This is a genomic window from Hymenobacter metallilatus (genome assembly GCF_003944705.1).
In the GTDB taxonomy this organism is placed as follows: Bacteria; Bacteroidota; Bacteroidia; order Cytophagales; family Hymenobacteraceae; genus Hymenobacter; species Hymenobacter metallilatus.
This window is the reverse complement of sequence record NZ_RWIS01000002.1, coordinates 171881-229551: the sequence shown is the minus strand read 5'-3', so window position 1 is coordinate 229551 and position 57671 is coordinate 171881. Positions and strand designations below refer to the sequence as shown.

The window sequence follows — 57671 nt, the reverse complement described above, 5'->3', positions numbered from 1 at the left end:
ACCCCATCCTCATCGGGGAGCCGGGCGTTGGTAAAACGGCCATTGCCGAAGGCCTGGCCCTGCGCATCATTCAGAAGAAGGTGTCGCGGGTGCTGTTTGGCAAGCGCGTGGTAACGCTGGATCTGGCTTCGCTGGTAGCCGGTACCAAGTACCGGGGCCAGTTTGAGGAGCGCATGAAGGCCGTGATGAACGAGCTGGAAAAGTCGCCCGACGTTATCCTGTTCATTGACGAGCTGCACACCATTGTGGGCGCTGGTGGAGCTTCCGGCTCCCTGGATGCGTCCAACATGTTCAAGCCGGCTTTGGCCCGCGGCGAAATCCAATGCATTGGTGCCACCACGCTCGACGAGTACCGTCAATACATCGAGAAGGACGGCGCATTGGCCCGTCGTTTCCAGATGGTGATGGTGGACCCCACCACGCCCGAGGAGACGATTGAAATCCTGAACAACATCAAGGACAAATACCAGGACCACCACCACGTGTACTACACCGACAAGGCCATCGAGGCCTGCGTGAAGCTGTCGGACCGGTACATGTCCGATAGGTTCCTGCCGGACAAGGCCATCGACATTCTGGACGAGGCCGGGGCCCGCGTGCACATCAACAACATTGTGGTGCCCGAGGATATTCTCAAGCTGGAAGAGCAGATTGAGAACATCAAGACGGAGAAAAACCGCGTGGTGAAGTCGCAGAAGTACGAAGAAGCTGCCAAGCTGCGCGACACGGAGAAGAAGCTCATTGACCAACTCGACCAGGCCAAGAAGGACTGGGAAGAGGAAACCAAGAAGAAGCGCTACACCGTGAAGGAGGAAAATGTGGCCGAGGTTATTGCCATGATGACCGGCATTCCCGTTTCCCGCGTGGCCCAGAACGAAAGCTCCAAGCTCCTAAAAATGGGCGAAGAGCTGAAGGGCAAGGTAATCGGCCAGGATAAGGCCATTGCCCAGCTCGTGAAGGCCATTCAGCGCACTCGTGTGGGCCTGAAAGACCCCAAGAAACCCATTGGCTCCTTCGTGTTCCTTGGCCCAACCGGCGTAGGTAAAACCGAACTGGCGAAGGTGCTGGCTACGTATCTGTTCGACAAGGAAGATTCGCTGGTGCGGATTGACATGTCGGAGTACATGGAGAAATTCAGCATCTCGCGCTTGGTGGGCGCGCCTCCCGGCTACGTGGGTTATGAAGAAGGCGGCCAGCTGACGGAGAAAATCCGCCGCAAGCCGTACTCGGTTATCCTGCTTGATGAGATTGAGAAGGCCCACCCCGATGTGTACAACCTGCTCCTGCAAGTGCTGGACGACGGTATCCTGACCGACGGCCTGGGCCGCAAGGTGGACTTCCGCAACACCATCATCATCATGACCTCCAACATTGGGGCGCGTGACCTGCAGGATTTCGGTGCCGGTATCGGCTTCGGTACCAAGGCCCGACAGGAGAACATGGACGAGCTGACGAAGGGCACCATCACCAACGCCCTGCGCAAAACCTTCTCGCCCGAGTTCCTGAACCGTCTGGATGATGTAATCGTGTTCAACTCGCTGGAGAAGTCGGATATCCACAAGATCATCGACATCAGCCTGAGCAAGCTGCTGGGCCGCATCCAGACGCTGGGCTACCGCGTGGAGCTGACCGAAGCCGCCAAGGACTTCGTGGCCGAAAAAGGCTACGACCCTAAGTACGGCGCACGTCCGCTGAACCGGGCCATCCAGAAGTACATCGAAGACCCGATTGCCGAGGAAATCCTGAAGGCCGAAATTGCCCAGGGCGACGTCATCACGGCCGATTACACGGCCGGCGCTGAGGAGCTGGTTTTCTCGGTAAGCAAGAGCGGCGAGCAAACTAACCTCGCCAGCGACGAGCGGCCCGAAGAAGCCCCCGAGCCCTCCGACGACGAGCCAAAAGACTCGAAGAAGAAAGGCGAGTAATTCGCTTGGGCTATAACTGAAACCGGCCGGTTCCTGTGAGGGAGCCGGCCGGTTTTTGTATTTTGCCTTACCAAGATGAATCGTTGTATAAAGCGTGACTATGTGTGTTCGTACCTACTTATTCGTGGCGTTGCTGACTGTACCAATAGATCTGTTGGGCCAAACATTGAGCGAGACTACAATTTACGACTTCAGACAGATGAAGCCGGAGTTCAAAGCATTTGAGAGCATAGCAGGCATTCTTATTCCTGAGACACAACTGGTAATTGACAGAGGCATTGGAAAATATTATAACCTATACACACCGAATGACTCAATCAACCAATCTATGATAACTGCATTTGCAGTTCAAGGTGCTGACGGCATTATCTATTATCTAAATAATCGGGCTTTTACTCTAGCTGCTTACAGACAAGGTGTACAATTGTGGATAGCTAATTACAGATATTCATCCTTTACATATTCTGGCCAAGAAGTTCATGGCATTTGGTTTGACGACAATTTTATCTACTTGGCTTGTGGAACTTGTGAAGGAAAAATTGATAAACGGACTGGAAGGATTAGTTTGACAGGTTGCGACTGAAACACCACGCACTTTTACGTACTAAGCCGCCCCAGAATTCTGGTGCGGCTTTTCTTTACCCGCGCGTTACCTTTGGCATCCTGACCCAAGACGCTAACCCATCCCACCCCACGATGTCCGATCCGCACGCTGACGCCCAACTAAGCAAAACCGAAATTCTCGCCCGCAAAAATGAGGAGGCCCTGCTCGGCGGCGGCCAGGCCCGCATTGATGCTCAGCACAAGAAAGGCAAGCTCACCGCCCGGGAGCGGATTGATTTGCTGTTCGATGAGGGCTCGTTCGAGGAAATCGGCAAGTTTGTAATGCACCGCTCCAAGGACTTCGGGCTGGACAAGGAGTATTACCTCGGCGACGGCGTGGTGACGGGCTACGGCACCGTAAATGGCCGGCTGGTGTACGCCTTTTCCCAGGATTTCACGGTGTTTGGCGGCTCGCTGAGCGAAACTCACGCCGAGAAAATCGTGAAAATCATGGACCTGGCCATGAAGAATGGGGCCCCCGTCATTGGCCTCAACGACTCGGGCGGGGCCCGCATTCAGGAAGGCGTGGTGAGCCTGGGCGGCTACGCCGATATTTTCTATAAGAACACCCTGGCCTCGGGCGTGGTGCCGCAACTGTCGGCCATCATGGGGCCGTGCGCGGGCGGCGCGGTGTACTCGCCCGCCATTACCGACTTCATCCTGATGGTGGAGGACACGAGCTATATGTTCGTGACCGGGCCGAACGTGGTGAAAACCGTAACCCACGAAAACGTAACCAGCGAGGAGCTGGGCGGGGCCAGCACCCACTCGGCCAAAAGCGGCGTCACGCACTTTTCGTGCGCCAACGAGGTGGCCTGTATCAACCACCTCAAGCAGCTGCTGAGCTACATGCCCCAGAACTGCGAGGAAACCGCCCCGATGGTAGCTTACGAGGCTGGCCAGGACGAAAGCCGCCCCGCTCTCGACACCATCATTCCCGACAACCCCAACCAGCCCTACGATATCCGGGAGGTTATTGACGGCATCATCGACGCTGGTTCTTTCCTGGAAGTGCACCAGAATTTCGCCGAGAACATCGTGGTAGGCTTTGCCCGCCTGGGGGGCCGCAGCATCGGTATCGTGGGCAACCAGCCGGCGGTGCTGGCCGGCGTGCTCGATATCAACGCCAGCACCAAAGCGGCCCGGTTCGTGCGGTTCTGCGACTCGTTCAATATTCCGCTGCTGGTGCTGGAAGATGTACCCGGCTTCCTGCCCGGCACCGACCAGGAGTGGCGCGGCATCATCACCAACGGGGCCAAGCTGCTCTACGCCTTCTGCGAAGCCACCGTGCCGCGCATCACCGTCATCACCCGCAAAGCCTACGGCGGGGCCTACGATGTAATGAACAGCAAGCACATCGGGGCCGATATGAACTACGCCTGGCCCACCGCCGAAATTGCCGTAATGGGCGCGAAAGGTGCGGCTGAAATCATCTTTAAGCGCGAAATTGCCCAGGCCGAAGACCCCGAGGCCAAGCTGCAGGAGAAGGTAGACGAGTACCAGCAGAAATTTGCCACGCCCTACCGCGCCGCCCACCGCGGCTTCGTGGACGAGGTGATTCTACCTTCGCAGACGCGCCAGAAGCTGATCCGGGCGTTCAAGATGCTGGAAAACAAGGTGGATACGCTGCCCCGTAAAAAGCACGGCAACATTCCGCTGTAAAATCGTTTGTCATGCTGACGAAGGAAGCATCTGCTCACGTCCTATCGTCAGAATACTATTCATTCAAGTGGCGCGAACGTGACAGGATGCTTCGCTCCGCTCAGCATGACAAAAAAATGCGTCAAGAATCATTCGATTTCCTCCAGAAGTACCTCAATAACCCCTCTCCCACCGGCTTCGAGAAGGAAGGGCAGAAAATCTGGCTCGACTACCTCAAGCCCTACATCGACGAGTATTTCGTGGATACCTACGGCACGGTGGTGGGCGTGGTGAACCCCGAGGCCGAGTACAAAGTGGTGATTGAGGCCCACGCCGACGAAATCAGCTACTTCGTGAACTTCATCACGGAGTCGGGCTTTTTGTACCTGCGCAAGAATGGCGGCTCTGACCCGTTGGTGGCCCCGAGCAAGCGCGTGAATATTCACACTAAGAAGGGCATTGTGAAAGCCGTGTTCGGCTGGCCGGCCATTCACGTGCGCAAAGTGGAGCAGGACAAAGCTCCCACCATCGAAACCGTGTTTCTCGACTGCGGCGCTTCCAGCAAAGAAGAAGTGGAGCAGATGGGCATTCACGTGGGCTCGGTGGTGACGTTTGAGGACGAATTCACGGTGCTCAACGACAAGTTTTACGTGGGCCGGGCCCTGGACAACCGCATCGGGGGCTTCATGATTGCCGAGGTGGCCCGGATGCTGAAGGAGAACAAGAAAAAGCTGCCCTTCGGCCTTTACATCGTGAATGCAGTACAGGAGGAAATCGGGCTGCGGGGGGCCGAAATGATTGCCCACCACATCAAGCCCGATGTGGCCATCGTGACGGACGTGATTCACGATACCCAGTCGCCGATGTACGAGAAAAAGACCTCCGGCGACCTGTTCTGCGGTAAAGGCCCCGTGATTACCTACGGCCCAGCCGTGCAGAACAACCTTCGCGACCTGATCATCGAAACCGCCCAGAGCGCCGAAATTCCCTTCCAGCGGGCCGCCGCCACCCGCGCCACCGGCACCGATACTGATGCCTTTGCCTACTCGCATTCAGGCGTAGCCGCCGCCCTGATTTCGCTGCCCCTTAAGTACATGCACACCACCGTGGAAACCGTGCATAAGGACGATGTACAGAGCGTTATCCAGCTCATCTACGAGACTCTGCTGCGCATCGAGGATAAGCACGATTTCAGGTACTTCAGCTAGGAGGTTCTATCCATTGAACGTCATGCTGAGCTTGTCGAAGCATCTCTACCGGTTCACATTATCTGGTAAAGATGCTTCGACAAGCTCAGCATGACGTTCTTTCGCGTTGTGCTTCACCCGTTTCATTATGGATATTCCTTTTTCTCGCTTTCCGCTCTCCGTCACCGACCAGATGGGCCGGCGGGTGGCCGTGCCGCTGCCGGCGCAGCGCATTGTGTCACTGGTGCCCTCCCAAACGGAGCTGCTGTTTGCACTGGGCCTGGGGGCGCGGGTGGTGGGCGTAACCAAATTCTGCATTCATCCGGCTAACGCCCGCCAGCTGGCTACAGTTATTGGGGGCACCAAAAACTTCGATTTCGAGAAGATTGATGCGCTCCAGCCCGACCTTCTCATCGGCAACAAAGAGGAGAACTACCAGGCTGGCATTGAGCAGCTGGCAGCGCGGTACCCGGTTTGGATGAGCGACATCAGCACTTTAGCCGATTCATTGGATATGATTCGGCGGGTGGGATTGATTTGCGGGCGCAAAGTGGCTGCTGAGGTATTGGCCGCTGAAATTGCCGCATCGTTTGCGACGCTGCCGCCGGTTGCTGCGCCCATCACAGCAGCCTACTTCATCTGGCGCCAGCCTTACATGGTGGCGGCCGGTGGTACTTTCATTGATGATATGCTCACGCGGGCGGGCTTCCGCAACGTATTCAGTGCCCAGACCCGTTACCCGGAAATTACGCCGGAGCAGCTACGGCAAGCCGCACCGAGCCAGATTCTGCTGTCCTCGGAGCCATACCCGTTCAAAGAAAAGCACCTGGCCGAGTTCCGGGAAATCTGCCCTGCAGCCGAAATCCGCATTGTGGATGGAGAGTTGTTCAGCTGGTATGGCAGCCGGCTGCGGCACTCGGCTGCTTACTTCCGGGAGTTGCAACCACTATAAGCACCAGGCCGCTTGCCAACTACTGGCAAGCGGCCTGGTGCTTATAGTAGTATCTCCCCTCCATTCAAAAAACCGGGGCCGGGGTGGGGTCCGTAGTAAACCCTACTTTCTCCAGCTCCCGCCAGAACTGCGGATACGATTTACGTACCACTTTGGGGTCTTCGATGGTGAGGGGGCCCAGCAAGGCCAAAGGGGCAAAGGCCATGGCCATGCGGTGGTCATGGTACGTGGCCACGGTTTGCCCATTCACCCGAAAGTTTTCCGCCGAAACCCGAAAACACTCATCATCTACCTCAGTCAGCGCCCCCCCAAATTTGGCCAGCTCTATTTGTAGAGCAGCAATCCGGTCGGTTTCCTTAATGCGCAGACTTTCCAGGCCCGTCATCACCACCGCAACCCCAGTAGCGGCGGCTACCACCGCTATGGTTTGCGCCAGGTCGGGGCAGTCGGTAAAATCCTGGGTAAATTCCTTGCCGGGCGCCGTCTTGGTGAGCCTTACCTGCTCATCGGCCAAAAAATCGGTGTGTACGCCCAGGTGGGCCATAATGCCGGCAATGGCCTGGTCGCCCTGCCAGGAGTAGCGCCGCAGGGTGGGCAGCGTAAGGTGGGAGCCAACCGGGGCCAGGGCCACCACCGCGTACCAGTAGCTGGCCGCCGACCAGTCGCCTTCTACGGTGTAGTTGGTGGGCTCGTAGGCCTGGGGGCGTACTTCCAGCACCTCACCCAAATCCCGGCACACGGCCCCAAAATGCTGCATCAACGCCAGCGTCATGCGAATGTAGGGGCGAGACCCGACTTTACCGGTGAGGCGGATGCGCAAGCCGTGCGGTAGTGTAGGCCCAACCATTAACAGCGCCGAAATGTACTGGCTGCTGATGTCGCCCCGCACGGTTAGCTCCGTAAAATCGGCAGTAGCCTCGGTTGCCGGCCCGGGAGTACGCCCCAACAGCCTCAGTGGCGGATAGCCGGGCTCCTCCCGGTACTCAATGCGTGCCCCCAGTTCTTGCAGGGCCTCTACCAACACCCGAATGGGTCGTTCCTTCATGCGGGCTGTTCCGGTCAGCTCCGTCTGCCGACCCGTCATGGCCAGATACGCCGTCAGGAAACGCATTACGGTACCCGCATCTTCGGCATCGAAAAGGGCGGCATCGGGCTGCTGCAACAGGCGTTGCATAAGTTGGGTATCATTGGCATCGGAGAGGTTATGCAGCTCACCGCTGCCAGCCAGCGCCCGGATAATGAGGGCGCGGTTGCTTTCACTTTTAGAAGCCGGTACCTGTGCAGTGCCGCGCAGGGCATGCAGGGGCCCGGTTAAAGAAATAGATGAGTTGATGGCTCCAGCAAATTACAAGGCGCAACATAGTGCGCTGGTTAAACAAAGCGTACGGCCACTACAGCTACCGGTATCAGAGGCGGTGATAGTACCGCAGTGACTCCGCAATTTCCGGTAAAGTAATGGGTTGATCATATACCCCTTGGCCAATCCCGCTCAGCAGGGTGCAGTTAATAACAGAACCCGCGTTTTTCTTATCCTGCAGGGCAAATTCTGCAATAGCCTCCGTTTCGAGGCCGACGAACTGAACCTTCACGAACACTGAAAACAGAAAGGACTCAATCTGCTCCAGCTCCCGCTCCGACAGCAGCCCTTTCCGGTAGCTTAGCCAGGCTTCGCAGACCATGCCGGCCGCCACGGCCTCGCCGTGCAATATTTCACGGCCGGGTTGCTGCAGCAGGTAGCTTTCCAGCGCGTGGCCTACAGTATGACCAAAATTCAGCAGCTTCCGGAGCCCGGTTTCCAGGGGATCCTGCGCTACAATCTGTTGCTTTAGCGCCACCGACTCCTGAATAACAGGCGTCCAGTCATCAACGCCCAGCACCCCCACGTAGCGGTTACGGGCAAAGGCCTCCGCGTCGGCAATCAACCAGTGCTTTACCACCTCCGCGTATCCCGAGGTAAGCTGACGCGGATCAAGGGTGAGCAGAAAGCGGGGGTCGATGCAGACGGCCAGCGGCTGCTGAAATACACCCAACTGATTTTTGAAACCCAGGAAATCTACTCCTGTTTTACCGCCAACGCTGGCATCTACCTGCGCCAGCAGCGTAGTGGGTACCTGCACAAAGCTGATACCCCGCTTGTAGAGAGCCGCCGCAAACCCGCCCAAATCCGTTACTACTCCCCCTCCTAAATTAATCAGTAAGGTGTGCCGGTCGGCGTGATGGTTGGTCAGTTCGGTCCAGAGAGTTTCGCAGATCAGCAGCGTTTTATACTCCTCCCCTGCCGGAATTTCAATTACCCGATGCCCCTGCGGCAGATGCGGAGCAAGCAAGGGCATACACTGCCGCGCGGTGTTGGTATCGGCTACTACCACTACCTGGCTGATGGTAGGACGAACAGCAAGCTCAGCCAGTTTTGCTAAGGCCGAAGAGCCAACGAACAACGTTTCGTTCAAAATATTATGAGTTTTAGAAAAGTTTTCGACAAACGCTTGCAAGAAATCGGACAAAAATAGCTTGCTTTGATGCAACTATTATAGCCAGGTTCCGATCATGGAAGCGCAACTTACTTTCTATTCTATTATGAATTCTTTTGTTCGTGGTGTATCCGCCATGGCAGTTATACTGCTGTGCAATACCCTGGGCTCGTGCAGTAAAGACTCTATGCCCACTTTCGAAGAAGGCCTTATTGGCCGTTGGGAGTGGCAACAGACCGCCAATGATGGCAAGCACACCCTTACACCCAGCAACACCGGGCACCGGGTGGTAGTCGAGTTTGACCGTCGGGGCCGGGCGCGCTTCTACCAGGATGGTACCCTCATTAGCGCGGCTGCGTTTTCGGTGCGCCGTGATATGGGCGGCTTTGGGCAGGCCTCCCGCCACATGATCATTTACCGGGGGTATCAGAACAACCAGTATTACTCGGTTATTGGCAACCGCCTGCAGCTGCAGGATACCAATGGTAAGCTGTTAGCCCACACCTATACGCGGGTAATAACTGAGGTATCGGCTCAGCTGCCCGCGCAGAAACCCTACTAGCAGCCAGTAGCAGCTACGGCTGCCGGGGTAACGAGCAAGAACGGCTGGATTCCTGCCGCTCTCAGACGTGCGGTTTGGGCAACTATCAGCCCGAAGAAACTGTTTACCGGCTATCTTTGCCCCGTAAACGGCCACCCATCCTGCCGCTCAACCACCCTGCTATGTCCGTAACCCAAGCACCACCCGTTTCCTTCGAGGATACCGCCGTTGCTTTCGCGTCCAAGTCGGACGGCGACCTGCGCAAAATGTACGCCTTGTTTGCCGCCATGAACAATAATGCGCTGGTAAAAACCGGTGGTGGCCTCATGAAGACGGCCTTGAAATGGCACCTGCCCGGCACGAAGTTTCTGATCAAGAAATCTATCTTCGAGCAGTTCTGCGGGGGCGAAACCATTCAGGAATGTCTGCCGGTTATCCAGGAGCTAGGCCGGTATCATATCGGTACTATTCTGGACTACTCGGTGGAGGGTGAGGGTGACGATAAAAGCTTTGACGCCACAACCACTGAAATTCTGGCTACCATTGACTTATCGCACCGCTCCCAGCACATTCCGTTTTCGGTGTTTAAAGTAACCGGCGTTGGCGACGCCGCAATCCTGGAGAAAGTGCAGGCTGGCCAGCCGCTCACGTCCGCCGAACAGGTTAGCTTCGAAAAAACCAAAAAGCGCATAAATGCCATATGTGCCCGGGCCCACCAATACGGCGTGCGGGTTTTTATTGACGCCGAAGAAAGCTGGTTCCAGGATACCATTGACCAGTTGGCCTATGAGATGATGCAACGCTATAACCGGGAATCGGCTATTGTGTGGAATACCTACCAGCTCTACCGTCACGACCGGCTGGAGGCCATTCAGAAGGCCTACAAGCACGCTGTTGAAGGCGGCTACTATTTGGGGGGTAAGCTGGTGCGAGGCGCGTACATGGAAAAAGAAGCGCGGGTAGCAGCGCAGCAAGGCCGCGAAAATCCCATTAACCCAACCAAACCCGCCACCGACGATTTATACAATGAGGCGCTTCGCTACTGCGTACAGCATATTGAGCGCATCAGCATCTGTGCTGGCACCCACAACGAAGACAGCTCCAAACTGCTCACCGAACTGATGCAGGAATACGACATCCGTCCCGGTGACCCACGGATCTGGTTTGCGCAGCTGTATGGAATGAGCGACAACCTAAGCTATAACTTGGCTCATGCTGGCTACAACACGGCCAAGTACGTGCCCTACGGACCGGTGGCTTCGGTAATGCCTTATTTGCTGCGTCGAGCCGACGAGAATACGGCCATTGCCGGGCAAACCAGCCGGGAGTTTTTATTAATTCAGAAAGAAATGAACCGGCGTAAGGCCCGCTGAGTATAAAATTCAGAAGATATGTAATTGAACGGCACAGTTTTTGGCTAATTCTCGCCCGTTGGGTTGGCAAATCTTGCCTGCCCGACGGGCTTTTTTTGTTACATTCCGCTTTCATTTCCCATCCCTATTGCCCATGACCGGCCGAGTACGCAGCCATCTGATCCGTTTTTCCCGCACTCAGGTAGGCACTACCAGCTACCTGAATCTGGTACAGGAAGCCGAGCTTGGCTTCAATCTGGACATCTCGCATGAGAAGGCCCGCCTGAATGAGATACTAGCCGAAATTTCCGAAAACGAGTACCAGGCCGGGCGTCCTGTTCTTAGCTGCCTGGTAAAGGTGGAGGGCTCTAAAGGCCAGGGTGACAACTTTTACAAACTGTGCGAGCGGCTCGGCATGGGCGAGTGGCGGGAGCTGAAGCAGCAGGAAGACTTCCTGAAGAATATGCGCCGGGACTGCCGGGCCTTCTGGCAGAATGAAGAGAACTTCGAAAAATTTGCGTGAGGCAAAAAGGCTTCTAAGGGCTGTTTTTAGGCTTATTGGATGACAAAATAAGAATCGAGACATATTCTTAACGCAACCTCTGCAGGGGGCATGCGTTAAGCAACCTCGAAACCACCGTCGGTTTTCCTTTCCATATACCGCCGGTTACTCTCTCTTATTTCATCCCATAAATCTCCACCCCATGAACACCAACGATTCAATTAACCCCGCAAACTCAGGTACTGGTTCAGGCGCTAACTACGGTACCGGCTCGGCCGGCACTGGCTTCGGCTCGGGTGCCAATACTACTTCTAGTGGCAATATGGGGAATTCGTCGACGGGCAACTCGTCGATTCCAACGAACTCTTCGAGCGACCAGAACCCGCATCATGACTACAGCGCAACCCAGAAGGGCGCCGCAGCCGCTGGCTCAGTAGGTGCCGCAGTAGGTGCTGGCATTGATGCCACGCAAAACGCCGCTGGCGATGCAGCGCGTGCCGTAACCGGCAGCAACCACACTTATGGCTCGGGTAGCAACTATACCACCGGTACTTTCCGTGACCGTGCCAGCGCTGAGCGGGCTTACGAGTCGCTCTCCTCGCGTGGTTACTCCAAAGATGATGTGAACCTGCTGATGTCGGATGACACCCGCAAAACGCACTTCGGCGACCATACTCCCGACACTGACCTGGGGGACAAAGCTATGGAAGGCGCTGGTGTAGGCTCCGCCATTGGTGGCACTGCTGGTGCCGTAATTGGTGCTATTGCTGCCATTGGTACCTCAGTAGCCCTGCCCGGTCTGGGTCTGATTATTGCTGGTCCTATTGCCGCCGCTCTGGCCGGTGCCGGTGCCGGTGGCCTCACGGGCGGTCTGGTAGGCGCACTGGTAGGCTCGGGTATTCCCGAAGAACATGCAGCTGAGTACGAGTCCGACGTGAAGAACGGCAACATTGTAATGGGAGTACGTCCTCGTAGCGAGGAAGACGCCCGTTACTTTGAAGAAGAATTCCGCCGTCATAGCGGCGACAAAGTACGTCGTTACTAGTCACGCCCTCAAGCTCTTCTGAAAAAGGCTCCTCCCACTCCGGGAGGAGCCTTTTTCTTGTGTTTTTTTCCCTGCTCCTTCACAGGCGTTTCATTTTTGGGTGCTTAGTTGCTGATCCGCTATATTCACGGAAAGCTAGGAAGGGTATCGGTGCAACCCAACGGCCAATTTTCAGCCCTTGGTATAACTCACTTCACGGATTGAGGGCACTTATTGCGTTGATGGTAGCGTTGCATAGTATAACCGGTGACTCCTCCTGTTCGTAGCCTGTTTGGATGGGCTGCTCCCGTTTTCAGAATTTTCTTCATTTCACCCCCGTTAGTTCATGTCTTCCCCCCGACTCAAAATAGGCTTGTATGCCTCGGTGTTGCTGGCGGTGTTTGTGCTGGCTTCGTATAAGCTATACCAGCGCAACGACGGTAGCTCTCCGCAAAAGGATGAGGTACTCATTAAGGCTATGTTACAGGGCCTGAGTGCCGCCCACTACCAGCCCGAGCGTATTGATGATGCTTTTTCCAAGCGAGTTTTCGATTTGTACCTGAAGCGACTGGATGGCAGCAAAAAGTTTCTGCTGCAGTCCGATGTTGCTGCCTTGTCGCAATACCAGAAGGATATTGATGATCAGGTGCAGCGGGGTACGCATGAGTTCCTCGATAAAAGCACCCAGATTATGGACCAGCGGGTAAAAGACGTGCAGGGCCTGTACCGCGAGATTCTGGCGCACCCTTTCGATTTTACCACTGAGGAAACCTTTGAGACGGAGCCGGATAAAGCTGCTTTTGCGGCTAATGCGGCCGCGCAGCGCGAAGAATGGCGTAAGTTTCTGAAGTATCAGACGCTGGTACGGGTTTCGGAAATGATGGATGAGCAGGCTAAGAAGAAAGACAAGCCGCTGGCTTCTACTTCGGCTACGCCTTCCGCCGTCACCACTTCTGAGTCCACCCGTACCCCGGCCCAGATGGAGGCAGAGGCCCGTAAGCGTGTGCTGAAATACTTCGACGACTACTTTAAGGACCTGTCGCAGACGGATGCGAATGACCGGTTGGCTATGTACGCCAACGTCATTGCCAATACCTATGACCCCCATACTGAGTACTTCGCCCCCCGCGACAAGGACAACTTCGACATTGCCATGACGGGCCGTTTCGAAGGCATTGGCGCCACGCTACAGGAAAAGGATGGCCAGATTAAGGTGGCCGATATTGTTCCGGGTTCCGCTTCTTACCGCCAGGGAGAGTTGAAGGCTGGTGATGCCATTATCCGGGTAGCCCAGGGTGCGGAGGAGCCGGTATCGGTGGAAGGATGGCGTTTGGATAAAGCCATTTCGCTGATTCGGGGCAAGAAAGGGTCAGAAGTGCGCCTCACCGTGCGCAAGCCCGACAACAGCACCAAGGTTATTCCGATAATCCGCGACGTGGTGGTAATTGAAGAAACCTACGCTCAGTCGGCTACTATCAACGAAAACGGCAAGAAGCTGGGCTATATCAAGCTGCCCAATTTCTACGCAGACTTCAACGATAACGGCGGCCGGAGTTCGGCAGCTGATGTAAAAAAGGAGTTGGAGAAGCTGAAGCAGGAAAATGTGCAGGGAGTAGTACTCGACCTCCGCTTCAACGGCGGGGGCTCCTTGCAGGATGCCGTGGAAATGGCGGGCCTCTTTATCGACAGTGGCCCGGTGGTACAGGTACGTGGCGGCCAGGGTTCGGCTACCATTCTTAACGACCGGGACCCCCGGGTACAGTTCAGTGGCCCGCTGGTCGTGCTGGTGAACAAGTATAGCGCATCTGCTTCCGAAATTCTGGCTGCTGCCATTCAGGACTATAAGCGCGGGGTTATTATGGGCTCGGCCAGTACGTATGGCAAAGGCACTGTGCAACGCATCTTTGACCTGGATGATGCTATGCCGGCTGAGTTTAACAGCATCAAGCCCTTCGGCTCGCTGAAGCTAACAACCCAGAAATTCTACCGCATCAACGGGGGCTCAACCCAGTTTAAAGGCGTAATTCCGGATATCATTCTGCCCGATGCATATAGCTACCTCGACCAGGGCGAGAAAGAGACGGATTATCCTTTGAAATGGGATGAGATTACTCCGGCCCGCTACCGCTCCTGGAGCGGGGCACCGGCCATTGACAAGCTGCGCCAGGCCAGCACAGCGCGGGTAAACGCCAGCCCTAGCTTCAAGCAGCTTACCGACATGGTGCAACGCATGGTAAAGCGTAAGGATGACACCAAGGTGTCGCTGAAACTGGCAAATTACCGGGCAGAGCAGGTACAGGCCAAGGCTGAATCGGATAAGTACGAAACCATTCAGAACGCCGCCCAGCCAATGGCAATTGCCCCGCTGGCTTTCGACCTGCGCCAGTTAGGTGCCGATACGCTGAAGGTGAACCGCGCCTCCCGTTTTGTAAAGCCCCTGAAGAAGGATATTACGCTGCGTGAAGCAGTAGCCGTACTGAAAGACCAGATTTAGGCGCTTCATACTTGTTTCCTGAAAAGCTCCCGGCCATTAAGCCGGGAGCTTTTTTTGTGCGCGCCAGCGCCTATCGGTTAACGTTAGTAAATCGACACAGTTTATTTATTTAATCAAACTACACTTTTAATATATAACCTACTGATTATCAATGCAATATTACACTATAAATAATGACAATATTTTTAGCAAACAAGAACCTATTTTGTAGTATCTTGGTTGAGTAGATATGACAACGAACGACATGGAAACGACCATCATCCCGCTGATTACCGACGAGCAAAAGCAAGCTGAGGAAACCTGGCGCAAATCGATTCCGGCCCAGGTGTTCCTGAACTACTTCTTTGCCATTAACTACCACATTGAGCAGGCCGACGACGCTACCGGTGGTTTGCAGCACCTGCCTTTTTTCCGGGCCCATCAGGCCGAACTAACGGAAACCGATGTGCAGGCCATTACCAAGCTGTTGCACGCCAGCTGGAGCACAGAATACGCCTTGCGGGCTACCGCCGAGCTGGGCGACGAGGAGTACCTGCGCAATGCCTTGCACTGGACCTTCCCGCAGGCATACCATACCATTATGGCGGGCCTGCAGGCTTTTTTGTACACGGCTGGCGTCCGGAGCAACAACGCCTCCTTGGTTCGCCGCGAGGTGGGCCGTCTGGTAGTGCGGAATGCGTACCCGCGGCCGGTGTCGTTTTATGCGGCCGGGGCCTACGGCGACTTTAGCATCCACCGCCTGCCGCTGGCTGGCTACAAAGCCGGCCTGCACATTGCCGGTAAGGAAATAGACGCTCAGGCACAAATTGGTCAGTTCCTGCGCACTACCCGCAAGATCAAGGCTCAGGCCACCCGCCAGCAGGTGCAGGCCAACCCCAATACCGCGGTACGCAGCCAGAAGACGGGCAAAGTGCTGGATAAATGGACGGCTGCGCACTGGCAGCAGATTACCTGGCGGCTGGGCTACACAACCATCTTCGACTTGCTGGGTCGTTTGCGCATCTCGCAAACCAGCCGGGAGATTGAGCGCTTCGTGGAGGCCGACATCGACTTTCAGCTGTTTCACCAGTCGCTTTTGAACATTGTGCGTTACCTCAATGGTGTGCACGAGACATACGTGGCTAAAGCAATGGGTCTGGAGCGTTACCAGCAGCTGGTAGCTGAGCTGCCCAAGCACCTGCAGAATTCCTTTGTGCAGGAGCGCCTGCGTACCCGTATTGAGCCGGTACTCCGCGACGATACGCCCATGCTGCAGATGGCGGCCTAACCCCCGAGGGTGCAAATGGTACTGATGCTGCAGATTCGTTCTGCTAGCACATGTACCTCATAGCTGGTCTTCGACCTGTACCGGAGGTTAGCGCTGGTTCTGGTGTAGCTGTTTTATCCACTATCCGCTCGAAGTTCCCTCCTACTCCATATACACGTAAGCGCCGGCCCTGTGGGCTGGCGCTTTTTGTTGGAAGCCACGGCACCAAGCTGAAACCTACACAAGCCGGCTTCTTCTGGACTACTCCGACGGCTGATGCAATCAATCCGGCTAACCCGGTGATTTAATCCGTGCAATTCGAGGAATCCGTCTAAATCCGTGATTATTTTTGCAGCTTGATTTTACCGCGCCCTTGCGGGACTTGTCTTCAGCCCTTACCCATGCAGCACCTCAGCGAACAGGAGATAATCCGTCGGAACAAACTGGAAGAGCTTCAGAAGCTCGGCATTGAGCCCTACCCTTCTGAGCTGTTCGACGTGAACTTCTACGCCCAGGAAATCCACGACAATTACCACCCCGAGCTCAACAACTTCCAGGAGGTAAGCCTGGCGGGCCGCTTAATGTCGGTGCGGGTAATGGGTAAAGCTTCATTTGCGGAACTGATGGACGCCTCGGGCCGCATTCAGCTGTACATCAACCGCGACGAAATCTGCCCTGGCGAAGACAAAACGCTGTATAATACCGTTTTTAAGAAACTGGTAGACCTGGGCGACTTCGTAGGCGTGAAAGGCCATGTGTTCAAGACGCAGGTAGGCGAAACGTCCGTGCATGTTACCAGCTTTCAATTGCTGAGCAAAAGCCTGCGGCCATTGCCGGTGGTGAAAACACGCAAGGATGAGATTACGGGCGAAGAGGTTGTATACGATGGCCTGACCGACCCGGAATTGCGTTACCGTCAGCGCTACGTAGACCTGGTGGTGAATCCGCACGTGCGCGACGCTTTTGTGAAGCGCACCCAGCTGGTGCAGGCTATGCGCAACTACCTCAACGACAAAGGCTATCTGGAGGTGGAAACTCCCATTCTGCAGCCTTTGTACGGGGGCGCGGCCGCGCGGCCGTTCAAAACGCACCACAACACCCTGGACATGACGCTGTACCTGCGCATTGCCAACGAGTTGTACCTGAAGCGGCTTATTGTGGGCGGCTTTGATGGGGTGTACGAATTTTCGAAGGACTTCCGCAACGAGGGCATGAGCCGGTTCCACAACCCGGAATTCACCCAGATGGAGCTGTACGTGGCCTACAAGGACTACTACTGGATGATGGACCTAGTAGAGGAAATGGTGGAGCGCGTGGCCCTGGCCCTGCACGGCAAAACCGAAGTGCAGGTAGGGCAACATATCATCAACTTCCAGCGCCCCTGGAAACGCTTTACCATGGCCGAAGCCATTGAGCACTACACCGGCTTCAGCATCGACGGCAAGAGCGAAGAGGAACTGCGCGCCGCTGCCAAGGACCTGAAAGTGGGCCTCGACCCCAGCATGGGCAAGGCCAAAATCATTGATGAAATTTTTGGGGAACACGTGGAGCCGAAGCTGATTCAGCCCACCTTCATTACGGACTATCCGGTGGAGATGTCGCCGCTGGCCAAGAAGCACCGTAGCAAGCCGGGCCTGGTGGAGCGGTTCGAGGCCATTTGCAACGGCAAGGAAATCTGCAATGCCTTCTCCGAGCTCAACGACCCCATCGACCAGCGTCAGCGCTTCGAGGATCAGCTGGAGCTGGGCAAGCGCGGCGACACCGAGGCCATGGTGCTCGATGAGGATTTCCTGCGGGCTCTGGAGTACGGTATGCCGCCCACGGCGGGCCTGGGCATCGGTATCGACCGCCTCAGCATGATTATGACCAACTCCAACTCTATTCAGGACGTGTTGTTCTTCCCGCAGATGAAACCCGAAAACACCAAATCGGAAAACGCTCCAAAACCGGAAGCGTAATATGGTACCAACTGGTGTATAATCAGAAAGCCTCCTGCCATTGAATAGCAGGAGGCTTTCTTTTTAACTGACTTATTATTTCCGTTAAACCAAGGATTTCTGCAGAAGCTTGCGATGGGCAAGTACGATTTTACTGGCGGATCTTGTTAACCATTCTCCTCCAGAAGCTCTACTGCCGGCAATTTTACTACAGATGCTCGTTCAACATCTTGCAAGTCGGTTATGTATGCTTTAACGGCCGCAGCGGAACAGGGTTACAAACAGCACCGGAAATATTTTTGAAGCCGCAGGAACACAAGAAAGCCTCCCGTCAGAATATGGACGAGAGGCTTTCCGGTTCACACAATCATCTCACCCTTCCGAGTGGGGTGTACCAAAGAATTGTGCGATGGACAGCGTGTGATTTTACTGACGGGTTGTTTGACCAGTTCCTGTCAGAAGCTCCACGGTCGGCAATTTTGCTTTGGTAACATCTCCACTCATCTTTCAAGATGATTGTGAGTAGTTTAACGGCATCCCAATAAAAGAGTTACGCAACGCGCAGAAAATTTTAGGCTTTATAGCCCGGGAAGTGCCGGGAGTCGCTGCCGGTGCCATCATAGTCGAGGTCATCGTCGCTGGGGTAGGCTGCAGAACCTGGCTGATCCAAGGAGTCCAACAGTGCGTTGGCGGCGGAGCGGTCGGCGTGGTGTTGCTCGGAATCGGCTGGTGCTTGCCCTTTCAGGGCATCGAGCCGGTTTTTTCCTTCTTTCAGCAGCTTACTGAGGTCGTCGCCAACGCGGGAAGCTGATTTTTTGAGGTTGGTGCGCGCCTCTTCGCCAGTTTCGGGGGCCAGCAGCAGGCCGGCAACAATACCGGCCGTGGCTCCGGCCAGCAACGAAAGAATCACTTTACCCTTTGTGTCTTGCATACGAAAGAAAGATGAAGGTTGAGGATGCCACAACCGGCTGAGTACCGGAATATACGTAACGCAGAATACAGGCAGCAGGTTAAAAAAAAGCCCTCACCTGCTCATGAGGTGAGGGCTTGTTCTAGTAGTTAGTGGTAGCCTACAGGTCGTTCAGCAGTTTCACTACCTCGTGCTTGGCTTTGCCCAGCTTGTTCTGCAAGCGGCCTACCAGCTCGTCGCCTTTGCCTTCGGCGTATTCCAGGTCCTCATCGGTGAGTTGGGCGTACTGCTGTTTCAGCTTGCCTTTAGCCTCATCCCAATTGCCTTTCAGTTTCAGCTTAGAGCCGGCGCCCGTGAGGCCCAGGTCTTCCAGCTTTTCGATATATCCTTTGAATTTTGTGTCGAGGTCTTCGCCATATTTCGACAGCTGCTCGCCCAGTTGGCCGCTGTACTTGGTAGCAGCAGTGCCAATTTTCTCGCGGGTAGCTTTGCCTTTGTCGGGAGCCATGAGCAGGCCAGCAATAATACCGGCACCGGCACCGGCTAGTGCAGCGAGGAGAATTTTACCGGAGTTGTCTTCTTCGTGGTACGACATGAGTTGTGGGGAGAGATTGGTTGAAAATAGGTTCTAGGGAGAAAACCGGCTCATCCGAAAGGATATAGGCCGATTATGGCCTGCTATACGCGGCTACACGGCCGAGGTTTTGCCCCAAGGTAAAAATTAGCACCAGAAAATATTTCACTGGCTTATCATTGAGGGCCCATTGCCGTAGAGCAGAGGCCAGACCTGCCCCAGGCCGGTTTGCTCTTCCTTTGCTTCTGTGTGTTTACCTTAACCTTCCAACTTATCCATGCTCAAATTTGCTTCTCTGGCGGCCTCGGGCCTGCTGCTGCTGGCCTGTCAGCGTGAAACTCCGCCGACTACTGACTGTATCGACCCCAGCAAAATCAGGCAAGATGCCATGTGTACCATGGAGTACGCGCCCGTTTGCGGCTGCAACAACCAAACCTACAGCAACGCTTGTCAGGCGAGCAATGCCGGGGTTAAAACTTTTACGCAAGGTCCTTGCCCTGGCACCGAAACCAGCCCGCCCAAAGGCCAATAACCGGGCCGTTGGAGGTCAGGAGTTGTAGCCTGCGGCCTTAGCAGGTTTTTTCACGTAGTTTTCCGCTTCAGTTGCTTACCAATGTCAGAGAAACGTTATTTCCGTCAGCAAAATCCATTTGTAGTACCCACCACCGACGGGAAACTTATTGAGGAACACATTGGCCTGGCCAGTACCGGCACCGACCAGTATAGTGTGGCTCATATGGTGGCCCCGCCGCAGTGGAGCGAGCCTTATCAGCGTCCGGAGTTCGACGAGGTAACGATAGTAGTGCGTGGCCGCAAGCGGTTTGAAATTGACGGCGACGTGGTGGAGCTAGGAGCCGGCGAGTCGTTGCTGATCAGGGCCGGAGCCCGGGTGCGCTACTCCAACCCCTTTGATGCCGAGTGCGAGTACTGGTCGGTGTGCGTGCCGGCTTTTAGCCCGGCCACTGTGCATCGGGAAGAATAAGTGCGCTCAGAATAGCTTCCTGTTCTCCCGGCTGCCAGTGGCAGCCGGGCGTATCATTTTATACCCAGCCAACGACGGAGCTCCGGGGTACGGTGGGTGCTGGCCGTCAGGCTAACAGCCTGGCCTTTCAGATGGACCACCAGCGTATCGTTGAAATAGGGTTCCAGCCGCTCAATGGCGCTGAGCTGTACCATTTCGGTGCGGTTGAGGCGGAAGAATCGGGTGGGGTCGAGCTGGGCCTCTAGCTGACTGAGGGTTTCGTTGAGCACAAACGCCCGGCCCTGCCCATCAACGGCGTGCGTAACGCCATGGCGCAGCTGAAAATATGCCAGATCGGGTACCTCCAGCAGGTACAAACCTTGCCGGGACTTGCTTACCAGCCGCTGCTTATAGGCCGGCCCCGGTGCGCTACCCAACGTAGCGGCCAGCTGCTGCAGCGCCGCTCCCTGGAACGACTGTCGCAACCGCTCAAACTTGTGCATGGCGGCCGCAAACTGCGTGTACTGCACCGGCTTTAGTACATAAGCAATTCCATTCTGCTCAAACGCCTGCACCAGAAACGAATCGTAGGCCGTGACAAAGATAACGGGGCTGCTAACGGCTACCTGTCCGAAGAGTTGAAATACATTGCCATCCAGCAGCTCAATATCGGATAAGATCAGGTCGGGGGCGGGGTACTGGCGCAGGAAGTCAGCCGCCTCACTTACCTGCTGGCACTCGCTAACAATGGTAGCAGTGGGGGCATAGTGCAATGCAAAACGGCGGAGCTGGTCGAGGGCCGGCTCCTCATCTTCAAGCAGTAAGAGGCGAAGCATGAAAGCAAAGGATAGAAAATACAGAGGCTGAACGAAACGCGCGGAAAGTACAGACCGGAAGAATAAGTATCCAGAACTCCGCCCCAATGCACCACACACTCTGGTACCGACAGGCAGGAGCGGTTAACCTGGAGCAACACGTTCTGGCGGCTTCCTCAGGTGGCCCTTACGCTGGCGCGGGCGCGCGTCGTACCAGGGGCAGTGTTATGCTGAAGTACTCGGGGGTATCGTCGATGCGCACGGGGGTAGGGTGCAGCAGGGCCAACCGGGCCCGCAAACCCGCCAGCCCGCTTCCCTCACCGGGGGCCGGTACGGGGCGGGTCTGGCGGGCATTGCGTACCTGCAGGCTGGTAGCAGTAAGGGTAAGGCGCACGTGCAGGGGCCGGTTTCGGCTGCCCAGGTTATGCTTGAGGGCATTGGTAAGCAACTCCTGCCCTACCCCGGGCGGAATAAGCAGGTGCTGCAGCTCCTCGGCGGGTACCTGCACATCCTCCTCAAACACGTACGCGGCCCCAAAGCGCCGTTGCAGCAAAAACTGATAATCGTGCAGAAAAGCCAGTTCCTCGGCTACTGGCACGGCATCGTGCTGGCGGGTACGCACCAGGTAACGGTAGAGGCTGGCCAGATGCGCTACATAGTTGAGGGCAGCCGTGTTAGCCGGCTCGATGAGGGCAGCCAGAATATTGAGGTTATTAAACAGGAAATGAGGGTCGACGTGCTGCTGCAGGGCTTGAAGGCGAGCCTGGGTAGCTGCTTTTTCCAGCCGCTCCACTTCCACCCGCACCTGGTTGGCGTGTTGCTGGTACAGAAACGGCAGGTATACGCTTCCCACCAGCAGGTACAGAAACACATCCGACGACAAGCTGCGGACCAGGGCGTACCAGTTGCCAAAGTCGCCGCGGGCAACGCCCACAAGTACCAGCAGCGCATTCAGCAGCTGCAGTGTGCCCACGAAAAGCAGGCCGCCCTGCCACAGCAGACCAAAGTAGTAGCGGGCCCGGCCACTGGCCCGCTCCCGGCGCGTGGCATGAGCGTGTAGCCGGTCGAGCACAAACACAACCAGCAAGGCTTCCAGAAAAATCCAGAAGGGCGCATCCGGATAGAGGTAGAATTCCTCGGCCGTCACCGCCATAGTCAGGCGTGTGTATAAGGCTAGCAGCCCCGACAGCAGCAGCACGAACAGGTAAAACCAGGGTTTTTTGCGCATAAGCAGGATATGGTGGCCGGAAACTACGTTGTTTCGCCCTTACTGCGGCCCAAGGTTGTGGCACTCAGGTGTACCAAGCAGCTCCCGGGCACCAGTTGCCAACCCAGCTCTACCGTTCGTGGCCGGGCGTAACGTAGCTGCGGGAGCTAGCCACCCGTCCGGCCGACACCCGGGCGGCCAGCCCCTATCAGGGTAATCGTTAGAGCTGACCGGTAGCCTTGGTTTCCTTACCATTTTCGTCCAGGAAGCGCAACACCGGCTGGTTATTCTTATCAACCCCAATAGTAAGACGGGTACGGCCCTGGCTGTCCTTGAAATCCAAGGTCGACTGAGTGGTATTGGCTACCAGCATTACGCGGGTGGCCCCACGCTGGTCAGCCATAATCATGGCCGAGGAGCGGCCGACTGTGGTGCCCACGTACATGCGGGTGAGCAGGCCCAGCTTGCCTTCCTGCACCGCTTTCTGCTTTTCTTCGGGCGTGGCATTCTTGTACTTCTCCTCCAGCGTCACCATCGATTCGTCGGGGGCATCGTTGAAGGTGAGGCCGGCCTTGTAGCCGCCGCCGTGCTCCTGGTAGTTCAGGGCAATAACCTGGTCCTGCCCAAACCGGTCGAACGACAGGTGGCCACCTGCCGCTACCTTACCATCCTTATCCTTCTGTCCCCCAAAAATCAGCCCTCCGCACTCTTCGCCCTTATCGTTAAAGAATAACATACCAGGGTGCTCCCGCTTGTAGCTCAGGTGTTTGCCCTCAACCGTAACGCCCTGCGGAAACCGGGCCTTGTTACTCATCATCATTTTCAGGGTACCATCGGCTTCCACCAGGTTCAGGCGCTCCACCGATATTTCCTTGAATCGCACCGGCTTGTCGGGTTTGCCAAAGGCGCAGAGCAGAGCTATTGCTGGCACCAGGGTGGCACCCAGGGCATAGGCTTTGAGGAATTTTACGTCGCGGGCAAGTTGCTTTGTGTCCATAGCGTTAAAAGTGGTGTTGGTGATGAATGGGCCAAAACTGGCCAGTGGAGCACCCAAAAGCAGGTACTTTCGTGGGAGTGCCGGAAAAATCGACTGAGTGCCGGAAACCGGGGTCTGAATGGCCCAGCACTGGTGCAGCTTCGAATGGGTTTGCCTATCTTTCTCCGCCACCACTTACCCACCTACCCCCTATGGACCAGCGTATTATCAACCTTTTCGACGAGTACACGCATGCCCCGCTTACCCGCAAGGAGTTTCTGGAGCGGCTGGTTCAGTTGGCGGGCGGCACGGCCCTGGCCGCTGCCGCGCTGGCAGTGCTGGAGCCCGGCTATGCCCAAGCCGCTACCCTGGCCGCCGCCGATGAGAAGCTGGTAGAAGAAGAGGTTAGCTGGTCAGGTGCCGCTAATTTGACCATGAAAGGCTATCTAGTGCGGCCTCAGGGCAAAAAGAAGCGCGGAGCCGTAGTGGTTATCCACGAAAACCGCGGCCTGACGCCCCACATTAAGGATGTGACGCGGCGCGTGGCGCAGGCCGGCTATGTGGCACTGGGAGTAGATGCCCTGTCGGTGTTCGGCGGTACGCCAACCAATGAGGATGAGGGCCGCACGCTTATTGGCAAGCTGGATAAGCAGCAGAATATGGAAAACTACCTGGCGGCCTTGCGTTATCTACGTGCCCGGCCCGATAGCAACGGCCGCACCGGCTGCGTGGGCTTCTGCTGGGGTGGGGCCCTGGCCAACAGCCTCGCCACCCACGACCCTCAACTCAATGCCGCCGTAGCCTACTATGGTACGCAGCCGCCCGCTGCAGAAGCCTCCGGCATTAAGGCCCACCTGCTGCTGCACTACGCCAGCCTCGACGAGCGGGTGAATGCGGGCAAAGACGCCTGGGAAGCGGCCTTGAAAGCGGCCAACGCACCCTATCAGCAGTACATGTACGAGGGTGTAAATCACGCCTTCAACAACGACTCTTCACCGGCCCGCTATAATGCTGAGGCGGCTAAGCTAGCCTGGAGCCGGACCTTAAAGCTATTCAAAGAGCAGCTGAGTTAGGTGCTTACTCGCGGGGGGGATGGGCAGCCAGCATGGCCGCCAGGTTCTCCACCAGCTGCCGCAGGTAGTTCACCTGGTCCTGCAAATCGGTGGGAGGCACCGTGCGGTGGCGTAGCTGCTGGGCGGCAAATGCCCTGATGTCCTCGTTCAGGTACTGGCCCAGCGTTTTACCGCTGCGGGCGGCGGCCTGTTCCAGCGTGGCACGGGTTTCGCGGGTTACTCCGCGCACCGACCACGTAACCGGGGCCGTGGTAGGCCGGGGCGGACGACCAGGTTTGCGCCGGATAACCGGAGTATTTTCCGGAGCAGAAGGAATATCTGTAAGACTTTTTCCTATTTTTGTAAGACCATTTGTCACCTGGGGTGAATCCGATAATGAGTCGGGAGAAGTAGCCAACGAGTTCGGCGGGGGGGATTCTACCTTCGTATTCCCTGGTTTCGGACTCATAACCAACGCACTTGGGTTCTTAGAATAGCTTCTCTTACGAAAAAAACTGCTCTGCTAGCCATGCTAAGCTCCAGAAAGGTGAGCAAAGCGATGCGTGCACAACTTATTCAGACGAATGTCTTCCGCTGAAGTACTCTACGACGTAAACTTACGAGTACTGCCCTTAGAATATTTGTACGCCCGCTGGCAAGTTCGGATTTTGCATGCCGGTCGTGCCTCGTCGGAGGTGTGGCTGCACGCCCAGCAAATGGAGTTTACGGATGCTCAGTGGCACCTGTTAGGGCCGCGGGGCACCCTCCTTGGCCGTTGGAGGGTGGAGCGCGACGACCTGCTCGGCCAGCCCTATCTGGTGCTGACTATGCCCGAAGGCGAAATGCAGGCTCTGGTAACCCGCTTCCGGCTTACTCCTTCGCGTGCGCAACGTCGGCTTATTTTATATTTTCAATCGGGCTTAGAAATCGAGCTTACGCACCCTTAGCGTTTACCGGTCCAGGCTTTGCACTCCCTTATGGCTGATTTACCGCTTACCCCCGACTCTCTGCTGCCCTTGGAACGCATTGAAGCCGCCCTGGAGGCAGCTGGCGTAGGCGTGTGGGAAATGGACCTCACCAGCCGCCAGTTTACCTGCTCGGCCCGGTGCAAACAGCTGTTTGGCTTTGCTCAGACCGAGCCGGTGTTGTTCGACCACTTATTGCATGTAGCCCACGCGGCCGACCGGCAGGCGCTTGAGCAGGGTATTGCCCGGGCGCTGCAGCCGGGTAGTAACGGTCGGTTTGCGCTGGAATACCGGGTGCTGTGGTCGAGCGGCGAAGAGCGGTGGGTGCGCTCCACGGGCCTGGCCACCTTCGACCCCACTACCGGGCAGCCCGTGCGGTTTCAGGGCGTTACCAAGGATATTACCGATACGCAGGCTCATTCGCAGGCCCGGCAGCAGCAGGTGCAGGAATTTGAATTCCTGGCCGAGTGCGTACCCGAAATCATCTGGATTGCCCGCGCCGATGGGGGCGTTACGTACTTCAACCGCCGCTGGATGGAGTATACCGGCCAAACGCTGGCTCAAGCTCAGGAATGGGGCTGGGAGCCGGTCATTCATCCCGAAGATTTGCCCCGCTGCCTGGAACGCTGGAATACCTCCCTGGCTACTGCTCAGCTGTACGAGGTGGAGTACCGCTTCCGGCAGCAGAACGGAGAGTACCGGTGGTTTCTGGGCCGGGCCCTGCCGCTTAAAGACGAAGCCGGCCACGTGCTGAAGTGGTTTGGCACCTGCACCGACATTCACGACCATATGCTGGTGCAGGCAGCCCTGCGCCGCCGCGAGGAGGAACTGGAACATGCCTACAAGAGCCTGGAGGCCAAGGTAATGTTCCGCACCCTTGCCCTGGAACAGCAGGTGAGGGAGCAGCAGCAGCGCATTCAGGAGCTGGAGCAGCAACTGCCCCGCCCCAGCACGCCCTAAACCCAGCCGCCCCTCGTTGCCCGAGGGGCACACCAAGCGAAGGCACAACTGCTGTACCTCACCCGGCCAGCGTCCGTTTTACTGCTTGCAGCCCCCGGTTCACCCCGCCCGGCAAAGACAGCCTGCTCCCCCTACCGCCCCAGACCGACCGGCAGCTGGTGGCAGTAGGGGAGCAGCGTTTATGGCCCGGGAGGAGGTTAAAGGCTCTATTTTTTTCTTGTTTTTTAGCCGTCTGAGCAAGGCAGCCCCGGCTCAGACGATGGGCTTCCGCGGTGCCCATGAGGAAACCGGGTGTTGTGCCGTAAGTGTATACCAGAGCTGCGCCGCGGCTAGCAGCAGGTGTGGCAGGGTTTGCTTTTGCCGAAAATGTCGTCAAAACTTAGGGTGCCGTCGGGCCTTGTCCGGGCGGTTTTTTGCTCTTCCATTCCACCAAACTCCCACACAACCACATGAAACACCGGTTTACCTCCCTGTTGGGGGCGGCGGCACTGTGCCTGCTTACCTCCCTTTCTTCCCGCGCCCAAACCTACCAGCAAGTATGGGCCGATGAGTTCAATGGCAGCATCAGCTCCAGTTGGGTATTTGAAACCGGCGGCGGGGGCTGGGGCAACAACGAGAAGCAGTACTACCAGCGCGCTAATGCTACCGTAACCAGCACTGAACTACAGATTACGGCCCGCAAGCAAAGCGTGGGCGGTATGCCCTACACATCGGCCCGCATGAAAACCCAGGGTACCCGGGAATTCAAATACGGCAAAGTGGAAGCCCGCATCAAGATGCCGCTGGGCCAGGGGCTGTGGCCCGCCTTCTGGATGCTGGGAGCCAACATTAACACGGTAAGCTGGCCAGCCTGCGGCGAAATTGACGTGATGGAACACATCAACGCCGAAAACAAAGTGTACGGCACCGTACACTGGGACAGCAACGGCCACGCCGAGTACGGGGGCAACACTATTACCACTCCCGATGCTTACCATGTGTACTCCGTTGAGTGGGAGCCAACCTACATCCGCTGGTTTGTGGATGGAGTAAAATACCACGAAATCAACATTACCAATGGTACGGGTGGCACCGAGGAGTTTCAGCGGCCGTTTTTCCTGCTGCTGAACCTGGCCGTAGCCGGCAACTGGCCGGGCCAGACGGTAGATGAGAGTAAGCTGCCCGCTACCATGTCGGTGGATTACGTGCGGGTGTTCCAGAAAACCACCACTCCTCCTGCTGCCACTACCCTGCAGGCCGAAAGCTACAGTGCCATGAACGGCGTGCAACTGGAAACTACCACCGATGCGGGTGGCGGGCAGAACGTAGGCTACATTGATGCCGGCGACTGGATGGCTTACAATGGTATCAACTTCCCTACCTCAGGGCAATACCTGATTGAGTACCGGGTAGCCAGCCCCTCGGGCGGCACGTTGTCGTCGGATTTGAATGCCGGGGCTATTCAGTTGGGTAACACCTCCATTCCGGCCACCGGCGGCTGGCAGAGCTGGACCACCGTCTCTAAAACCGTGAATGTAAATGCGGGTACTTACAACTTCGGCGTATTTGCCCAAACCGGCGGCTGGAATATCAACTGGATTCGTATCTCCAAATCGGGTAGTGCGCGGGCCGCTGCGCCCCTGAGCCCGACCACCAAAGCCGAGGCGCTGACCATGGAAGTATTCCCGAACCCACAAGTGGCCGGAGCACCGCTCACCATTCAGCTCTACAACGCCGACCAGACCCAGCCCGCTACCATCCAGATTCTGGACAGTAACGGCAAGGAAGTATGGCGCAACACTGCCTTCGGCTCCATCCTCGATGTAGACCGTTCCCTACGCCTGAACAGTGGCCTTTATCTGATTCAGGTAACCAACGCCACCGGCAAAACCACCCGGAAGCTGGTAGTACAGTAGGGGTGAGATGGTGAAAAGGTGAGTTTGATGTTCTGACGGCGTTACTAGCGCCATCAGAACATCAAACTCACCTTTCCACCATCTCATCATTTCACCACTAAAGCCGCTGCTCGGGCTTAGCGGCGGGTAAGGGTTTTCGGGGCAGTTTGGCGTCGCGCATGGCGGCCTGGTACACGAAAGAGGCAACCAGCACGGAGGCTTGCTTGAGGTCGTCGGCAGGTAGCCGTTCGTAGGTGTCCATGTTGGTATGATGGGTGCGGGTGCCGTAGTCCAGGGGGTCCTGGATAAACTGGAAGCCCGGCAACCCCACGGCATCAAACGAGAGGTGGTCGGTGCCGCCGGTGTTACGCAGCGTAACGGTGGTAGCGCCCATATCGGCAAATGGCTGCAGCCACTCCTGGAATACGGGTACCACTGCCTCGTTGCCCTGGGCATAGATGCCGCGGATTTTACCGGCCCCGTTATCGAGGTTGAAGTAGGCGGCCAGCTTCTCGTGGTCGGGCAGCAGCTTCATGGTGGCAGGGTCGGCAAAGTGGTTTTTTACGTAGTTGCGCGAGCCAAACAGGCCCTGCTCCTCCTCACCCCACAGCGCAATCCGGATGGTACGGCGCGGCTGCACACCAGCCGCCTTCAGAATGCGCACGGCTTCCATCATTACGGCGCAACCCGCCGCGTTGTCGGTGGCCCCGGTAGCCGCGTGCCAGGAGTCGAGGTGGCCGCCCAGCATCACAATTTCGCTTTTCAGTTTTTTATCGGTGCCCGGAATTTCCGCCACCACATTGTAGCCTTTCAAATCCTGCGTTTGGAAGCGGGTGCGGGTTTCCAGCTCGATTTCTACCGCAATACCTGCCTCAGCCAGCCGAATCAGACGCAATTGGTCTTCGGGAGCCATTTCCAGCTCGGGCAGCACGGGCTTGGCATCGGCGGCGTAGGGTGCGCCGTTGCTGGTGAAGAAGGTACCATCGGAGCCGCCGCGGGTGCTCAGAATAGCCGCCGCGCCTTCGCTCAGCAGCATATCCGACATCTTGGCGCGCAGGGCCATCAGGGCGCGACGCTGGGCCAGGCGTTTCTCCATTTCGGCATCGTCGGGCTTGGCAGCCGGAGGCTCGGGTTTGAAGTCGGCCATTTTCTGCAACTCTTCCGCGGTGTAGCGCCGGGCGTCGGGCTCGAAGCTGGTTTTAGGCGGATTAGCCACTTCCAGCAGCACAATTTTGTCGCGTAGCTGCCCCTTGTATTTGTCTAGCTCGGCTTCGGTAGTGACTTTTACCACAACTACCTGCTTTTTCAGTGGGCCGTTGGTGCTGGGCGTCCAGGCTTTGGGGGCCCCAATGAGGGTGTGATAGTACGGAGCCGTCATGGCCACGTACGATTTTTCAATGTCCCAGCCGCGGCCAAAGATACCCCAGGGCTCAATGCTGGCTTTCACCAGGCCCCAGCTGGTGAGCTGCTGCTGGGTCCACTGGTTCGCGCGGGTAAGGCCCGCGGAGTTGGCCAGGCGGGGGCCACAGACGTCGGTGAGGTAAAAGGCCGTTTCCATCACCTTGGAGCGGTTCAGGCCTTCCTCTTTTATCTTAGTGAGCATGGCCGGATCGGCCTTGGTGCCTTGCTGAGCCAGGCCGGGAACGGCCAGAGCCAGGCCGCCGGCCAGAGCCAGGAGTCGAAATGTGTACATGCGGAGTTGGTGGTGGAGTGGATGATTCTGGATGCTAAAGAACCAAAAAAACTACCCGACGTTGCGCAACGGGATACTGACTTACACTTTAGCCCTTCATTCCGAACGAAGTTGAGGAATCTTGCGAAAGGACGTTAGCGTGGTAACCAATCCCTGAACGCCCTTCCTCGGCTCCGTTCGGAAGAACGTTCCTCTTTGTTGTTCTCCTGCTCAGTCCTACGACCTGGACGGCTGGCCGGTGTACCACATGACTTTTTCTTTATCAACCCATCTCCTCCTACCCTCACACCTTCCTTCCCTCCTTTTCACCCCATCAGCTTATCCGGGGTAATAGGCAACTCCCGGATACGCTTGCCGGTGGCGTGGTATACGGCATTGGCTATGGCTGCCGTAAAGCCAATCAAGCCAATTTCGCCCATGCCCTTAGCGCCCATTGGGTCGAGGTGCTGATCGGGCTCCTCCATAAACAGTACTTCTATGGCCGGAATATCGGCGTTGACGGGTATATGGTATTCGCTCAACTGGTTGTTGGTGTAGCGCCCAAAGCGGTGGTCCAGGCGGGCCTCTTCCAGCAGAGCCATGCCAATACCCCATACCACCGAGCCGTACACCTGAGAGCGAGCAGTTTTGGGGTTGAGCACCCGGCCTACATCCAGCGCCGACACCACCCGGCTCACGCGCACCTGTCCGGTAGCCTCGTGCACGCGCACCTCCACAAAGTTGGCGCAAAACGACTTACCCGAATAACGCTCCTGCTCCGGACTTTTATCGGCCTCCCGGGTGAGGTCGAGCCCCATCAGGCTGTGCTGGCGAAGCAGCTCGGCGTACGTAAGTTGCTCCCTGGGACGCTGTTTCGGGTACACAACCCCATTTGCCAGGATTATATCGGAGGGTTTAAGCCTACGGCTGGCCCATTGCGGGTGGTGCACGGCCAACTCCAGCAACTGCTGCCGCAGCGCCATGCAGACAGTGTGTACTGCCGTGCCCACCGAGGCTGCCGTGTGGGAGCCAAACTGACCCGGGGCCGGCGGCAGGCTGGAGTCGCCCAGCTCAAACCGCACGTATTCCAGGGGTACCCCGCTGGCGTCGGCCGCAATCTGACACATAATGGTGGCCGTGCCGGGTCCGGCATCGGCCGTGGCGCTTTGTACCAGCAGGCGGCCATCGGCAAACAATTGAGCCCGGGCACTGGCTTTGCTGCGTTCTGCCTTATAAATCCCCATACTCAGGCCCCAGCCAACCAGCCACTCTCCGTCGCGGGTGGCGCGGGGCTGAGCCGGGCGCCGGCTCCACCCGAATGTCTCGGCACCTCGCTCATAGCACTGGCGCAGCTGGTTGCTCGACCAGGGTTTGTCGCCCACGGGGTCCGTGGGGGCAAAGTTTTTCAGGCGCAGCGCCAGCGGATCCATTTTCAGCGCTACTGCTAGCTCATCCATAGCCGACTCCAGGGCAAATGAGCCGCTGGCCTCGCCGGGGCCGCGCGTCCAGGCGGGGGTGCTCAGGTCCAGGGGAACAAGCTGGTACGTGGTGTTGAGGTTGGGGCAGCGGTAGGCCGATTTGGTAGGATCCACGATGCGCTCCGCAAACTCCTCGTGGCGGGAAGTCTGCCCCAGGGCCTCGTGCGTAATACCCATCAGCAGTCCGTCGGCGGTAGCACCCAAGGCTACTTTCTGAATGGAATAGGGCCGATAACCTACCAGATTAAACATTTGGTCGCGTCGGAGCGCTACTTTCACCGGCCGGCCCGTTAGCCGGGCACCCAAAATAGCCGCTACTTCCTGCGGCCAAATGCGCGAAGCCCCCCCAAAAGCACCACCCACCACCGGAGAATACACCCGCACCCCATCTTCGGGCAGTTGAAACATGCGCATCAAATCCTGCCGGGCCAGGGCCGGGGCCTGGGTTTTGTTGTACACAGTAAGCTGCTGCGGGCCATTCCAGTGCGCAATGGCGGCGTGGGGCTCCAGGGGGTTGTGCACCTGTACCGGCGTGCGGTACTCCTGCGCTACCTGCACGGGGGCCTGGCGGTAGGCATTGGGCTGACCGCGCAGGTAGTCGTCGGCTTTTTTGGGCTTGATGCCCCGGCTGCGGTGGGCGCTGAGGTCAGTTTCGGGTTTCAGCACCTCATACAGCACCCGTACCAGTGCGGCGGCGTGCTGCGCATGTTCCAGGGTGTCGGCCAGGGCCAGGGCCACGGGCTGGTTGCTGAAATGAATCTGCTCGTCGTGAAATACGCGCAGCTCCTGCCCTTCCAGCCGGGGGTTGTTGTTGGCCTGGGCATTCTGGTAAGCGGGCACGCCGGGCGAGTTGCGGTGGGTAAGAATGGCCAGTACCCCGGGTGCTTGCTCGGCCGCGGCCGTATCTAGCCGCACAATACGGCCCCGGGCAATACTACTGGTCACCAGCACCCCGTGCACTACCCCGGGCACGGCGTGCTCGGCAGCGTAGCGGGCCTGGCCGGTTACTTTCTGGCGGCCATCCACGCGGCTCAGGGGTTGCCCGGTAGCCGGGGTCGTCGGGGAGGTGTCGTTCATAGTACCAGGGTTACTGCGGCCGGGGCCAGCTGCCTGCTGCTGTGTACGGGCATTGCCGATGCAAGGCTGCCGGTGTTCTGGAACAGGTCGGGCTAATACGAGGCGTCTCATTTTGATATAGTTTTCACTATATTCCATCTATTCAGCCTCCAGTCGCCCACTCCGGGATACGCCGCCGTCCTATTCTAGTAATTACTTGGCTAACAGCGGCCCTTTGTGTATCTACTAGTATCAACTATTCTTTTTCACTTACCACAGCTTACGCCCATGATGGATGTGTTCAAGCGCAATAACGTCCGGATACTAGGACATGGTGCTCACACCCTGGTGTTCGTGAATGGATTTGGCTGCGACCAGACCATCTGGCGCTACCTAACCCCGGCATTTTCGGAGCACTGCCGGCTGGTGCTCTACGACCATGTGGGGTCCGGGCTGTCGGATACGGCTGCCTACGAGCCGGCCCGGTATGCTTCCCTGGATGGATATGCCCTCGATTTGCTCGATATCTGCCAGCAATTAGCCCTGGAGCAGGTTACACTTATCGGGCACTCGGTAGGCGCTATGATTGGCATGTTGGCGGCCATCCGGGAGCCGCACTATTTCCAGCAGCTGCTGTTGCTCTGCCCTTCACCCTGCTACCTGAATGAGGGCGGGTACCACGGCGGGTTTGAGCGCCAGGACCTGGAGCAGCTGCTGAATTTTATGGATACCGATTTTGTGGGCTGGGCCGATTATATCACGCCTTTTATCATGGGCAACCCCGACCGGCCTTCCCTCACGGCGGAGCTGGCGCACAGCTTCTGCCAGAACGACCCGGCCATTGCCCGGCAGTTTGCGCGCCTTACGTTTCTGGGCGACAACCGCGCCGATGTAGCGCAGTGCCACACGCCCTGCTTGTTGGTACAGTGCGCCGAGGATGTAATTGCCCCGCTTGAGGTGGGCGACTACCTGCAGGCCTGCCTGCCCCACGCCCGGCTTATTACCCTGCCCGTGGCCGGGCACTGCCCCCACGTGAGTGCCCCTTCCGAAACCCTGAGCGCATTGGAGAGCTATATGGCAGCCTGAAAGTGGTGGGCTGTCAGGTTGAAGACGGTGACGAGGTGGGCACCACGGCGGCAATTGTAGCGCAAACTGTGTAATTCGCGCTACAGATCTTCGCCATGACTCTCGACCTCACCGGCATTACCAGCAAAGCGGCGCTGCACCAGCTGTTCAAGGAGCAGTTGGGCTTTGCAGAATGGTATGGCCCAAGCTGGGACGCCTTCTGGGATTCGGTGGTGGCCATTGTACCAATGCCGCCCGTACTGATGCTCACGAACTGGGAGGAATTTGCCCGCTGCTGCCCCCGCGACATGGAGATTCTGCGGCGGGTTATCCAGGATTACGCAGAGGAAATGCACCCGAAACAGATTGTGTTGGGCTAAGCAAAGCCGAATATCGTGTGGGCAAGCTCCCGGCGGCGCACCGGTATACGGGAAGGTTTACCTTTAGGCCGCCTAGTTATCTTTTGCCTGATGAAGTACCTTTTGCTCATTCTGCTGCTGAGCAGCAGCTGCGCCGTTTGCGCCCAGAAAGCGCCGTTCACGTTTCGCACCATTCCGCTGCCCCCGGAAATTGCCGATAAAAACAACCAGTTCTCCGGGCTGTACCTGCGCCCCACCGAGCTGCTGCTGCTCTCGGAGAGCCGTCTGCAGGAGCGCGCCGAGGCGAAAGTGTACGGTATCAGCCTTAGCAGTATGGATAACCAGCTGGCCGGGAAGGCGCAGACCGTGGGCTATAAAAAGTACAGCATCCGGGGCCTCGACCAGATAAAGGCCCGCATTGACAGTGCCTGCCAGCTCTACGAGGGCCTGGAGGGACTCACGATGCTGGGCGACGATGCCTATTTTACCATCGAAACCACTACGGCCTCCACCTACTGCTACCTGATTAAGGGTCGGCTGAGCGAAGAAAACGCCACCATCACCCTGGACACCCGCTACCTGGTGCCCCTGCCCAAGCCCGCCCTGACGGACGGTACCCACATTCATAACGCCGGGTTTGAGGCGGCCACGGGCTACAACCAGAGCCTGCTGTTCTTCTTCGAATACAACTACTTCACGCACGACAATGTGGCTTACCGCCTGCCCGCAACGGTAAAGCAACACGATATTCCGCAGGTTGTGCCGGTAGCCCGCCTCCCCTTCCGTGTAACGGATCTGACGTATGAAGGCCAAAACCGTTTCACGGCCATCAATTACTTCTACAACGGGGCCGATGACAGCGTGTACCGCCCCCCCAGCCCCGACCCTAACGCCCGGTTCATCCGGAGCGGCAACAGCTACCAGAACTACTGCCGCCTCATTAGCCTGCGCTACAAAGGCGACAAAGTAACCTGGAAACCGCTCTTTGAACTGCCCCGCGAATACATGACCTATAACTGGGAAGGCCTCGCCGCTTACCGCGGCGGGTATTTTCTGATAAACGACAAGTATGGTCCTTCTGGGCAGTCTACGCTGCTGTATCTGCAGAAGAGGTAACGCAGGGGACAATAAGCCTATACACAAGGGGAGCACGCTGAGGAGCGAATTTGAACGCCGCCAACTTTTTAAGCGGAAACCCGGCCGCATATTTCTTAACTCTGCTTCTTCTTACCAGCTAACTCAACACTCCTGCTGATGCTCCGCGCCTGCCTGCTGCTCCTGCCATTTCTGTTGACCAGCCAATTAGCGCTGGGGCAGCAGGCAATACCCTACGGCCATAATCCTGCCGCTGGCAAGTACGCCACAGTGCGGGGCCTGAAGCTATATTACGAAACCTACGGTACCGGGGCGCCCCTGCTGTTGCTGCACGGCAATGGCGGCAGCAGCCAGGATTTCGCCAAAACCATTCCCTACTTCGCCAAAAAGTACCGCGTAATTGCGCTGGACAGCCGGGCCCACGGCCAATCGGTGGACGCGGGCGATTCGCTGAGCTTTGAGCTGCTGGCCGACGACTGCGCGGCCCTGCTTGCGCACCTGCGCCTCGACTCGGCCTACGTGCTGGGCTGGAGCGATGGGGGCATTACGGCACTGCTGCTGGCGCAGCGCCACCCCGAAAAAGTGAAGCGGCTGGCGGCCACCGGGGCCAATCTCTGGCCCGACTCCACGGCTCTCATGCCCGAGCTGTGGCAGCAAATGCGGCGCGGCTACCAGGAGGGCCGTTCTCAACCGTTTACGGACCCCAAGCGCCGCAACGACTGGAAAGTGTTTCTACTCGACTGGCGGCATCCGCACGTGCCCCTGGCCACACTAGCCCAAATCAAGGCTCCGGCCTTCATCATTGCCGGCGACCGGGACGTAATCCGGCCCGAGCATACGGTGGCCATTTACCAGCACCTGTCCCGCGCCTGGCTGTGGATTGTGCCTAATAGTGGCCACGCCACCCTGCACGAACACGCCGACGTCTTCAACCGCAAAGTGGACGAGTTTTTTCGGGCGAAAATTCCTTTGGGCGCAACACGCTACTAGCAAGCTGGTTGCCTTGTCTTCAGGAGCAGCCGAGAGAAAATCCGGGCTGATTTGGGTGTTGGCTTGTTAAGTAGGCTTCCGCCACCTGTGCGTGGTTATTGTGAAGTTGAAATCTGACTCTATCCCATGGAAAAAACTGCTCTGATAGTAGGGGCAAGCGGTATTATCGGCAGCAACCTGGCCCAGGAGCTGCTGGCGCAGGGCTGACCCACCTACGGGTTAGCCCGCTCGCCCCGTACCGATATCAGCGGCCTGCACCCCGTAGCCGCCGATTTGCTGGACCCCGCCCATCTGGCCGCTGCCTTACGGGGCCTTGCGCCAACTCACGTCTTCATCACCAGCTGGATGCGTCAGGATACTGAGGTTGACAATATCCGCGTGAACCGCCTTATGGTACGTAACCTGCTCGATGCGGTGGCTCCTCAACAATCGGTGCAGCATGTAGCGTTGGTAACAGGGCTCAAGCACTATCTGGGGCCGTTTGAGGCGTATGTAAGCGGGGGCACGCCGCCGCCCACGCCACTGCGCGAGGAGCAGCCCCGCCTGCCACTCGACAATTTTTACTATGCTCAGGAGGATGAGGTGTATGCCGCCGCTGCCCGTGACGGGTTTACCTGGAGCATTCACCGGCCACACACCATCATTGGCAAAGCGGTGGGCAACCTCATGAACCTGGGTACCACCCTGGCCGTGTACGCCAGTATCTGCAAGGAAACCGGCCGGCCTTTCCGCTGGCCCGGCTCACAAGCGCAGTGGCAGGGGCTTTCCGACGTGACGGATGCCCGCATTATTGCCAAACAGCTGCGGTGGGCTGCTACCACCGAAGCTGCTCACAACCAGGCATTCAATATTGTGAATGGAGACGTATTCCGATGGAGCTGGCTGTGGCCCCGGTTAGCCGCCTGGTTTGGGGTAGAGGCCATAGGATTTGATGGCACTGTGCGCCCCCTGGAGGCAGAGCTCAGCACTGATGCGCCCTTGTGGCGCGAAATTGCCCAGCGCCATCAGCTCGCCGAGCCCGATCTGAACCGCCTGGCCTCGCCCTGGCATACCGACCTGGATTTAGGCCGCCCCATCGAAGTAATGACGGACATGGCGAACAGCCGTAAGCGAGGATTCCGGGAATATCAAGCCACCGAAGATTCTTTCTTTGACCTGTTTGAACAGTTGCGCGCCGACCGGCTAATTCCGTAACCTCATGGCGTAGAGCAGGTAAATAGCCGGAAACCTCAGATGCTGCAATTCCATGAGCACGTAGCTGGCTGCCTCTCCACACGTGGTGTGGCGTTGTTTCCCATATTTGCTGCACGGTGCATCTGCTGGCTGCCCGCTCACAGAGCCCCCAATCTGACCTGGAATGACAACCACATTGTTGAAACGCGGCGACGGTAGCGTTTACCTGACCGTAGAACGAAACCGTACTGAGGGCTGGATTCATGCCATCTGGCATGGGCGTCAGACTCTGAGCACAATTATGGATGGCGGCCTCACCTACGTGGATATGCTACGGGAAGAACCGTGCAGCAAGCTGCTCAACGACCACCGCAACCTGCAAGGCGCCTTCACGGAAGCCAACGACTGGATTGAGCAGGTCTGGACGCCTCTGATTATGGGAGCTGGTTTGCGGTACTTCGCCCAGGTGCTTTCCTCCGACATCTTCGGTCAGCTTTCTATTGAAAACCTGCAACTGCGCATTGGCAACCAGCTTCACATGCACATGTTCGACAGCCTGGAAGATGCCCAGAGCTGGCTACGGATGCAGAAGTAAGTTATCTGTCCTGACCAGCAGCCCGCAGGAGCTCGGTCAGGGAAATCAAACTATCTGCCTGCATTCCTTTGCCAAAGACACTGGGTGGGAAGTGGACAACACCCCGCCGCCTGCCCAGCAAACACAACGCCCAGCCAAACCGGCCGGGCGTTGTGGTGTAACCGAAAGCGGAAAAGCCTACGAATTGGCGTTGGTAATCAGCTCCACTAGTTCCTCTGAGATGCCGGTAGTGCTGAAGCCGCCGTCGTGCATCAGGTTCTGCATGGTCACGTAGCGGGTCAGGTCCGAGAACAGCGAGATGCAGTAGTCGGCGCAGGCTTCGGCCGGGGCGTTGCCCAGGGGCGAAAGACGGTTAGCATACTCGTAGAACGCATCAAAGCCGCTGATACCGGTACCGGCCGTGGTTTTGGTAGGCGACTGGCTGATGGTATTCACCCGCACCTTCTTGAGTTTACCAAGACGCTGTCCGTAGCTGCGGGCAATGCTTTCCAGCATAGCCTTGGCCTGCGACATGTCGGTGTAGTCGAGGAAGGCACGCTGGGCGGCAATGTAGCTCAGGGCTACGGCCGAGCCCCACTCGTTGAAGGCGTCCTGCTTTTCGGCTACCGCTAGCATCTTGTGGAACGACAGCGCCGATACGTCCAGGGTTTTCTGGTACCACTCATAGTTCAGCTCGCCGTAGTGCTTGCCCTTGCGGATGTTGGCACTCATGCCAATGCTGTGCAGCACGAAATCGAGCTTGCCGCCGAGGTGCTCCTGTGCCCCGCTGAACAGCTTCTCCAAGTCTTCCATGGAAGTAGCATCGGCCGGAATGATGGGCGCGTTGCACTGCTCCGAGAGCTTGTTGATTTCGCCCATGCGCATGGCCAGAGGGGCGTTGGTGAGCACAAAGCGGGCTCCTTCGGCGTGGGCCTTCAGGGCTACTTTCCAAGCAATGGATTCTTCGTTCAGCGCACCGGATATAATACCGACTTTGCCCGCGAGTAGATTTGCCATATGGTGAAGTTGTGAAATGGTGAAGTTGTGAGGCGCAGACGTCGTTTTATAGTGCGTCCGGCAACTCCTTCATGCGTGGATTTGTGGTTGAAAGCGCCAAGTTAGCCATTCACCAACTCACAATTTCACAACTTCATAATTTCACTTCTACCCCGCCATTTCCACCCCGCGCAGGGCCAGGAGCTCCCGGGCACTCTGGTAAGCGTTCTGGCTGGGGTTAGCCCCGGAAATCATCTGAGCTATTTCGTGTACCCGCTCGTCCTGGCTGAGTTGGCGGATGCGGCTCACGGTGCGGTCGGCACGGTCTTCCTTGTACACGAAGTAGTGGGCGTCGCCGGCGGCAGCCATCTGGGGCAGGTGGCTAATGGTGATAAGCTGGTGCTTTTTGGCCATTTGCTGCATCATGCGTCCCACTTTCACGGCAATTTCCCCGCTGATACCGGTATCTATTTCGTCGAATACAATGGTAGGAAGAGCGGTTTTATCGGCCAGCATATACTTGATGCTCAGCATCAGTCGGGAAAATTCGCCCCCCGAGGCCGATTTGCTCAGCGTTTGGGGCTGGGCACCCTTGTTGGCCGAAAACAGAATACTGACCACATCGATGCCACTGGCTGCCGGGGCGCTTTCCTGGTGCTGCACCACAATGCGGGAGTGCGGCATACCCAGATCCGTGAGCAGAGAGGCCAGCTCTTTCTCAAACCGGGGGAACACTTTGCGGCGGGCCTCCGAAAGGCGGGCCGCCTGCTTGCGGATGGCAGCCAGACTAGCCTCTACCTCCCGGCGCAAACGGGTAATCTGCTTGTCCAGGTTGAGCACGGAGCCTACTTTATCGCGCAGGTCGGCGCGCACGGCCAGCAGGGCTACCACGTCGCGCACCTGGTGTTTGCGCTGCAGGCTATAAAGTACGTTCAGGCGGCTTTGCAGCTCATCAATACGGGCCGGGTCGCCCTCGGTGCGCCGCTCTACGGCCTCAATTTCGTCGGCAATATCGTGCAACTCAATCAGGCAGCTATCCAAGCGGGTTTTCAACTCCCGCACCGGCTCCGAGTACGCCGCCACCTGACCGAGCATAGAGGCGGCATCCTTCAGGGCGCTGGTAGCGCAGTACTCCCCTTCCGACAGGCCCTGCAAAGCATGGGTTAGTTTGAACTTGATTTCCTCGGCGTGCTCCAGCTCCTTCACTTCCTGCTCCAACTCATCCTGCTGCTCATTATCCAGGCTGGCTTCTTCCAGCTCGTTCAGCAGAAAGCTGTGGTAATCCAACTCCTTGTTAGCCTGGGCTACCTGGTCCTCCAAAGCTTTCAAATCAGCTTCCTGCTTGCGGTATTGCCGGTAGGCATTGCTATACTGCCCACGCAGGGGCACCAGGCCGGCATATAAATCCAGCAGGTTAAGCTGAAACACGGTGTCCCCGAGCAGCAGCGTATCGTGCTGGGAATGAATATCCATCAGGTTGGCCCCAATGTGGCGCAGAGTTTCCAGCGTTACGGGCGTATCATTGATAAAGGCCCGGCTTTTGCCGGCCGGACTAATTTCCCGGCGCAGGATGCATTGCTGGTCGTAATCCAGATCCTCAGCCTCAAAAATATCCTGCAGCTGGTAGCTACGAATGTCGAAATGCCCCTCTATCACGCATTTCTTGTCCGTATCGAAGAGCATACGCGAGTCGGCGCGGTTGCCGAGCAGCAGGCCGATGGCCCCCAGCATAATGGATTTACCGGCTCCCGTTTCGCCGGTAATGATGTTCAGCAGCGCCGACGGCCGCAGCTCTAATTTCTCAATCAGAGCGTAATTCTGAATTCGCAGATCAACCAGCATATCAAACCACATGAAGGCCGGTGCGCCGGCCGTAGCTGCCAAAATAACACGGCTACGGGCCTGCCTGCAACGAGCAAGTCTAGTAGCTTTAGCAAAGCTACTAGTTCATTTAGTTAAATGCCAATTAATTTTGCTTCCAGAGCTTAACCAACCGGAACAGCACCCTTCGCCTTTCTAAAGTGGGCCCGTTTGCAAAGCCCATGGGAAGGAAAATGCGGAAAATTGTCCTTGCTAGAAAAGCAACCAGCACCTGCCGTACGACAGGTACTGGCTGGAATGTGAGTAGTTCTGCAAACCCGGGCGCGTGGGCAGTTGGCCAAATGCACTACCCGAGGCGGTCCATACAGCGCAGGATACCGGACCTGTGCCGCAAAAACCCGGACTTAGGGCTGCCGCAGGATGGTCTGATAGCGGGCCGCATTGGTGGGGTCTACTTCGGTAAGCAGGGTAGCCACCTGAGTTTTCTGCTCCTGGTTGGGACTGGTACGAAACACGTTGGAAATTTCCTCGGCCTTGGTAGTGAAAAATGCGCGGGCCAGCAACGTACCAGGCCGGCGCTGCACCGCCTGCTGCACTCCCTGCAAAGCCGTAGCAATGCTGGTGCGGGCTTCTTCGGGCTTCGTGATAAATATGTCCATCCCCTGCCGGTAGTAGGCATACACGGCACTCCGGAATGCCTCCAGCTGCGGATCCTGCAGGTTATTGAGCAGCCAGTACCGGTTACCGTTGTTGGTATCCTTCCACCCTTCGTCGGCTTCGTTGGTAATATTCTGCGACGCCGCATTTACCAGCACGGTACGGGCCTTATCGTAGTACGGGGAGCCGCTCAGGGGCGAGAAGCTGTCCTGATCCATACCAATGATGATGTAGGCATAAAAAGTGAGCAACGACGACAGATTCCCCACAAAAGTGGTTTCAGAGTAGTCAATCGGGTTTTGGGGCGAGTAGTTGAATACCCAGCCCCGGTCGGCGAAGCTCAGTAGGTTGGTTTCGTAGCCGGTGCCATAAACCGGCCGCGTACTCAGTACGCGCACCGTGGCCTCGTAGGTACCATTCTGGGGAATTTTGGTGATGCCCACGAATACCTTGCAGCGGATTTTTTCCTCCGGCCGGTACGTCTGGCCGGAAAAAGCGCGCGTGTTCAGAAACGTCTGCATGTCGTTGCGCATCTGCTGCACCAGCTGCCGGTCCGATATGGTTACGTTTTCGGTCGATACCGTCACTTCGGCCTGCAGCTCCTGGGCCTGCGCCGGGCTGGTCAGCGCCAGCACCATCGGTACCACCAGCAACGAAAAGAGTTTACGCATGAGAATGGGGCAATCGGGATAATACGGCCTGTACAATATCACGAGCCACTTCGGCCTTGGCTTTCAGGTCGAAGGTAGCTATTCGGCCATCAGCTTCCAGCAGCGTTATTTTGTTGGTATCGTGGCGAAAACCGGCTCCGGCATCACGCAGGGAGTTCAGCACCACCATATCAAAGTTTTTGCGCCGCAGCTTATCCAGGGCATGGGCTTGCTCGTTCTCCGTTTCCAACGCAAAACCCACCGAAAATTGTTCGGGCCGCTTACTTTTCCCTAGCTCGGCGGCAATATCCACGTTCTTTACCAGCTCCAGCGTCAGAGTGTCGCCGGCCTTTTTGATCTTCTGCTCCGCCACCTGGGCCGGACGGTAATCGGCCACGGCGGCAGCAAACACCCACACATCGGCAGCGGGTGCCACGGCCACAGCGGCCTGGTACATCTCCTGAGCCGTTTGCACCCGCACCGTCCGGATGGCCGGGCTAGCCGGATCGGGCAGGTTGGTCGGCCCGCTGATGAGCGTCACCTCCGCCCCCCGCGCCGCAAAGGTTTCGGCCAGCGCGTAACCCATTTTGCCGGTGCTATGGTTGCCGATAAACCGCACCGGATCCAGGGGCTCGTAGGTGGGGCCAGCAGTGATGAGGACGCGCATCTGCTTCAATTAAACCGTGAGAATTAAAAAAGTATGAATTGATTGGCGGCGCAAGAGAGGCCGATGCAGAACTCAGCTGCACGTTTTCAATTTCTACTTCTCAATTCCTACTTCAAAAAACCGCTCCAGCTCCCGCACAATATCCTCCGGCTCCAACATGCGGCCGGGGCCACTAAGGCCGCTGGCCAGCTCACCGGCCGGCGAATCCCAGACGGTGTTGCCGTAGGCACGCAGCAGTTGCAGGTTGTGCTGGGTGGCGGGGTGCTGGTACATGTCCAGGTCCATGGCGGGGGCTACAAACACCGGGCAGCGGGCCGAGAGGTACACGGCATCCAGCAGCGTGTTGCAGAGGCCATGGGCAAAATGGGCCAACGAATTAGCGGAAGCGGGTGCCACTACCAGCGCATCGGCCCAGAGGCCCAGGTGTACGTGGTTATGCCACTCGCCGGCCCGCTCATCCTTCACAAACCCCTGCAAAACCGGGTTTTTCGACAAGGTGCCCAGCGTGAGCGGCGTCACGAAAGCCGTGGCCGACGGCGTCAGGACCACCTGCACCTCGGCGCCGGCCTGCACCAGCAGGCGCACCAGCAACGCCGATTTATAGGCGGCAATACTACCGCAGACACCGACTAGAATTTTTCTGCCCTTAACCACGGAGTAAACAGCTGTGTGCAAGTAAAAAGATACCCGTTGGCCCGGCGCTGACATGCAACATGCAGCGCCGGGCAACACAGCCGGCACCAGCAGTAACGTGCGCTACTACCTCGGCCAGCAGCTTTGCCCAACGCTGCATGATGTGCTGGTGCAGGCCGACTGACTAGCCTTTCAGCTCGTCCTCAGCGGGAGTACTGAAATGTACTTTGCCTTCCAGAAACTCCTCTACGGCCAGGTTGGTGGGCTTGGGCAGCCGCTCGTAGTGCTTGGAAATTTCGATTTGCTCCCGGTTCTCAAACACCTCTTCCAGGTTGTCGACGGTGGTAGCAAACTCGGCCAGCTTGCCGTTCAGCTCTTCTTTCAGCTTCACGGAAATCTGGTTGGCGCGCTTGGAAATGATGGCAATGCTTTCGTACACGTTGCCGGTTTCAGCGGTGAAATCCGACATGTTGCGAGTTACAATGGAAGCAGGAACGTTGTTCGGAGTCTTCATGGACAAATGTGTTGAGAATGTGCAGAATGTAGGAATACGGTGAGTATGCAGTACTGGAACATATACGGCCTGTTACCCGAGCCGCATGTTCCACGTTTTTACAGTACACCCTCCGTATTCACGCTAAATTTTTATTTCGCGGCGGTAGTTTCGGGCTTCAGCTTGGCCACCGCGTCGCGGGATTGGTCGTACATCCGCTCGGCGTCCTTCAGGTTTTTGCTTTGCGGGAAAGCGTCGATGAAGTTCTGGTAGAAGGCAATGGCCTCCAGGTATCGTTCCCGCTGCTTTTCCTCCACGCTTTCCGTTGCCAGATCAAACTGGGCACTAAGCTTCAGGAAAGCCGCCTGCTCGCCGTAAGCAGATGCCGGGTACTGCTGTTGAAATCCGGTAAAAGCCGTTACAGCCGACTGGTAATAGCGCAAATCGTAGTAGAGACGAGCGGAGCGGAAGGCCTTGTTTTCCAGTTTTTTCTGCAGCTCCTGCGACATACCTTCCGTTTCGGGGCGGTACTTGCTTTCGGGAAAACGGTTGAGAAAATCCTGAATTACCTCCAGCGCCGTAAACGTGTTGGTCTGGTCCAGCTGGTAGTCGGGGGAGTCGCGGAACAACGATTTGGCCTGCATAAAGGCCGATTCCTCGGCGTACTGCGAGTTCGGATAGGTCTCGTAGAACGTTTTGAAGTAGTAGGCGCTCAGGGTGTAGTTTCGCTGCTGAAAGTTGGTATTGGCGAAATAGAATTGCGCTTTTTCCGACTCCGGACGGCCCTTCAACAGCGGAATCAACTCTTCCAGCAGCGTACCGGCCTTAAAGTAGTCGCCCTTTTCGTAGTACTGAATGGCAGCTTCATACTTCTTGTTCACATCGGTGCTCTTCAGCAGCTTTTGGTAGCCGGTGCAGGAGCCCAATAGCAAGATGCTCAGGAACAGAATAAGAAAGGCAGGACGGAAAGACAGCATAAGGGCGCAAAGGTAAGAAGAATCGGTGAGGCAAATTTGGTATTGATTAGAAAGGGAATACAACCATCACTCCGCGCAAACAGAACGTCATTTCGCGCATAAAGCGGCAGGAGGAATCTGGCGTGTGCCCCCGGATTCCCCTGCCGTCGGAATGACAATGTTATTTCTTCACAGATTTAGGAGCGGTTCGGGGTTTAGCCGCCGGCTTTTTTGGCGCGGCTTTTTTGGTGGTCGTTGATTTTTTGGTAGTCGTAGCTTTCTTGACGGGAGCCGCTTTCTTCTTTGCCTTGGCGGGCAGCGCGAAATGCTTACCTAACGTCTGGCGGCGGTTAGGGCGTTCCGCGGCGCGCCAGCGGAAACCCGTGAGTTTGGCATCTTCGGCTTTTAGGTCGTTGGGCGGAATAAACTGGGCCTCAGGGTTGGTAAGGAAGCTGATGGTGTTAAGCTTGCCCTCCTGAAACCGCAGGGCCATGGTGGCCGAGAGGCTTTTATTCACGCCCGACACGGCCGTGTCGCCCTCAAGAGCATAGTAGAGGCTCTCGGCGTTGCCAAGCACATCAATTTTTTTGATGGATTTGTCGCGGAAGTAGGCCACCATGTTGCGGCCCTTCACCTGGTTGAAGTTCAGCAGCGTATCCTGTCCGATGCTGAAAGCGTGGCCGAACAGGCGCATCTGGTCAATCTGGCCGCGGCGCTGCTGAATCTCCATGGAGTCGGCGGTGAGCTGGTTGCCCTTGTTCCAGAGCACCGGGTCGTGGCTGAGGTAGATAACGGAATCCTGCCGGTCGTAGGTGAGCGAGTCGCAGCGGCCCTGCAGGTCAGCGCGGAAGATGCGGACTTTGCGGTAAGCGTAAATCACGCCGGCCTTGTTCTGGGGCGGGCGGCCCTCCACGCTCACCAGCGTATCGGCCGAGAGGTAGAGGGTATCCTTGTCCGAGATATTGCGCATCACGGGCTGGCTGCCGTACACCTTGGCCCGGCCCTGGGCCCGCCAGTACCGTCCCACGTCGCCCCGAATTACCAGATTATCCTTCTTCGAGGTCATGGACACGCGGCCGGTAGCCACCCCGTACTGCCGGGCTTCGTCGTAGTACAGCTTATCCCCGCCCAGCAGGTAGTTGGGCGTTTCGATTTTAGCGTTGCGGGCGAAGTTGGAAATCTTGGTAACGGTGTTGTAGTTCCCGTTTTCGGCGTAGAGGTTGCCTTGCTTGCCCTTGATGCGGGTAGGCCCAAAGAAGTAGGCAATCTTGCTGACGGTGTTGTACTGCAGCGTATCGGTGTCGATGGTATTTTCCTTGGTAATCAGCTTCACGTTGCGCTTGAAGCTGAACACCTTGCTCTGGGTATTGTAGTACCCAAACTGGCTGTCGAGCGTGTTTTCGGGGTCCTGGAGGTGGCCGCCGGTGCTATAGTAGGCCAGGTTGCTGTTCAGGTCGTAGTCGAGCAGTTGGGTGGTGAGGGTCATGCGTGGGTCGCGCATGGTTACGTTGCCGGTCATGCGGGCCTTGCGGGTGTCGCCGTCATAGGTGCCCCGGTCGCCGGTAATGGTGATGGTATCGTTCTGGATGATGCGCACGTTGCTGAATGCCTCCAGGGCGTTGCGCTCGGTGTATTGGTAGGCCGAGTCGCAGTAAAGTAGCGTGGTGCCCTGGCGGAAGCTCACGTTGCCAATCAGCTTGCGGATTTCCACCCCGTTAAAATCACCGCCCTGCAATTCTGAGGCGGTCAACAGCTCAATCTGCTGCCCTTTCTGGGGTGTGGGCTGATTTGTGGGCCGGGCGGCCGGGCGCTGCTGGGCCCAGCCCAGAACCGGCAGAAGCAGCAACAGCAGAAGAAAAAGAGGCTTCGGGAACGACATTTCGGCGCAAAGGTACAGAAGGGCCGTTGCTAACGGTTTTCTTTGTGAGGTAGTACAGGTCTTCTGTTTAGTGCTAAGGCTAGCTCCCCTCCTTGGAAAGGAGGGGCTGGGGGTGGTTGACACTCGTTGAACATCCTTTTTGCTCTAAAAGTAGCCTGTTCATTTGCCATCAACCACCCCCAGCCCCTCCTTTCCAAGGAGGGGAGCTAGCCCTTTAGCACTAGATTGCGCTTTCCCATGCTCGACCAAATTCAACTCTTCATTCAGGAAAACTCTCTCTTCTCCCCCACCGACCAGCTGCTGGTAGCCGTCAGCGGCGGCCTCGACTCGGTGGTGCTGGCCGACGTGCTGCACCGGCTGGGGGTGAAATTTGGGGTGGCGCACTGCCACTTTGGGCTGCGCGGCGAGGAAGCCGACGCCGACGAGCAGTTCGTGCGCAAACTGGCCGAGAAGTACGAGGCCCCTTACTTTGTGGAGTTTTTCCAGACCAAGAAGTTTGCTGAGCAGGAAGGCATTTCAACCCAGATGGCCGCCCGCGCCCTGCGCTACGAGTGGTTTGAGCGGGTGCGGGAGCAGCAAGGCTACGCCGCCATTGCCACCGCCCACCACCAGCGCGACACCGCCGAAACCATGTTGCTCAACCTCACCCACGGTACCGGCCTGGCCGGGCTGCACGGCATCCGGCCCAAAGCCGGCCATCTGGTGCGCCCCCTACTGGCCGTAAGCAAGCCCGACCTGTACGACTACGTGGTGGAAAACCGCCTGATCTGGCGCGAGGATGCCAGCAACGACTCGCCAGTGTACCAGCGTAACCGCCTGCGCCTAGAGGTGCTGCCCGTGCTGCGCGACATTAACCCTTCCCTCGACCACACCATGAGCGTGACAGCAGAGCGCGTGGGCGCGGCCGAGGAAATTGTGCGCCGCTACGTGGAGGAAACCGCCGCCCAGGCCCAGCGCCAGGAGCCGGAAGCTACCTACCTTGATATTCGCCTGCTCCAGAAAACTGCCGCCACGGCCCTGGTGCTGCACGAACTGCTGCGGCCCTTCGGCTTCAGCTACCTCGTTACCAAGGACATTGTGCAGAGCTTCGGGGCCGAGCCGGGCCGCCGCTTCGAGTCGCCCACGCACCAGCTGGTGAAGGACCGGGACCAGCTGGTAATTACTCCGCGCAAGCTCCGGCAGTTCGGCAGCCATCAGCTGCAGGCCGGGCAGGAAGCCCTGAAAATTGACGGCCTGCACCTGCGCACTGAGTTGCTGGAAATAACCGAAGGCTACGACGTACCCAAAGGCAAAGCCCTGGCCGCCCTGGATGCCGACGTGCTCAAGTTTCCGCTCACGGTGCGCCCCTGGCAGGAGGGCGACTGGTTTATGCCCATCGGCATGAAGGGCAAGAAGAAGCTCAGTGACTTCCTCATCGACCAGAAAGTGCCCCTCAATCTGAAAGACAATGTGTGGGTGCTGGTGTCCGCCGACGGCAAAATTGCCTGGGTTATCGGTTTCCGGCCTGATGAGCGGTTCCGGGTGACGGAGCAGACGGAACGGGTGCTGCTGGTGAAGCGGATGTGAGACATGAGCAGCAGTGGAAAGGCCGTCATTCCTCGGCTCCGCTCGGAATGACGTTCTTATGAGGACAGCTTGCTAACTCTCCACACGCTCTGGTGTAAAAGTCTCACTTTTTATGGCTCACCTTCTCACTTCTATGGAGTAGCTTTACGGCCAACCCACAAGTTCACACCCAATTCCATCCACTCCATGAAAGTTACCGTAGTTGGAGCCGGCAACGTAGGCGCGACCTGCGCCGATGTACTGGCCACCCGCGAAATTGCCAACGAAATCGTCCTCGTTGACATCAAGGAAGGCATTGCCGAAGGCAAAGCCCTGGATATCTGGCAGAAAGCCCCCATCATCGGCTACGACTCCCGCACGGTGGGCGTCACCAACGACTACAGCCGCACCGCTGGCTCCGACGTGGTGGTAATTACCTCGGGCCTGCCCCGCAAGCCCGGCATGAGCCGCGACGACCTGATTGCCACCAACGCCGGCATTGTGAAGTCGGTGACGGAGCAGGTGGTGAAACACTCGCCCAACGCCATCATCATCGTGGTGAGCAACCCCCTGGACGTAATGACCTACCAGGCCCACCTGACCTCGGGTCTGCCCCGGGAGAAGGTGTTCGGCATGGCCGGCATTCTGGATACGGCCCGCTACCGCGCCTTCCTGGCCGAGGCCCTCAACGTGAGCCCCAAAGACATTCAGGCGGTGCTCATGGGTGGCCACGGCGACACCATGGTACCCCTACCCCGCTACACCACCGTGGGCGGCATCCCCGTAACCGAGCTGATTGGCAAAGCCGAACTGGACGCCATTGTGCAGCGCACCGCCGTGGGCGGGGGTGAGTTGGTGAAGCTGATGGGCACTTCGGCCTGGTATGCCCCCGGTGCCGCCGCGGCCCAGATGGTAGAGGCCATTGTGCGCGACCAGCGCCGCGTGTTCCCCGTGTGCATCGAGTTGCAGGGCGAATACGGCATCAACGGCGTGTACCTGGGTGCTCCGGTTATCCTGGGTAAAAACGGCATCGAGAAGGTTATCGAGCTGCAACTCAACGATGAGGAGAAAGCCCTGCTGGAAACCTCCCGCGGCCACGTGAAAGAAGTAATGGACGCGCTGGACAACCTGAGCAAAGCCTCGGCGTAACCTGCACCCAATCCATAAAAAACCGGCCACCCTACGTCTAGGGTGGCCGGTTTTTTTAATGCTAATAGGGGTGCTGAAATGCGCATTTTGCCGTTCTGAACGCTTGTATGCACTTCTATTTTACCGATACAAACCCTGAAATTACCGACGCCTGGCATCACGTTTTTGCCGATGTACCTCAGGTAACCTTCCGCTGCGGCTCCATTTTCGACGTACCTGCCGATGCGCTGGTGAGCCCGGCCAACAGTTTTGGCTATATGAACGGCGCCATCGACTTTGCCATAAACCCCGCTGCCTGGAAGGCGGCGGGGTTTTATTAGAAACTCATCGGGGCAACTTACTTCTGGCTGGCCCGGAACAGCTTCTGCTTTTCCTCCTTACTCAGACTTTCGTAGCCAGAGTGGGAAATCTTATCCAGAATCAGGTCGATTTCATCCTGGCCGGGCTGGGTGGGCGCACCTTTCTTCGCAACCGGCGCGGCTGGCGCGGCACTGGCATTGCGGTGGGTAACGCGCAAGTTGGGGCGGCCGGTTACCAGGCGCACGAAAAAGTCGCCGACCGCCTGCACCGGGCGGCCCAGGTCGCGGCCGGCTTGCAGCTGCTTCACGAACAGAAACCCAATGAGCGCGCCGCCAATGTGCGCCAGGCCACCGCCGGGGTTGCCTTGGTTGATGGCCAGCACCGACAGCAAAATCACCACAGCCGCAATGTATTTGATGCGCACGGCCCCCAGCAGAAACAGCATAAAGGTGTAGTCGGGCAGCAGGGTGGCGGCGGCCATGATAACGGCCGTAACAGCCGCCGAGGCCCCCAGCAGCGGCACGCCGGCCTCGGCGTAGCGCTGCAGCGTAGGTATCAGATTAAAGCCCAGCAGGAATAGCGCGGCGCCCGTCAGCGCCCCCAGCACGTACAGGCTCACCAGGCGCCGGTCGCCCAGGTACTCCCGAATCAGGGCCCCGAACCAGTATAGGTTCAGCAGGTTGAACAGGATGTGAAAGGGGCCTTCGTGAGTGAAGGCGTAGGTCAGCAGCGTCCAGGGGTGGCGCAGCAACGAAGGCATATCCGAGGGTAGTGCAAACTGCCGCAGTACGTTGGGGTAGTACGCCAGCGTGCCCGAGAGGTACATGATTGCCTTCATCAGCACCAGAAACACGAACACCAGCACGTTCAGCAGCAGCAGCTGGTTCAGCGCGTTGTCGCGGCGACTAAAAGCAGTTCGGATATCGTTGACGATGCTCATGCGAGGTGGGGCGGAGGGTAGAGATACGGCCGGGTGGGCAGCGGGGTGAGGGAGGAATGTCCGCAATTTTCGTGCAAGCTGCCTCCCTTACCGTCAGCCTGACACACTAGTACAGCCGGGTGCGGTTGCGCTGCCAGATTTGCAACACAATGAAGCCCACCAGCATTCCGCCCAAGTGGGCAAAGTGGGCAATGTTGTCGCCGGGCACGCGCCGGATGCCGAAAAAGAACTCAAACAGGCCGTAGAGTATCACGAAGTACTTGGCCTTAATGGGCACCGGAAGCGGAAACACCATCAGCAGGGAGTTCGGGAAGAGCATTCCGAAGGCAATGAGTATCCCAAACAGCGCCCCCGAGGCCCCCACCATCGCGCCGTCCCGGCTGGCCTCATACACCCGCTCCAGCTGAGCCAGCTCGTTCTGGATAACGTACGTGTCGCCCGGGTTATCGTGCAGCTTCACGGCCGCCGACTCGTGGGTTTCTGCCAGCTCTTTTGGCAGGTTGGTTTCCACGAAGTCCTTCAGGTTTACGCCGGTCGGCTCCGCCCGGAACGTTTCCAGCTGCTGGCCCATGCGGTGTACCTCGTAGGTGCGCAGGCCGTTGTATAACACCCCGGCTCCCACCCCGCAAATCAGCCAGAACGTGAGAAACCGCTTGGCCCCCCAACGCTGCTCCAGCAGCGGCCCCAGGGCAATCAGGCCAATCATGTTGGAAAAGATGTGGCCAGCATCGGCGTGCATGAACATGTGCGTCAGAAACTGCCAGGGCCAGAACATCGGCGACCCAATGGGGTAGAGCGCCAGCAAATTGAGGTTGAGCAGGTATTTGCTCGCAATGAACACCACCACATTGGCAATGAGCAGGTTGCGAACCATCGGGGTAAGTTGAAACATAGGGTATTGCGTAAGACTGGCGAGGCTGTTTCCGCCGGTTTTTTGCCCTGAAACTACGCAGATGCCGCCGAAATGGCTGGCACCTGCCAACAAAGGCCTGTTTGGGAATCTGCGCGTAGCGGAGCCCCCGGCCCCTACTTCCGGAATAACTCCTGCAACTGTCCCATTTCCAGCATGACCAGCGTACGGCGGCCATCGGGAGTATAGTTGGGCACCGAGCAGGCGAAGAGCTTATCCACAATGGCCGTCATTTCGCGCTCCGAGAGACGGGCCCCACTGGCGCTGGCCGCCACCCGCCGGGCCAGCGCCCGGGCCATCTGCTCGCGGCGGTCCAGCCTCATGGGGCCGGCCGAGGTGCGAAACTGCTCAATGAGGCCTTCCAGTAACTCCTTTTCGTCGCGGGCCGGCACATCGGCCGGAATGCCTTCTACGGCAATGGTGTGCTTGCCAAAATCGGTAAAACGGAACCCCAATGAGCGGAGCGACTCTTCCACCTCCCGCAGAATAGCAAAATCCTGGGGCGTAAACGTAATAGTGCGCGGGAACAGCAGTGTTTGGGAGGCACTAACTTCCCGCTCCAGGCTCTGGGTGTACTGCTCGTACAGAATCCGCTCCCGGGCCGCTACCTGGTCAATCAGCATCATGCCCGACTTCACCGGCACCAGCAGGTAGTGCTGGTGCAGCTGCAGCACCTTGTTGCCCGGCCCCGTACTGGATTCGCGCAGGGGCAGCTCGGGCGAGGCGGCCGCAGCGCTGGCACTGGGCAACACCACCGGTACCGCAGCCGGCTCCGGTGCCGGCGGGCCCGCAGCGGCCGGCATAGCCGTAAAGCCCGCCTGCAACGGGAGGCCACCGGGGAGCGGCCCATCGTCGGCGGGCAAATCCTCATCCGGGGCCAGGGGCACAATAGTGGGTACTGGTACGCCCACGGCCGTGGCTTCGTGCTCCACATCGGGCACACTCAGCTGGCTCAGGCTCTTATAGAACTCCTCCAGGTCGCGCTTGGCCTGCTCGGTGGGCCGGGGCGGCAGCTGCCGCTCGTAAGCATCCTGAGCGGCGGGGCGGCCCGGGCTTTTGGCCGCAGCCCGGGCCGCCGAGGCCAGCGCATCGGGCTGAAAACTGTCGTCGAAGGGGTTTTTCTCCTGCCCCGACAGCCGCAGGGGCTGAATGGGCGCGAAGTTCACGTTGCCGTCGAAATCCAGGGACGGGGCCATATTATGCAGACCCAGGCTCTGCTTGGCGGCCGCCCGCACAATGGCGTACACCGTCTTCTCGTCCTCAAACTTGATTTCGGTTTTGGTGGGATGCACGTTGATGTCGATGGACTTGGGGTCGAGGTCCAGAAACAGTACGTAAAAGGGATGCGTGTCCTTGGGAAGCAGGCCTTCATAGGCCGTCAGTACCGCGTGGTTGAGGTAGGCCGAGCGGATAAAGCGGTTGTTGACAAAGAAAAACTGGTCGCCCCGGCTTTTCTTAGCCGATTCGGGTTTGCCGATATAGCCCTTTACCGTCAGGAAGGGCGTCACCTCCTCTACCTGGGCCAGCTGCTCCTTGTAGCCGTTGCCCAGCAGGGCCACAATACGTTGGCTGAGCTTGCCGGCCGGGAGGTTGAATACCTCCAGCTCGTTCTGGAATAAGGAAAAGCTGATGTGTGGGTTAGCCAGGGCTACGTGCTGAAATTCATCCAGGATGTGGCGCATTTCCACCGCATTGCTCTTGAGAAAATTGCGGCGGGCCGGCACGTTGAAAAACAAATTCTTTACGCTGATGCTGGTACCATCGGGGCAGGCTACGGGCTGCTGGCTGGTAATCTGGGAGCCCTCCACCAGCAGGAGCGTACCGGTATCCTGGTCGCGCTGCTTGGTGCGCAGCTCTACCTGGGCCACGGCCGCAATGGAGGCCAGGGCCTCGCCCCGGAACCCCAGCGTCCGGATGCGAAACAGGTCGTCGGTGGTGCGGATTTTACTGGTAGCGTGGCGCTCCAGGCTCATGCGCGCGTCGGTCGGGCTCATACCCTGGCCATTATCGACTACCTGCACTAACTGCTTGCCGGCATCTTTAATGATAAGCTGCACCTGCGTAGCCCCGGCATCCACGGCATTTTCCAGCAGCTCCTTCACGGCCGAAGCGGGCCGTTGCACCACCTCGCCGGCAGCAATCTGGTTAGCTAAATACTCGGGCAGAAGTTGGATGATATCGGCCATAAACAAGCAATAATCGGAAGAGAAAACAGGGAGGTCAGCGGCTGGCTTCCGGCAGCTATCCGCTTGAGTACAACGGGGCTCGGGAATTTATGCGTAAGTTTGCGGCCAACTTTTGTGTGTACCAGCGGAGACTTATTCGCTGGTTCCTGCGTTGGGAAGTGAGGAAGGCAGGGATTCAAAGGCCAGTACCAGCGGCCCCATTACCCGGCCGAGCGCACTACCCGGCACCCTTTTTGGAGGGGCAAAAGTAGGGCTTTTCGGCTCGCCTTCCAGTTTCTTTACCCCTTCAGCACGAACCACCGGAGCCGATGCTCAAAGACTTTCGGATTGGACTTTTCCTGCTAGTACTGGCCTGCCTGGGCTGGGCTGTTTCCTCCTCAGTGCCCCGCGACAACGGGGCCCGGCCCATGTCGGTGGCCGAGCAGAACTGGGTGGACAGCGTGTTCAATTCCCTCACTCCCGACCAGCGCCTGGGCCAGCTCTTTATGGTGGCTGCTTACTCCAACAAGGATAAGCGCCACGCCCAGGCCATCGAAGGGCTGGTACGCAACCAGGGCGTGGGCGGACTGATGTTTCTGCAGGGTGGCCCCCGCCGCCAGGCCCTGCTCACCAACCGCTACCAGGCGGCTGCCAAAGTACCCCTGCTCATTGCCATGGATGCTGAGTGGGGCCTGGATATGCGCCTGGACTCCTCCATGCACTTTGCCAAGGGCATGACCCTGGGTGCCATGGACGACGACCAGTACGTGTACCAGATGGGTCGGGAAATTGCCTTAAAGATGAAGACCCTGGGCGTGCACGTGAGCTTTTCGCCGGTGCTGGATGTCAACTCCAACCCCGATAATCCGGTTATCGGCAACCGTTCATTTGGCGAAAACAAGGAGCAGGTAGCCAGCCGGGGCATTCAGTATATCCGGGGCCTGCAGGACCATGGCGTAATTGCCGTAGTAAAGCACTTCCCCGGCCACGGCGACACCGATGTGGACTCGCACGTAGCCCTGCCCGTTATCAACTCCGATATGGGCCGCCTGACCAACGTGGACCTGTATCCGTTCCAGAAATCCTTTGAGCAGGGCGTGATGGGCGTAATGGTGGGACATCTGTACATGCCTCTGTTCGATACGGTTCGGACGCTGTCGGCCACGGTGTCCCGCAACCTGGTAACTGGTCTGCTGAAAGAAAAGATGAATTACCGGGGCCTGGTGTTTACCGATGCCCTGAATATGAAGAGCGTGTCCAGCCTCTACAAGCCCGGTGAGCTGGATGCCCTGGCGCTGGTAGCCGGCAACGACGTGCTGCTGTTTTCAGAAGATGTGCCGGTAGCCCTGGTAAAAATTAAAGAGGCCATAGCCGCCGGCAAAATTGAGCAGGCCGATGTGGACCAACGGGTACGCAAGATTCTGCGGGCCAAGTTCTGGGCCGGGCTCAATAAGTACCAGCCCATTGATGTGCCCAACCTGATGCAGAACCTGAACCGGCCCCTGAGCCGCATGGTGCAGCAGGAAATTTATGAGCACGCCACTACGGTGGTGAAAAATGCAGACGATATTCTGCCCTTTCACCGCCTGGATACCCTGCGCATTGCCGCCGTTACCATTGGTTCCGACGCGCCGACTTACAAGGAAATTATGGGCAAGTACCAGAGCGGACCGGTGTATGCGGTGCCCAACCGCTACGCCCCCGATTCCACGTTTGCCCGCATTGGGGGACGGCTTGCGCCCTACAACGTGGTGGTGGTAAGCCTGCACAACATGAACAACACGCCCACCCATAACTATGGAATTGGGGAAGGCGCGCTGAAATTTCTGAAAGACCTGCGCAGCAACCCCAACATTAAAACGGTGGTGGTGGCTTTCGGCAATGCCTATGCGCTGAAATTTCTGGAGGAAAACCCCAACCTGGTGTGCGGCTACGAGGATAACTATGCCTCTCACCTGGTGGTACCGCAGGTTCTGTTCGGGGCACTGCCCGCCCGGGGCCGTCTGCCCGTAACGGTTTCGGAAAATCTGAAAACCGGCCTGGGTCTGCCCACGCCTGACTTTAAGCGCCTGCGCTACGGTACACCGGAAGAGGTTGGTCTGGATTCTAAAATACTGGCCCAGATTGATAACGTGGCCCTGGAAGCAGTGGCCTACGCCGCCGCTCCTGGTTGCCAGGTACTGGTAGCTAAAGACGGGATGGTTGTATTCGACAAGAGCTACGGCTACTGCACCTACGATAAGTCGCAACCCGTCAATAGCAGCACACTCTATGACCTGGCTTCGGTAACGAAAGTGGCCGGTACGCTGCAAGCCATTATGTACCTGAAAGACCAGGGCAAGCTGAACCTCGATGATAAAGTAGCGGCTTATCTGCCCGAGTTGAAAAGCACCAATAAAAAGGACATGACGGTACGGGAAGTGCTTATGCACCAGGCAGGCCTCAAGCCGGGCATCCCGACCTGGGAGAAAACCATTACGAAGACCGGCCCCAAACCCACATTCTACGCCAGTACCGAATCGGCAGAGTTTTCCCGGGAAGTTACGCCCGACCTGTTCAGCCTGCGTACCTCCGAGGATTCTGTCTGGACCTGGGTGCAGCGCTCCGGTCTGCTGCCCAAAGTGAAGGGCAAGTATCCGGTGGAGTACTCCGACCTCAGCTTTATTATTCTGAAACGGGTAGCCGAAAAGGTGCTGCAGCAGCCCATCGACGAGTTTCTGGCTAAGAACTTTTTCCAGCCTCTGGGCCTGGGCACCATGACGTATAACCCGCTCAGCAGGTTTCCGAAGTCGTGCATTGCGCCCACCGAGAATGACACCTACTTCCGCCGCACCCAGTTGCAGGGCACCGTGCACGACCAGACCGCCGCTATGATTGGGGGCGTAGGCGGCCATGCGGGCCTGTTCTCCAACGCCAACGACCTGGCTGTGCTCATGCAAATGAACCTGCAGAATGGCCGCTATGGCGGGCAGCGCTACTTCCAGACGCCCATTGTAACAGAGTTTGCCCGCAGTACTGAGGCCGGCAACCGCCGCGGCCTGGGCTGGGACCGGGGCGACCCCTCGAAGCCCGAAGGGCCCACCAGCAACCTTTCCCCGGCCAGCACCTTCGGCCACACCGGCTTCACGGGCACCTGCGTGTGGATGGACCCGGAAAACAAAATCCTCTACATCTTTCTTTCTAACCGCGTGTACCCCGACGCTGGCAATAACAAGCTGCGCCAGTACAACATCCGCACCCGCATCCACGACGTTATCTATAAGTCGCTGCAGAAGACATGATGTGTTGTCCAGCTTTTCCGTTCCTTTGATTCCGCAATCGGCGGCAGCGCGTTCCTCAGAGCGACCTGCCGCCGATTTTTTTGTCCTTGCTCTGTCATTCGCCACTGTGTTGGCTCCGACAGTTCTATCTACTCCTACAACTGCTCCCGGCCGTGGCCGGTTGTAACTTCTCCCCTACTCTCATGAACATCGGCATTGTCTGTTACCCTACGTTTGGCGGCTCCGGCGTAGTGGCCACCGAGCTGGGCAAAGCGCTGGCCCAGCGCGGCCACCGGGTACATTTCATTACTTACAGCCAGCCGGTACGCCTCGATTTCTTCAACGAGAATCTGTTTTACCACGAGGTCTATATTCCGCCCTACCCACTGTTCCAGTTCCCACCCTACGAGCTGGCGCTGGCCTCGAAGATGGTGGACATTGTGCAGAACGAGAAGCTGGATGTGCTGCACGTGCATTACGCCATTCCGCACGCCTCGGCGGCTTACATGGCCAAGCAGATTCTGCTCACCCGCGGCATCCGTATTCCGGTGGTTACCACCCTGCACGGCACCGATATTACTCTGGTAGGCAAGGACGCCAGCTATGAGCCGGTAGTAACCTTCAGCATCAACCAATCAGACGGGGTGACGGCCGTATCGGCCGATTTGCGCAAAGAAACCTACGAGTACTTTGCCATTGAGAAGGACATTGAGGTAATTCCCAACTTTATCAACCTTGTGCGCTTTCAAAAGCAGGATAAGGGGCATTTCAAGGCGGCCATTGCTCCCAACGGAGAAAAGCTGCTGGTGCATACCAGCAACTTCCGCTCAGTAAAGCGGGTAGAGGATGTGGTGCAGATTTTTGCCGGCGTACGCAGGCAGATTCCGGCCAAACTCCTGCTGGTAGGCGACGGCCCCGACCGGCCCCGCATCGAGAAGCTCTGCCGTGAAATCGGCTACTGCGACGATATCCGCTTCCTGGGTAAGCTGGAAGCCGTGGAGGAAGTACTTAGCATTGCC

The 57671-nt window shown here is 57.6% G+C and carries 50 protein-coding genes (2 of these 50 running past the window's edge); 29 read left to right on the top strand and 21 right to left on the bottom strand.

Annotated elements, in window-relative coordinates:
* The 5 genes from EI290_RS04360 to EI290_RS04340 form a co-directional block, all read left to right on the top strand.
* Positions 1 to 1925, top strand: partial view of an ATP-dependent Clp protease ATP-binding subunit gene (locus EI290_RS04360; RefSeq protein ID WP_125427131.1) — the 3' portion only. 697 nt of this gene lie to the left of the window's left edge; only the last 1925 of its 2622 coding nucleotides appear in the window; the start codon falls outside the window, past its left edge; its stop codon occupies positions 1923 to 1925.
* Between the two features lie 124 nt (positions 1926 to 2049).
* The gene (locus EI290_RS04355) at positions 2050 to 2508 is read left to right on the top strand and encodes a hypothetical protein (protein ID WP_125427129.1); all 459 of its coding nucleotides are present in this window, start codon (positions 2050 to 2052) and stop codon (positions 2506 to 2508) included.
* A gap of 113 nt (positions 2509 to 2621) precedes the next feature.
* Positions 2622 to 4190 (top strand): acyl-CoA carboxylase subunit beta, encoded by a 1569-nt coding sequence (locus tag EI290_RS04350; RefSeq protein ID WP_125427127.1) that lies wholly within the window; start codon positions 2622 to 2624, stop codon positions 4188 to 4190.
* Positions 4191 to 4306: 116 nt separating this feature from the next.
* Positions 4307 to 5377: a M42 family metallopeptidase gene (locus EI290_RS04345; RefSeq protein WP_125427125.1), complete on the top strand. Its 1071-nt coding sequence runs from the start codon at positions 4307 to 4309 to the stop codon at positions 5375 to 5377.
* 127 nt (positions 5378 to 5504) lie between these two features.
* Positions 5505 to 6308 (top strand): helical backbone metal receptor, encoded by an 804-nt coding sequence (locus tag EI290_RS04340; RefSeq protein ID WP_246008850.1) that lies wholly within the window; start codon positions 5505 to 5507, stop codon positions 6306 to 6308.
* 64 nt (positions 6309 to 6372) lie between these two features.
* Here the strand turns inward: EI290_RS04340 and EI290_RS04335 are convergent, their stop codons facing one another.
* Complete coding sequence (locus EI290_RS04335; RefSeq protein ID WP_317127460.1) at positions 6373 to 7482, bottom strand: 3-phosphoshikimate 1-carboxyvinyltransferase; 1110 nt, start codon at positions 7480 to 7482, stop codon at positions 6373 to 6375.
* A gap of 232 nt (positions 7483 to 7714) precedes the next feature.
* A complete protein-coding gene (aroB, locus tag EI290_RS04330) occupies positions 7715 to 8758 on the bottom strand; it encodes a 3-dehydroquinate synthase (protein ID WP_246008849.1) in 1044 nt (347 codons plus the stop codon).
* 157 nt (positions 8759 to 8915) lie between these two features.
* On the opposite strand from aroB, the gene EI290_RS04325 reads away from it, so the two are divergent.
* The 7 genes from EI290_RS04325 (at position 8916) to lysS (ending at position 17896) form a co-directional block, all read left to right on the top strand.
* A complete protein-coding gene (locus EI290_RS04325; protein WP_221766231.1) occupies positions 8916 to 9341 on the top strand; it encodes a hypothetical protein in 426 nt (141 codons plus the stop codon).
* Between the two features lie 161 nt (positions 9342 to 9502).
* Complete coding sequence (locus EI290_RS04320) at positions 9503 to 10693, top strand: proline dehydrogenase family protein (RefSeq protein WP_125427118.1); 1191 nt, start codon at positions 9503 to 9505, stop codon at positions 10691 to 10693.
* A 133-nt stretch (positions 10694 to 10826) separates the two neighbouring features.
* Entirely contained in the window at positions 10827 to 11195 is a 369-nt protein-coding gene (locus EI290_RS04315) for a hypothetical protein (protein WP_125427116.1), read from the top strand.
* A 181-nt stretch (positions 11196 to 11376) separates the two neighbouring features.
* Positions 11377 to 12219, top strand: coding sequence for a hypothetical protein (locus EI290_RS04310; RefSeq protein ID WP_317127459.1), 843 nt, complete (start codon positions 11377 to 11379; stop codon positions 12217 to 12219).
* A gap of 325 nt (positions 12220 to 12544) precedes the next feature.
* Positions 12545 to 14692: a carboxy terminal-processing peptidase gene (locus tag EI290_RS04305; protein ID WP_125427114.1), complete on the top strand. Its 2148-nt coding sequence runs from the start codon at positions 12545 to 12547 to the stop codon at positions 14690 to 14692.
* 229 nt (positions 14693 to 14921) lie between these two features.
* Positions 14922 to 15959, top strand: a complete 1038-nt coding sequence (locus EI290_RS04300; protein ID WP_246008848.1) for a hypothetical protein — start codon at positions 14922 to 14924, stop codon at positions 15957 to 15959.
* A 380-nt stretch (positions 15960 to 16339) separates the two neighbouring features.
* On the top strand, positions 16340 to 17896 hold the full coding sequence (gene lysS / locus EI290_RS04295) for a lysine--tRNA ligase (protein ID WP_125427112.1): 1557 nt from the start codon (positions 16340 to 16342) through the stop codon (positions 17894 to 17896).
* Between the two features lie 550 nt (positions 17897 to 18446).
* Here lysS and EI290_RS04290 read toward each other — a convergent pair.
* Both EI290_RS04290 and EI290_RS22835 read right to left on the bottom strand, forming a co-directional pair.
* Positions 18447 to 18806, bottom strand: coding sequence for a YtxH domain-containing protein (locus tag EI290_RS04290; RefSeq protein WP_125427111.1), 360 nt, complete (start codon positions 18804 to 18806; stop codon positions 18447 to 18449).
* 139 nt (positions 18807 to 18945) lie between these two features.
* Positions 18946 to 19380 carry a CsbD family protein gene (locus EI290_RS22835; RefSeq protein WP_125427109.1) on the bottom strand — a complete coding sequence of 145 codons (435 nt, stop codon included), beginning with the start codon at positions 19378 to 19380 and terminating at the stop codon, positions 18946 to 18948.
* A gap of 256 nt (positions 19381 to 19636) precedes the next feature.
* On the opposite strand from EI290_RS22835, the gene EI290_RS04280 reads away from it, so the two are divergent.
* Positions 19637 to 19891, top strand: a complete 255-nt coding sequence (locus EI290_RS04280; RefSeq protein ID WP_125427107.1) for a Kazal-type serine protease inhibitor family protein — start codon at positions 19637 to 19639, stop codon at positions 19889 to 19891.
* A gap of 81 nt (positions 19892 to 19972) precedes the next feature.
* Complete coding sequence (locus tag EI290_RS04275; RefSeq protein WP_125427105.1) at positions 19973 to 20341, top strand: cupin domain-containing protein; 369 nt, start codon at positions 19973 to 19975, stop codon at positions 20339 to 20341.
* 53 nt (positions 20342 to 20394) lie between these two features.
* Here EI290_RS04275 and EI290_RS04270 read toward each other — a convergent pair whose 3' ends face one another.
* The 3 genes from EI290_RS04270 to EI290_RS04260 all read right to left on the bottom strand — a co-directional run bounded on the left by EI290_RS04270 (position 20395) and on the right by EI290_RS04260 (position 23339).
* Positions 20395 to 21156, bottom strand: a complete 762-nt coding sequence (locus tag EI290_RS04270) for a LytR/AlgR family response regulator transcription factor (protein ID WP_125427103.1) — start codon at positions 21154 to 21156, stop codon at positions 20395 to 20397.
* Positions 21157 to 21322: 166 nt separating this feature from the next.
* Positions 21323 to 22363 (bottom strand): sensor histidine kinase, encoded by a 1041-nt coding sequence (locus tag EI290_RS04265; RefSeq protein WP_125427101.1) that lies wholly within the window; start codon positions 22361 to 22363, stop codon positions 21323 to 21325.
* Between the two features lie 199 nt (positions 22364 to 22562).
* A complete protein-coding gene (locus EI290_RS04260) occupies positions 22563 to 23339 on the bottom strand; it encodes a hypothetical protein (RefSeq protein ID WP_125427099.1) in 777 nt (258 codons plus the stop codon).
* Positions 23340 to 23530: 191 nt separating this feature from the next.
* Here EI290_RS04260 and EI290_RS04255 point away from each other — a divergent pair, with 191 nt between their 5' ends.
* Entirely contained in the window at positions 23531 to 24391 is an 861-nt protein-coding gene (locus tag EI290_RS04255; RefSeq protein WP_125427097.1) for a dienelactone hydrolase family protein, read from the top strand.
* 4 nt (positions 24392 to 24395) lie between these two features.
* Here EI290_RS04255 and EI290_RS04250 read toward each other — a convergent pair whose 3' ends face one another.
* Positions 24396 to 24788: a hypothetical protein gene (locus tag EI290_RS04250; protein ID WP_246008847.1), complete on the bottom strand. Its 393-nt coding sequence runs from the start codon at positions 24786 to 24788 to the stop codon at positions 24396 to 24398.
* Positions 24789 to 24954: 166 nt separating this feature from the next.
* Between EI290_RS04250 and EI290_RS04245 the strand changes: the two genes are divergently transcribed.
* From EI290_RS04245 to EI290_RS04235, 3 genes are all read left to right on the top strand, one after another.
* Entirely contained in the window at positions 24955 to 25317 is a 363-nt protein-coding gene (locus EI290_RS04245) for a hypothetical protein (protein ID WP_125427095.1), read from the top strand.
* 30 nt (positions 25318 to 25347) lie between these two features.
* Positions 25348 to 26295 (top strand): PAS domain-containing protein, encoded by a 948-nt coding sequence (locus EI290_RS04240; protein WP_125427093.1) that lies wholly within the window; start codon positions 25348 to 25350, stop codon positions 26293 to 26295.
* Positions 26296 to 26744: 449 nt separating this feature from the next.
* Positions 26745 to 28190 (top strand): carbohydrate-binding protein, encoded by a 1446-nt coding sequence (locus EI290_RS04235; protein WP_125427091.1) that lies wholly within the window; start codon positions 26745 to 26747, stop codon positions 28188 to 28190.
* A 97-nt stretch (positions 28191 to 28287) separates the two neighbouring features.
* Here EI290_RS04235 and EI290_RS04230 read toward each other — a convergent pair whose 3' ends face one another.
* A complete protein-coding gene (locus EI290_RS04230; RefSeq protein ID WP_125427089.1) occupies positions 28288 to 29862 on the bottom strand; it encodes a M28 family metallopeptidase in 1575 nt (524 codons plus the stop codon).
* A gap of 305 nt (positions 29863 to 30167) precedes the next feature.
* Positions 30168 to 32396, bottom strand: a complete 2229-nt coding sequence (locus EI290_RS04225; protein WP_125427087.1) for a xanthine dehydrogenase family protein molybdopterin-binding subunit — start codon at positions 32394 to 32396, stop codon at positions 30168 to 30170.
* 267 nt (positions 32397 to 32663) lie between these two features.
* On the opposite strand from EI290_RS04225, the gene EI290_RS04220 reads away from it, so the two are divergent.
* The 6 genes from EI290_RS04220 to EI290_RS04195 all read left to right on the top strand — a co-directional run bounded on the left by EI290_RS04220 (position 32664) and on the right by EI290_RS04195 (position 37652).
* Positions 32664 to 33461, top strand: a complete 798-nt coding sequence (locus tag EI290_RS04220; RefSeq protein WP_246008846.1) for an alpha/beta fold hydrolase — start codon at positions 32664 to 32666, stop codon at positions 33459 to 33461.
* Between the two features lie 95 nt (positions 33462 to 33556).
* Positions 33557 to 33820 (top strand): barstar family protein, encoded by a 264-nt coding sequence (locus EI290_RS04215; protein WP_125427085.1) that lies wholly within the window; start codon positions 33557 to 33559, stop codon positions 33818 to 33820.
* Between the two features lie 90 nt (positions 33821 to 33910).
* Positions 33911 to 34915 (top strand): hypothetical protein, encoded by a 1005-nt coding sequence (locus EI290_RS04210; RefSeq protein WP_125427083.1) that lies wholly within the window; start codon positions 33911 to 33913, stop codon positions 34913 to 34915.
* Between the two features lie 138 nt (positions 34916 to 35053).
* Positions 35054 to 35884: an alpha/beta fold hydrolase gene (locus EI290_RS04205; protein WP_125427081.1), complete on the top strand. Its 831-nt coding sequence runs from the start codon at positions 35054 to 35056 to the stop codon at positions 35882 to 35884.
* 273 nt (positions 35885 to 36157) lie between these two features.
* Positions 36158 to 37078, top strand: a complete 921-nt coding sequence (locus EI290_RS04200; protein ID WP_246008845.1) for an SDR family oxidoreductase — start codon at positions 36158 to 36160, stop codon at positions 37076 to 37078.
* Positions 37079 to 37241: 163 nt separating this feature from the next.
* The gene (locus EI290_RS04195) at positions 37242 to 37652 is read left to right on the top strand and encodes a hypothetical protein (protein ID WP_125427079.1); all 411 of its coding nucleotides are present in this window, start codon (positions 37242 to 37244) and stop codon (positions 37650 to 37652) included.
* A gap of 177 nt (positions 37653 to 37829) precedes the next feature.
* On the opposite strand, the gene EI290_RS04190 is transcribed toward EI290_RS04195, so the two are convergent.
* From EI290_RS04190 to EI290_RS04160, 8 genes are all read right to left on the bottom strand, one after another.
* Positions 37830 to 38648: an enoyl-ACP reductase FabI gene (locus tag EI290_RS04190; RefSeq protein WP_125427077.1), complete on the bottom strand. Its 819-nt coding sequence runs from the start codon at positions 38646 to 38648 to the stop codon at positions 37830 to 37832.
* A 147-nt stretch (positions 38649 to 38795) separates the two neighbouring features.
* Complete coding sequence (gene recN, locus EI290_RS04185; RefSeq protein WP_125427542.1) at positions 38796 to 40469, bottom strand: DNA repair protein RecN; 1674 nt, start codon at positions 40467 to 40469, stop codon at positions 38796 to 38798.
* Positions 40470 to 40852: 383 nt separating this feature from the next.
* Positions 40853 to 41776 (bottom strand): type IX secretion system protein PorD, encoded by a 924-nt coding sequence (gene porD, locus EI290_RS04180; protein WP_125427075.1) that lies wholly within the window; start codon positions 41774 to 41776, stop codon positions 40853 to 40855.
* The gene (gene coaBC / locus EI290_RS22975) at positions 41769 to 42422 is read right to left on the bottom strand and encodes a bifunctional phosphopantothenoylcysteine decarboxylase/phosphopantothenate--cysteine ligase CoaBC (protein WP_185816841.1); all 654 of its coding nucleotides are present in this window, start codon (positions 42420 to 42422) and stop codon (positions 41769 to 41771) included. The genes porD and coaBC overlap by 8 nt, the downstream gene beginning before the upstream one ends.
* Positions 42423 to 42515: 93 nt before the next feature.
* Positions 42516 to 43097, bottom strand: a complete 582-nt coding sequence (locus tag EI290_RS22970; protein WP_394343523.1) for a flavoprotein — start codon at positions 43095 to 43097, stop codon at positions 42516 to 42518.
* 142 nt (positions 43098 to 43239) lie between these two features.
* The gene (locus tag EI290_RS04170) at positions 43240 to 43569 is read right to left on the bottom strand and encodes a DNA-directed RNA polymerase subunit omega (protein ID WP_125427073.1); all 330 of its coding nucleotides are present in this window, start codon (positions 43567 to 43569) and stop codon (positions 43240 to 43242) included.
* A 131-nt stretch (positions 43570 to 43700) separates the two neighbouring features.
* Positions 43701 to 44525 carry an outer membrane protein assembly factor BamD gene (locus EI290_RS04165; protein ID WP_125427071.1) on the bottom strand — a complete coding sequence of 275 codons (825 nt, stop codon included), beginning with the start codon at positions 44523 to 44525 and terminating at the stop codon, positions 43701 to 43703.
* Between the two features lie 160 nt (positions 44526 to 44685).
* The gene (locus EI290_RS04160; protein WP_246008844.1) at positions 44686 to 46350 is read right to left on the bottom strand and encodes an OstA-like protein; all 1665 of its coding nucleotides are present in this window, start codon (positions 46348 to 46350) and stop codon (positions 44686 to 44688) included.
* A 270-nt stretch (positions 46351 to 46620) separates the two neighbouring features.
* Here EI290_RS04160 and tilS point away from each other — a divergent pair, with 270 nt between their 5' ends.
* The 3 genes from tilS (at position 46621) to EI290_RS22345 (ending at position 49397) form a co-directional block, all read left to right on the top strand.
* Positions 46621 to 47949, top strand: a complete 1329-nt coding sequence (gene tilS / locus EI290_RS04155; RefSeq protein WP_125427067.1) for a tRNA lysidine(34) synthetase TilS — start codon at positions 46621 to 46623, stop codon at positions 47947 to 47949.
* 186 nt (positions 47950 to 48135) lie between these two features.
* A complete protein-coding gene (mdh, locus tag EI290_RS04150; protein ID WP_125427065.1) occupies positions 48136 to 49077 on the top strand; it encodes a malate dehydrogenase in 942 nt (313 codons plus the stop codon).
* Positions 49078 to 49184: 107 nt separating this feature from the next.
* A complete protein-coding gene (locus EI290_RS22345) occupies positions 49185 to 49397 on the top strand; it encodes a macro domain-containing protein (protein WP_185816839.1) in 213 nt (70 codons plus the stop codon).
* 17 nt (positions 49398 to 49414) lie between these two features.
* Here the strand turns inward: EI290_RS22345 and EI290_RS04140 are convergent, their stop codons facing one another.
* The 3 genes from EI290_RS04140 to mutL form a co-directional block, all read right to left on the bottom strand.
* On the bottom strand, positions 49415 to 50317 hold the full coding sequence (locus EI290_RS04140) for a rhomboid family protein (protein WP_125427063.1): 903 nt from the start codon (positions 50315 to 50317) through the stop codon (positions 49415 to 49417).
* A gap of 106 nt (positions 50318 to 50423) precedes the next feature.
* On the bottom strand, positions 50424 to 51191 hold the full coding sequence (locus tag EI290_RS04135; RefSeq protein WP_221766230.1) for a rhomboid family intramembrane serine protease: 768 nt from the start codon (positions 51189 to 51191) through the stop codon (positions 50424 to 50426).
* Between the two features lie 152 nt (positions 51192 to 51343).
* A complete protein-coding gene (gene mutL, locus EI290_RS04130) occupies positions 51344 to 53413 on the bottom strand; it encodes a DNA mismatch repair endonuclease MutL (RefSeq protein ID WP_125427059.1) in 2070 nt (689 codons plus the stop codon).
* Between the two features lie 308 nt (positions 53414 to 53721).
* On the opposite strand from mutL, the gene EI290_RS04125 reads away from it, so the two are divergent.
* Both EI290_RS04125 and bshA read left to right on the top strand, forming a co-directional pair.
* Positions 53722 to 56673: a glycoside hydrolase family 3 N-terminal domain-containing protein gene (locus EI290_RS04125; protein WP_125427057.1), complete on the top strand. Its 2952-nt coding sequence runs from the start codon at positions 53722 to 53724 to the stop codon at positions 56671 to 56673.
* Between the two features lie 182 nt (positions 56674 to 56855).
* Positions 56856 to 57671, top strand: the 5' portion of a protein-coding gene (gene bshA, locus EI290_RS04120) for an N-acetyl-alpha-D-glucosaminyl L-malate synthase BshA (RefSeq protein ID WP_125427055.1). It continues 321 nt past the right edge of the window; the window shows 816 of its 1137 coding nt (coding positions 1-816); its start codon is at positions 56856 to 56858; its stop codon lies beyond the right edge, outside the window.

What these genes read in the sequence shown, in the direction of transcription:
- EI290_RS04350 (WP_125427127.1), top strand. Translation starts at nt 2,622, where the DNA reads ATGTCCGATCCGCACGCTGACGCCCAACTAAGCAAAACCGAAATTCTC.
- EI290_RS04345 (WP_125427125.1), top strand. Translation starts at nt 4,307, where the DNA reads ATGCGTCAAGAATCATTCGATTTCCTCCAGAAGTACCTCAATAACCCC.
- EI290_RS04340 (WP_246008850.1), top strand. Translation starts at nt 5,505, where the DNA reads ATGGATATTCCTTTTTCTCGCTTTCCGCTCTCCGTCACCGACCAGATG.
- EI290_RS04335 (WP_317127460.1), bottom strand. Translation starts at nt 7,482, where the DNA reads ATGCAACGCCTGTTGCAGCAGCCCGATGCCGCCCTTTTCGATGCCGAA.
- EI290_RS04325 (WP_221766231.1), top strand. Translation starts at nt 8,916, where the DNA reads ATGGCAGTTATACTGCTGTGCAATACCCTGGGCTCGTGCAGTAAAGAC.
- EI290_RS04320 (WP_125427118.1), top strand. Translation starts at nt 9,503, where the DNA reads ATGTCCGTAACCCAAGCACCACCCGTTTCCTTCGAGGATACCGCCGTT.
- EI290_RS04315 (WP_125427116.1), top strand. Translation starts at nt 10,827, where the DNA reads ATGACCGGCCGAGTACGCAGCCATCTGATCCGTTTTTCCCGCACTCAG.
- EI290_RS04310 (WP_317127459.1), top strand. Translation starts at nt 11,377, where the DNA reads ATGAACACCAACGATTCAATTAACCCCGCAAACTCAGGTACTGGTTCA.
- EI290_RS04305 (WP_125427114.1), top strand. Translation starts at nt 12,545, where the DNA reads ATGTCTTCCCCCCGACTCAAAATAGGCTTGTATGCCTCGGTGTTGCTG.
- EI290_RS04300 (WP_246008848.1), top strand. Translation starts at nt 14,922, where the DNA reads ATGACAACGAACGACATGGAAACGACCATCATCCCGCTGATTACCGAC.
- lysS (WP_125427112.1), top strand. Translation starts at nt 16,340, where the DNA reads ATGCAGCACCTCAGCGAACAGGAGATAATCCGTCGGAACAAACTGGAA.
- EI290_RS04290 (WP_125427111.1), bottom strand. Translation starts at nt 18,806, where the DNA reads ATGCAAGACACAAAGGGTAAAGTGATTCTTTCGTTGCTGGCCGGAGCC.
- EI290_RS22835 (WP_125427109.1), bottom strand. Translation starts at nt 19,380, where the DNA reads ATGTCGTACCACGAAGAAGACAACTCCGGTAAAATTCTCCTCGCTGCA.
- EI290_RS04280 (WP_125427107.1), top strand. Translation starts at nt 19,637, where the DNA reads ATGCTCAAATTTGCTTCTCTGGCGGCCTCGGGCCTGCTGCTGCTGGCC.
- EI290_RS04275 (WP_125427105.1), top strand. Translation starts at nt 19,973, where the DNA reads ATGTCAGAGAAACGTTATTTCCGTCAGCAAAATCCATTTGTAGTACCC.
- EI290_RS04270 (WP_125427103.1), bottom strand. Translation starts at nt 21,156, where the DNA reads ATGCTTCGCCTCTTACTGCTTGAAGATGAGGAGCCGGCCCTCGACCAG.
- EI290_RS04265 (WP_125427101.1), bottom strand. Translation starts at nt 22,363, where the DNA reads ATGCGCAAAAAACCCTGGTTTTACCTGTTCGTGCTGCTGCTGTCGGGG.
- EI290_RS04260 (WP_125427099.1), bottom strand. Translation starts at nt 23,339, where the DNA reads ATGGACACAAAGCAACTTGCCCGCGACGTAAAATTCCTCAAAGCCTAT.
- EI290_RS04255 (WP_125427097.1), top strand. Translation starts at nt 23,531, where the DNA reads ATGGACCAGCGTATTATCAACCTTTTCGACGAGTACACGCATGCCCCG.
- EI290_RS04245 (WP_125427095.1), top strand. Translation starts at nt 24,955, where the DNA reads ATGTCTTCCGCTGAAGTACTCTACGACGTAAACTTACGAGTACTGCCC.
- EI290_RS04240 (WP_125427093.1), top strand. Translation starts at nt 25,348, where the DNA reads ATGGCTGATTTACCGCTTACCCCCGACTCTCTGCTGCCCTTGGAACGC.
- EI290_RS04235 (WP_125427091.1), top strand. Translation starts at nt 26,745, where the DNA reads ATGAAACACCGGTTTACCTCCCTGTTGGGGGCGGCGGCACTGTGCCTG.
- EI290_RS04230 (WP_125427089.1), bottom strand. Translation starts at nt 29,862, where the DNA reads ATGTACACATTTCGACTCCTGGCTCTGGCCGGCGGCCTGGCTCTGGCC.
- EI290_RS04225 (WP_125427087.1), bottom strand. Translation starts at nt 32,396, where the DNA reads ATGAACGACACCTCCCCGACGACCCCGGCTACCGGGCAACCCCTGAGC.
- EI290_RS04220 (WP_246008846.1), top strand. Translation starts at nt 32,664, where the DNA reads ATGATGGATGTGTTCAAGCGCAATAACGTCCGGATACTAGGACATGGT.
- EI290_RS04215 (WP_125427085.1), top strand. Translation starts at nt 33,557, where the DNA reads ATGACTCTCGACCTCACCGGCATTACCAGCAAAGCGGCGCTGCACCAG.
- EI290_RS04210 (WP_125427083.1), top strand. Translation starts at nt 33,911, where the DNA reads ATGAAGTACCTTTTGCTCATTCTGCTGCTGAGCAGCAGCTGCGCCGTT.
- EI290_RS04205 (WP_125427081.1), top strand. Translation starts at nt 35,054, where the DNA reads ATGCTCCGCGCCTGCCTGCTGCTCCTGCCATTTCTGTTGACCAGCCAA.
- EI290_RS04195 (WP_125427079.1), top strand. Translation starts at nt 37,242, where the DNA reads ATGACAACCACATTGTTGAAACGCGGCGACGGTAGCGTTTACCTGACC.
- EI290_RS04190 (WP_125427077.1), bottom strand. Translation starts at nt 38,648, where the DNA reads ATGGCAAATCTACTCGCGGGCAAAGTCGGTATTATATCCGGTGCGCTG.
- recN (WP_125427542.1), bottom strand. Translation starts at nt 40,469, where the DNA reads ATGCTGGTTGATCTGCGAATTCAGAATTACGCTCTGATTGAGAAATTA.
- porD (WP_125427075.1), bottom strand. Translation starts at nt 41,776, where the DNA reads ATGCGTAAACTCTTTTCGTTGCTGGTGGTACCGATGGTGCTGGCGCTG.
- coaBC (WP_185816841.1), bottom strand. Translation starts at nt 42,422, where the DNA reads ATGCGCGTCCTCATCACTGCTGGCCCCACCTACGAGCCCCTGGATCCG.
- EI290_RS04170 (WP_125427073.1), bottom strand. Translation starts at nt 43,569, where the DNA reads ATGAAGACTCCGAACAACGTTCCTGCTTCCATTGTAACTCGCAACATG.
- EI290_RS04165 (WP_125427071.1), bottom strand. Translation starts at nt 44,525, where the DNA reads ATGCTGTCTTTCCGTCCTGCCTTTCTTATTCTGTTCCTGAGCATCTTG.
- tilS (WP_125427067.1), top strand. Translation starts at nt 46,621, where the DNA reads ATGCTCGACCAAATTCAACTCTTCATTCAGGAAAACTCTCTCTTCTCC.
- mdh (WP_125427065.1), top strand. Translation starts at nt 48,136, where the DNA reads ATGAAAGTTACCGTAGTTGGAGCCGGCAACGTAGGCGCGACCTGCGCC.
- EI290_RS22345 (WP_185816839.1), top strand. Translation starts at nt 49,185, where the DNA reads ATGCACTTCTATTTTACCGATACAAACCCTGAAATTACCGACGCCTGG.
- EI290_RS04140 (WP_125427063.1), bottom strand. Translation starts at nt 50,317, where the DNA reads ATGAGCATCGTCAACGATATCCGAACTGCTTTTAGTCGCCGCGACAAC.
- EI290_RS04135 (WP_221766230.1), bottom strand. Translation starts at nt 51,191, where the DNA reads ATGGTTCGCAACCTGCTCATTGCCAATGTGGTGGTGTTCATTGCGAGC.
- mutL (WP_125427059.1), bottom strand. Translation starts at nt 53,413, where the DNA reads ATGGCCGATATCATCCAACTTCTGCCCGAGTATTTAGCTAACCAGATT.
- EI290_RS04125 (WP_125427057.1), top strand. Translation starts at nt 53,722, where the DNA reads ATGCTCAAAGACTTTCGGATTGGACTTTTCCTGCTAGTACTGGCCTGC.